Source organism: Desulforamulus aquiferis (assembly GCF_030577015.1).
In the GTDB taxonomy this organism is placed as follows: Bacteria; Bacillota; Desulfotomaculia; order Desulfotomaculales; family Desulfotomaculaceae; genus Desulfotomaculum; species Desulfotomaculum aquiferis.
In genome coordinates this window covers 1-57,297 of sequence record NZ_JARPTC010000003.1, presented here as the reverse complement: position 1 = coordinate 57,297, position 57,297 = coordinate 1, and the positions used below count along the sequence as shown (strand labels likewise).

63 protein-coding genes, 1 tRNA gene, 1 rRNA gene, 1 pseudogene and 1 riboswitch (1 of these 67 only partly in view) are annotated in these 57,297 nt (G+C 40.9%); of the genes and pseudogenes, 48 read left to right on the top strand and 18 right to left on the bottom strand.

The annotated features are described in order from the left end of the window. The 3 genes in view from P6N53_RS02695 to P6N53_RS02685 are tightly spaced (at most 43 nt apart) and all read left to right on the top strand, a layout consistent with a single transcriptional unit that may run on beyond the window. Positions 1 to 520: the 3' portion of a heavy metal translocating P-type ATPase gene (locus tag P6N53_RS02695; RefSeq protein ID WP_304540982.1), read on the top strand. Its footprint begins 1,886 nt before the window's first position; only the last 520 of its 2,406 coding nucleotides appear in the window; the start codon falls outside the window, past its left edge; it ends in the stop codon at positions 518 to 520. A 21-nt stretch (positions 521 to 541) separates the two neighbouring features. Then, positions 542 to 748 (top strand): cation transporter, encoded by a 207-nt coding sequence (locus tag P6N53_RS02690; protein WP_304540980.1) that lies wholly within the window; start codon positions 542 to 544, stop codon positions 746 to 748. 43 nt (positions 749 to 791) lie between these two features. Next, the gene (locus P6N53_RS02685; RefSeq protein ID WP_304540978.1) at positions 792 to 1,691 is read left to right on the top strand and encodes an NAD(P)/FAD-dependent oxidoreductase; all 900 of its coding nucleotides are present in this window, start codon (positions 792 to 794) and stop codon (positions 1,689 to 1,691) included. A 145-nt stretch (positions 1,692 to 1,836) separates the two neighbouring features. On the opposite strand, the gene P6N53_RS02680 is transcribed toward P6N53_RS02685, so the two are convergent. Beyond that, complete coding sequence (locus P6N53_RS02680) at positions 1,837 to 2,292, bottom strand: GNAT family N-acetyltransferase (RefSeq protein ID WP_304540976.1); 456 nt, start codon at positions 2,290 to 2,292, stop codon at positions 1,837 to 1,839. Between the two features lie 206 nt (positions 2,293 to 2,498). On the opposite strand from P6N53_RS02680, the gene P6N53_RS02675 reads away from it, so the two are divergent. The 8 genes from P6N53_RS02675 (at position 2,499) to surE (ending at position 7,710) form a co-directional block, all read left to right on the top strand. Continuing rightward, positions 2,499 to 3,575, top strand: a complete 1,077-nt coding sequence (locus P6N53_RS02675) for a tetratricopeptide repeat protein (protein WP_304540975.1) — start codon at positions 2,499 to 2,501, stop codon at positions 3,573 to 3,575. Between the two features lie 193 nt (positions 3,576 to 3,768). Beyond that, positions 3,769 to 4,155, top strand: a complete 387-nt coding sequence (queD, locus tag P6N53_RS02670) for a 6-carboxytetrahydropterin synthase QueD (RefSeq protein ID WP_304540973.1) — start codon at positions 3,769 to 3,771, stop codon at positions 4,153 to 4,155. A 1-nt stretch (position 4,156) separates the two neighbouring features. Beyond that, the gene (gene queC, locus P6N53_RS02665; protein WP_304540971.1) at positions 4,157 to 4,846 is read left to right on the top strand and encodes a 7-cyano-7-deazaguanine synthase QueC; all 690 of its coding nucleotides are present in this window, start codon (positions 4,157 to 4,159) and stop codon (positions 4,844 to 4,846) included. Between the two features lie 2 nt (positions 4,847 to 4,848). Then, on the top strand, positions 4,849 to 5,412 hold the full coding sequence (locus P6N53_RS02660) for a DUF366 family protein (RefSeq protein ID WP_304540970.1): 564 nt from the start codon (positions 4,849 to 4,851) through the stop codon (positions 5,410 to 5,412). Then, a complete protein-coding gene (locus P6N53_RS02655) occupies positions 5,412 to 6,149 on the top strand; it encodes a 7-carboxy-7-deazaguanine synthase QueE (protein WP_304540969.1) in 738 nt (245 codons plus the stop codon). The genes P6N53_RS02660 and P6N53_RS02655 overlap by 1 nt, the downstream gene beginning before the upstream one ends. A 13-nt stretch (positions 6,150 to 6,162) precedes the next feature. Then, positions 6,163 to 6,729 (top strand): GTP cyclohydrolase I FolE, encoded by a 567-nt coding sequence (folE, locus tag P6N53_RS02650; protein ID WP_304540966.1) that lies wholly within the window; start codon positions 6,163 to 6,165, stop codon positions 6,727 to 6,729. A gap of 26 nt (positions 6,730 to 6,755) precedes the next feature. Beyond that, positions 6,756 to 6,938: a YpmA family protein gene (locus tag P6N53_RS02645; protein WP_304540964.1), complete on the top strand. Its 183-nt coding sequence runs from the start codon at positions 6,756 to 6,758 to the stop codon at positions 6,936 to 6,938. Positions 6,939 to 6,948: 10 nt separating this feature from the next. Next, positions 6,949 to 7,710, top strand: coding sequence for a 5'/3'-nucleotidase SurE (surE, locus tag P6N53_RS02640; protein WP_304540963.1), 762 nt, complete (start codon positions 6,949 to 6,951; stop codon positions 7,708 to 7,710). Between the two features lie 23 nt (positions 7,711 to 7,733). Here surE and P6N53_RS02635 read toward each other — a convergent pair whose 3' ends face one another. Beyond that, positions 7,734 to 7,901: a small, acid-soluble spore protein, alpha/beta type gene (locus P6N53_RS02635; RefSeq protein WP_304540961.1), complete on the bottom strand. Its 168-nt coding sequence runs from the start codon at positions 7,899 to 7,901 to the stop codon at positions 7,734 to 7,736. Positions 7,902 to 8,141: 240 nt separating this feature from the next. Beyond that, the gene (spoVB, locus tag P6N53_RS02630; protein WP_304540960.1) at positions 8,142 to 9,695 is read right to left on the bottom strand and encodes a stage V sporulation protein B; all 1,554 of its coding nucleotides are present in this window, start codon (positions 9,693 to 9,695) and stop codon (positions 8,142 to 8,144) included. Positions 9,696 to 9,998: 303 nt separating this feature from the next. Between spoVB and fusA the strand changes: the two genes are divergently transcribed. After that, positions 9,999 to 12,005 (top strand): elongation factor G, encoded by a 2,007-nt coding sequence (fusA, locus tag P6N53_RS02625; protein WP_304540958.1) that lies wholly within the window; start codon positions 9,999 to 10,001, stop codon positions 12,003 to 12,005. 73 nt (positions 12,006 to 12,078) lie between these two features. Here the strand turns inward: fusA and P6N53_RS02620 are convergent, their stop codons facing one another. Together P6N53_RS02620 and tlp are read right to left on the bottom strand one after the other, a co-directional pair. Then, positions 12,079 to 12,267 carry a hypothetical protein gene (locus P6N53_RS02620; RefSeq protein ID WP_304540957.1) on the bottom strand — a complete coding sequence of 63 codons (189 nt, stop codon included), beginning with the start codon at positions 12,265 to 12,267 and terminating at the stop codon, positions 12,079 to 12,081. A gap of 38 nt (positions 12,268 to 12,305) precedes the next feature. Then, entirely contained in the window at positions 12,306 to 12,530 is a 225-nt protein-coding gene (gene tlp, locus P6N53_RS02615; protein ID WP_304540955.1) for a small acid-soluble spore protein Tlp, read from the bottom strand. Between the two features lie 170 nt (positions 12,531 to 12,700). Here tlp and P6N53_RS02610 point away from each other — a divergent pair. Then, a tRNA-Trp gene (locus tag P6N53_RS02610) sits at positions 12,701 to 12,776 on the top strand. Between the two features lie 185 nt (positions 12,777 to 12,961). Here the strand turns inward: P6N53_RS02610 and P6N53_RS02605 are convergent. From P6N53_RS02605 to P6N53_RS02585, 5 genes are all read right to left on the bottom strand, one after another. Continuing rightward, positions 12,962 to 14,155 (bottom strand): tyrosine-type recombinase/integrase, encoded by a 1,194-nt coding sequence (locus P6N53_RS02605; protein ID WP_304540952.1) that lies wholly within the window; start codon positions 14,153 to 14,155, stop codon positions 12,962 to 12,964. An 18-nt stretch (positions 14,156 to 14,173) separates the two neighbouring features. Then, positions 14,174 to 14,452, bottom strand: coding sequence for a hypothetical protein (locus P6N53_RS02600; RefSeq protein WP_304540950.1), 279 nt, complete (start codon positions 14,450 to 14,452; stop codon positions 14,174 to 14,176). A 15-nt stretch (positions 14,453 to 14,467) separates the two neighbouring features. Then, positions 14,468 to 14,758, bottom strand: coding sequence for a DUF6809 family protein (locus P6N53_RS02595; protein WP_304540948.1), 291 nt, complete (start codon positions 14,756 to 14,758; stop codon positions 14,468 to 14,470). Further along, positions 14,758 to 14,943 (bottom strand): hypothetical protein, encoded by a 186-nt coding sequence (locus P6N53_RS02590; RefSeq protein ID WP_304540947.1) that lies wholly within the window; start codon positions 14,941 to 14,943, stop codon positions 14,758 to 14,760. Before P6N53_RS02590 ends, P6N53_RS02595 begins: the two co-directional genes overlap by 1 nt. A gap of 118 nt (positions 14,944 to 15,061) precedes the next feature. Beyond that, entirely contained in the window at positions 15,062 to 15,247 is a 186-nt protein-coding gene (locus P6N53_RS02585; RefSeq protein WP_304540946.1) for a helix-turn-helix domain-containing protein, read from the bottom strand. 378 nt (positions 15,248 to 15,625) lie between these two features. On the opposite strand from P6N53_RS02585, the gene P6N53_RS02580 reads away from it, so the two are divergent. The 14 genes from P6N53_RS02580 (at position 15,626) to P6N53_RS02515 (ending at position 25,940) form a co-directional block, all read left to right on the top strand. Then, entirely contained in the window at positions 15,626 to 16,570 is a 945-nt protein-coding gene (locus tag P6N53_RS02580) for an FtsK/SpoIIIE domain-containing protein (protein WP_304540944.1), read from the top strand. Further along, positions 16,530 to 17,177: a replication-relaxation family protein gene (locus P6N53_RS02575; RefSeq protein WP_304540943.1), complete on the top strand. Its 648-nt coding sequence runs from the start codon at positions 16,530 to 16,532 to the stop codon at positions 17,175 to 17,177. The genes P6N53_RS02580 and P6N53_RS02575 overlap by 41 nt, the downstream gene beginning before the upstream one ends. 134 nt (positions 17,178 to 17,311) lie before the next feature. After that, positions 17,312 to 17,599 (top strand): hypothetical protein, encoded by a 288-nt coding sequence (locus tag P6N53_RS02570; RefSeq protein ID WP_304540941.1) that lies wholly within the window; start codon positions 17,312 to 17,314, stop codon positions 17,597 to 17,599. 345 nt (positions 17,600 to 17,944) lie between these two features. Further along, positions 17,945 to 18,568 (top strand): hypothetical protein, encoded by a 624-nt coding sequence (locus P6N53_RS02565; RefSeq protein WP_304540940.1) that lies wholly within the window; start codon positions 17,945 to 17,947, stop codon positions 18,566 to 18,568. Positions 18,569 to 18,572: 4 nt separating this feature from the next. Beyond that, complete coding sequence (locus P6N53_RS02560) at positions 18,573 to 18,752, top strand: hypothetical protein (RefSeq protein WP_304540938.1); 180 nt, start codon at positions 18,573 to 18,575, stop codon at positions 18,750 to 18,752. A gap of 109 nt (positions 18,753 to 18,861) precedes the next feature. Further along, a complete protein-coding gene (locus tag P6N53_RS02555; protein WP_304540936.1) occupies positions 18,862 to 19,065 on the top strand; it encodes a helix-turn-helix domain-containing protein in 204 nt (67 codons plus the stop codon). 30 nt (positions 19,066 to 19,095) lie between these two features. Next, on the top strand, positions 19,096 to 19,800 hold the full coding sequence (locus tag P6N53_RS02550) for a helix-turn-helix domain-containing protein (protein WP_304540934.1): 705 nt from the start codon (positions 19,096 to 19,098) through the stop codon (positions 19,798 to 19,800). Continuing rightward, positions 19,781 to 21,118, top strand: a complete 1,338-nt coding sequence (gene dnaB / locus P6N53_RS02545) for a replicative DNA helicase (protein WP_304540933.1) — start codon at positions 19,781 to 19,783, stop codon at positions 21,116 to 21,118. Before P6N53_RS02550 ends, dnaB begins: the two co-directional genes overlap by 20 nt. After that, positions 21,119 to 21,340, top strand: coding sequence for a hypothetical protein (locus P6N53_RS02540; protein ID WP_304540931.1), 222 nt, complete (start codon positions 21,119 to 21,121; stop codon positions 21,338 to 21,340). Between the two features lie 127 nt (positions 21,341 to 21,467). After that, positions 21,468 to 21,680 (top strand): hypothetical protein, encoded by a 213-nt coding sequence (locus P6N53_RS02535; protein WP_304540929.1) that lies wholly within the window; start codon positions 21,468 to 21,470, stop codon positions 21,678 to 21,680. 149 nt (positions 21,681 to 21,829) lie between these two features. After that, positions 21,830 to 22,213, top strand: coding sequence for a phBC6A51 family helix-turn-helix protein (locus P6N53_RS02530; protein WP_304540928.1), 384 nt, complete (start codon positions 21,830 to 21,832; stop codon positions 22,211 to 22,213). 140 nt (positions 22,214 to 22,353) lie between these two features. Beyond that, positions 22,354 to 23,682, top strand: coding sequence for a phage major capsid protein (locus tag P6N53_RS02525; RefSeq protein WP_304540927.1), 1,329 nt, complete (start codon positions 22,354 to 22,356; stop codon positions 23,680 to 23,682). 291 nt (positions 23,683 to 23,973) lie between these two features. After that, the gene (locus tag P6N53_RS02520; protein WP_304540926.1) at positions 23,974 to 25,578 is read left to right on the top strand and encodes a phage tail tape measure protein; all 1,605 of its coding nucleotides are present in this window, start codon (positions 23,974 to 23,976) and stop codon (positions 25,576 to 25,578) included. After that, on the top strand, positions 25,578 to 25,940 hold the full coding sequence (locus tag P6N53_RS02515; protein ID WP_304540925.1) for a hypothetical protein: 363 nt from the start codon (positions 25,578 to 25,580) through the stop codon (positions 25,938 to 25,940). Before P6N53_RS02520 ends, P6N53_RS02515 begins: the two co-directional genes overlap by 1 nt. Before the next feature lie 102 nt (positions 25,941 to 26,042). Here P6N53_RS02515 and P6N53_RS02510 read toward each other — a convergent pair whose 3' ends face one another. Next, positions 26,043 to 26,237, bottom strand: a complete 195-nt coding sequence (locus tag P6N53_RS02510) for a hypothetical protein (protein ID WP_304540923.1) — start codon at positions 26,235 to 26,237, stop codon at positions 26,043 to 26,045. 191 nt (positions 26,238 to 26,428) lie between these two features. On the opposite strand from P6N53_RS02510, the gene P6N53_RS02505 reads away from it, so the two are divergent. Beyond that, on the top strand, positions 26,429 to 26,863 hold the full coding sequence (locus tag P6N53_RS02505) for a DUF4352 domain-containing protein (protein WP_304540921.1): 435 nt from the start codon (positions 26,429 to 26,431) through the stop codon (positions 26,861 to 26,863). A gap of 173 nt (positions 26,864 to 27,036) precedes the next feature. Here P6N53_RS02505 and P6N53_RS02500 read toward each other — a convergent pair whose 3' ends face one another. The 4 genes from P6N53_RS02500 to istA all read right to left on the bottom strand — a co-directional run bounded on the left by P6N53_RS02500 (position 27,037) and on the right by istA (position 30,428). After that, positions 27,037 to 27,870, bottom strand: coding sequence for a hypothetical protein (locus P6N53_RS02500; protein ID WP_304540920.1), 834 nt, complete (start codon positions 27,868 to 27,870; stop codon positions 27,037 to 27,039). Positions 27,871 to 28,006: 136 nt separating this feature from the next. Then, a complete protein-coding gene (locus P6N53_RS02495; protein ID WP_304540918.1) occupies positions 28,007 to 28,183 on the bottom strand; it encodes a hypothetical protein in 177 nt (58 codons plus the stop codon). After that, positions 28,180 to 28,947, bottom strand: coding sequence for an IS21-like element helper ATPase IstB (istB, locus tag P6N53_RS02490; protein ID WP_304540917.1), 768 nt, complete (start codon positions 28,945 to 28,947; stop codon positions 28,180 to 28,182). Before istB ends, P6N53_RS02495 begins: the two co-directional genes overlap by 4 nt. Then, positions 28,944 to 30,428 carry an IS21 family transposase gene (gene istA / locus P6N53_RS02485; RefSeq protein WP_304540916.1) on the bottom strand — a complete coding sequence of 495 codons (1,485 nt, stop codon included), beginning with the start codon at positions 30,426 to 30,428 and terminating at the stop codon, positions 28,944 to 28,946. The genes istB and istA overlap by 4 nt, the downstream gene beginning before the upstream one ends. Before the next feature lie 541 nt (positions 30,429 to 30,969). On the opposite strand from istA, the pseudogene P6N53_RS02480 reads away from it, so the two are divergent. Beyond that, a pseudogene (locus tag P6N53_RS02480) lies at positions 30,970 to 31,298 on the top strand (YnfA family protein). Between the two features lie 128 nt (positions 31,299 to 31,426). Continuing rightward, positions 31,427 to 32,608, top strand: a complete 1,182-nt coding sequence (locus tag P6N53_RS02475) for a two-component system sensor histidine kinase NtrB (RefSeq protein ID WP_304540915.1) — start codon at positions 31,427 to 31,429, stop codon at positions 32,606 to 32,608. Between the two features lie 28 nt (positions 32,609 to 32,636). On the opposite strand, the gene P6N53_RS02470 is transcribed toward P6N53_RS02475, so the two are convergent. Next, the gene (locus tag P6N53_RS02470) at positions 32,637 to 34,010 is read right to left on the bottom strand and encodes a monomeric [FeFe] hydrogenase (protein WP_304540914.1); all 1,374 of its coding nucleotides are present in this window, start codon (positions 34,008 to 34,010) and stop codon (positions 32,637 to 32,639) included. A gap of 253 nt (positions 34,011 to 34,263) precedes the next feature. Here P6N53_RS02470 and P6N53_RS02465 point away from each other — a divergent pair, with 253 nt between their 5' ends. The 7 genes from P6N53_RS02465 to P6N53_RS02435 all read left to right on the top strand — a co-directional run bounded on the left by P6N53_RS02465 (position 34,264) and on the right by P6N53_RS02435 (position 42,646). Further along, positions 34,264 to 35,196: a D-alanine--D-alanine ligase gene (locus tag P6N53_RS02465; RefSeq protein ID WP_304540912.1), complete on the top strand. Its 933-nt coding sequence runs from the start codon at positions 34,264 to 34,266 to the stop codon at positions 35,194 to 35,196. Between the two features lie 163 nt (positions 35,197 to 35,359). Then, a complete protein-coding gene (locus P6N53_RS02460) occupies positions 35,360 to 35,557 on the top strand; it encodes a hypothetical protein (RefSeq protein ID WP_304540910.1) in 198 nt (65 codons plus the stop codon). 28 nt (positions 35,558 to 35,585) lie between these two features. Next, a complete protein-coding gene (locus tag P6N53_RS02455; protein WP_304540909.1) occupies positions 35,586 to 38,381 on the top strand; it encodes a UPF0182 family membrane protein in 2,796 nt (931 codons plus the stop codon). A gap of 274 nt (positions 38,382 to 38,655) precedes the next feature. Further along, positions 38,656 to 39,849: an ABC transporter substrate-binding protein gene (locus tag P6N53_RS02450; RefSeq protein ID WP_304540908.1), complete on the top strand. Its 1,194-nt coding sequence runs from the start codon at positions 38,656 to 38,658 to the stop codon at positions 39,847 to 39,849. Between the two features lie 154 nt (positions 39,850 to 40,003). Further along, a complete protein-coding gene (locus P6N53_RS02445) occupies positions 40,004 to 41,080 on the top strand; it encodes a 6-phosphofructokinase (protein WP_304541128.1) in 1,077 nt (358 codons plus the stop codon). A gap of 35 nt (positions 41,081 to 41,115) precedes the next feature. Next, positions 41,116 to 41,388, top strand: coding sequence for a late competence development ComFB family protein (locus P6N53_RS02440; protein ID WP_304540907.1), 273 nt, complete (start codon positions 41,116 to 41,118; stop codon positions 41,386 to 41,388). Between the two features lie 76 nt (positions 41,389 to 41,464). After that, positions 41,465 to 42,646, top strand: coding sequence for a glycosyltransferase family 4 protein (locus P6N53_RS02435; protein WP_304540906.1), 1,182 nt, complete (start codon positions 41,465 to 41,467; stop codon positions 42,644 to 42,646). A gap of 72 nt (positions 42,647 to 42,718) precedes the next feature. Here P6N53_RS02435 and P6N53_RS02430 read toward each other — a convergent pair whose 3' ends face one another. Continuing rightward, positions 42,719 to 43,339 (bottom strand): hypothetical protein, encoded by a 621-nt coding sequence (locus tag P6N53_RS02430; RefSeq protein WP_304540904.1) that lies wholly within the window; start codon positions 43,337 to 43,339, stop codon positions 42,719 to 42,721. Between the two features lie 161 nt (positions 43,340 to 43,500). Between P6N53_RS02430 and P6N53_RS02425 the strand changes: the two genes are divergently transcribed. The 4 genes from P6N53_RS02425 to P6N53_RS02410 all read left to right on the top strand — a co-directional run bounded on the left by P6N53_RS02425 (position 43,501) and on the right by P6N53_RS02410 (position 46,354). Beyond that, positions 43,501 to 43,794, top strand: coding sequence for a DVU0772 family protein (locus P6N53_RS02425; protein WP_304540902.1), 294 nt, complete (start codon positions 43,501 to 43,503; stop codon positions 43,792 to 43,794). A gap of 346 nt (positions 43,795 to 44,140) precedes the next feature. After that, positions 44,141 to 44,578 carry a GatB/YqeY domain-containing protein gene (locus tag P6N53_RS02420; RefSeq protein ID WP_304540901.1) on the top strand — a complete coding sequence of 146 codons (438 nt, stop codon included), beginning with the start codon at positions 44,141 to 44,143 and terminating at the stop codon, positions 44,576 to 44,578. 28 nt (positions 44,579 to 44,606) lie between these two features. Then, positions 44,607 to 45,104 (top strand): cation:proton antiporter regulatory subunit, encoded by a 498-nt coding sequence (locus P6N53_RS02415; RefSeq protein ID WP_304540900.1) that lies wholly within the window; start codon positions 44,607 to 44,609, stop codon positions 45,102 to 45,104. 2 nt (positions 45,105 to 45,106) lie between these two features. Further along, entirely contained in the window at positions 45,107 to 46,354 is a 1,248-nt protein-coding gene (locus tag P6N53_RS02410; RefSeq protein ID WP_304540898.1) for a cation:proton antiporter, read from the top strand. A gap of 95 nt (positions 46,355 to 46,449) precedes the next feature. On the opposite strand, the gene P6N53_RS02405 is transcribed toward P6N53_RS02410, so the two are convergent. Then, complete coding sequence (locus tag P6N53_RS02405; RefSeq protein ID WP_304540896.1) at positions 46,450 to 47,610, bottom strand: type III PLP-dependent enzyme; 1,161 nt, start codon at positions 47,608 to 47,610, stop codon at positions 46,450 to 46,452. Between the two features lie 240 nt (positions 47,611 to 47,850). On the opposite strand from P6N53_RS02405, the gene P6N53_RS02400 reads away from it, so the two are divergent. The 7 genes from P6N53_RS02400 to P6N53_RS02370 all read left to right on the top strand — a co-directional run. Then, on the top strand, positions 47,851 to 49,407 hold the full coding sequence (locus P6N53_RS02400) for a UDP-N-acetylmuramoyl-L-alanyl-D-glutamate--2,6-diaminopimelate ligase (RefSeq protein ID WP_304540893.1): 1,557 nt from the start codon (positions 47,851 to 47,853) through the stop codon (positions 49,405 to 49,407). Positions 49,408 to 49,437: 30 nt separating this feature from the next. Then, positions 49,438 to 50,556 (top strand): lipid II:glycine glycyltransferase FemX, encoded by a 1,119-nt coding sequence (locus tag P6N53_RS02395; protein WP_304540892.1) that lies wholly within the window; start codon positions 49,438 to 49,440, stop codon positions 50,554 to 50,556. Between the two features lies 1 nt (position 50,557). Continuing rightward, the gene (locus tag P6N53_RS02390; protein ID WP_304540890.1) at positions 50,558 to 51,532 is read left to right on the top strand and encodes a spermidine synthase; all 975 of its coding nucleotides are present in this window, start codon (positions 50,558 to 50,560) and stop codon (positions 51,530 to 51,532) included. Positions 51,533 to 51,591: 59 nt separating this feature from the next. Then, positions 51,592 to 51,698, top strand: a riboswitch (SAM riboswitch). Positions 51,699 to 51,769: 71 nt separating this feature from the next. Next, entirely contained in the window at positions 51,770 to 53,050 is a 1,281-nt protein-coding gene (locus P6N53_RS02385) for a homocysteine synthase (protein WP_304540888.1), read from the top strand. A 26-nt stretch (positions 53,051 to 53,076) separates the two neighbouring features. Continuing rightward, positions 53,077 to 53,994 carry a homoserine O-acetyltransferase MetA gene (gene metA, locus P6N53_RS02380; protein ID WP_304540886.1) on the top strand — a complete coding sequence of 306 codons (918 nt, stop codon included), beginning with the start codon at positions 53,077 to 53,079 and terminating at the stop codon, positions 53,992 to 53,994. Positions 53,995 to 54,803: 809 nt separating this feature from the next. Beyond that, positions 54,804 to 56,408: a peptide chain release factor 3 gene (locus P6N53_RS02375; protein WP_304540884.1), complete on the top strand. Its 1,605-nt coding sequence runs from the start codon at positions 54,804 to 54,806 to the stop codon at positions 56,406 to 56,408. Between the two features lie 622 nt (positions 56,409 to 57,030). After that, a 16S ribosomal RNA gene (locus P6N53_RS02370) occupies positions 57,031 to 57,297 on the top strand; the annotation flags it as partial.

Below are 57,297 nucleotides of genomic sequence, written 5' to 3'. Positions count from 1 at the left end.
AGCATCGGCCATAAAAAAATTAATTGATATGGGTATAGAGGTTTGGATGCTTACTGGTGATAATGAAAGAACCGCTAAAACCATTGCTGCACAAGTGGGTATTACAAGTGTAATGGCAGAGGTTTTACCCGAGGACAAAGCCCGGAAGGTACAGGAATTAAAGGGGCGCGGTCTGGTGGTGGGGATGGTGGGTGACGGTATCAACGATGCCCCTGCACTGGCCACAGCTGATGTTGGCTTTGCCATCGGCACCGGTGCAGATGTAGCCATGGAAGCGGCAGATATTACCTTGATTAGAGGAGATCTCTGGGGCGTTGTGGACAGTATAGCCCTTTCCAGGGCAACCATAAGAAATATTAGGCAAAACCTTTTCTGGGCTATGATATACAATACGGTAGGCATTCCTATAGCATCCTTTGGTTTGTTAAACCCGGTTCTGGCGGGGGCTGCCATGGCCTTTAGCTCAGTTTCTGTGGTTACTAATTCCCTGCGCTTAAAGGGCTTTAAAGCCAGGCACTAAGTTTATAAAGGAGAGGTTTAAATGGCAGAAATCCAACTAAAAGTAACTGGTATGAGTTGTGGACATTGTAAAGCAGCTGTAGAAAAGGCTGTTAAAAGGCTGGACGGGATTCAGTCTGTTGAGGCTACACCAGGAGAGGATAAGGTTGTGGTGGTGCATGATGGAAGTGTTAGCATAGTTGAAATTAAAAATACCATTCAAGAGGAAGGCTACGTTGTGGTTGAATAAAAATACCTTTAGGTGAGAATATAGCCTTTAAGAGGTGATTTCTATGTCTGAAGAAATGAAAGTAGCAGACAGCTTTGAATTGGCTATCGTGGGCTGTGGTCCGGCGGGGTTATCGGCGGCTATTAATGGTGCCATAAGAAAAAAGAAAGTGGCTATTTTCGGAACAGAATTTTGCAGCCCTAAGTTACATCATGCCCCCCATATTGATAATTACCTGGGGTTGCCCCAGATTACCGGGGAAGAGCTCCGCAAGAAGTTTTTAGAACACCTTCAGGTGATGAAGTTAGAGATCAGGAATAGTAAAATTAGCGGTATTTACCCTCAAGAAGGCGGTTTTATTCTGCAATCCAGGGATATATTCTACCAGGCCACCTCGGTGATACTTGCTACAGGGGTAAGCACAGTTAAGCCTATCAACCAGGAATTGGATTACCTCGGTAGGGGAGTAGCCTATTGTTCAACTTGTGATGGCCCCCTTTATAAAGGGAAAAGGGTAATTGTATTGGCCTATAACCGTGAGGGATTGGAAGAAGCAAACTTTTTGGCAGAGATAGCCGCCGAAGTGCTATTGGTCCCTGTGTTAAAGGATGAGGATGCTAAAGGAATTGAGCTGAATCAAAAAATACAGATAATAAAGGGTAAGCCAATGGGTATTATTGGCGAGATGTGGGCAACTGGTGTTGCCCTGGATGGACAAGACCTAACTGCCGATGGCATTTTTATTGTCCGGGACTCAGTGCTCCCAGACCAACTCGTGCCAGGCCTTGAGGTGAGCAATAAGGGGATTATTGTAGATAGGGGTTGTGCCACAAACATACCAGGTGTATTTGCTGCAGGTGATTGTACGGGTGTACCCTATCAGCTATGTAAAGCAGCCGGAGAGGGTCAAGTTGCAGCCTTAAGTGCGGTAAAATATCTGGATGAGTTAAAACACAAAGAGTAATTGACTTAAGGCAAAATCAAGGGGGTCCTGCAAATAACAGGACCCCTTCAGATTGGTTTTAATAATCCCTCACGACTCCTACAGAGGACAGCGCTAATCGCTTGCTTCGGGCGAAGCGCTGCTCGGGATTACTAAGACCCAGGGATTATTGAAGCCTTTTGACCATGGGAAAGTTTTCATCGTCAAAGGCATAATGTACTCCTGGAACAAAACCCTGCTTTCCCCAAAAACCCACTGAATTATCTTTGGGGTTTAAGGAATTTACCCTAGCTTCCAAGGTGATTGAGTAACAGTTTTGCGCCCTGAGTAAATTTTCAAGAAAACGGTAAACCTTACTGCCGGCCCCTTTGCCCCTAAATCGGATAGGAATCTGGAGAAATTGTATGATAGCCTGGGGCATGCCGCCCCGGTCTTTTTTTATTTGATATATTAAATAAAAGTTTTCTTCTTCAATCTCGTCATTATGTTCGATAGAAGTAATGTATACCGAACTGGGGAAAAGGATGTGCTGCACGAAACAAAGTGGGTGTTCAAGAATCGTTTCTAAACGCACCCGTAATAACTCGAGGTCGGAGTTAGGCGCAGTTAAATACTGCATCATATCTACCCCTTTATATTTTGTCTTGCTAATAATATATCACTCAAAAAACTCGAAGGGAATAAAAATATGAAACTGTTTAAATTATTTAAATTAACAAAATATGTCTAATGTTAAGGGGATTTGGCATACGAAATAAGGTATAAATGGAAGGAAAAGGCAGCTGCTGCAGAGAACTTGATATTAAAAGTTTTAAGGAGCGATGCAGGATGTGGATGCCCGGAAAATTAAACGGTAAAAAGGTTAACCTTTGGCAAGTTGTAGCCTGCCTGTTGGAAGCTGCCGGGGCTAGCAAGCCAGCGTTGCGTTCAGTTGAAAAGGCACTTCAAGTACAGCCGGAGCAGGCAGATCTGCATCTACAGGCCAGCAGGTTATATTTAAAGCTAGGGCAGGTCGATCAAGCTGCCCTGCACTGTAAAAAAGCCGCCCTTGGTTTAGGGCCAGGAAGCTTTATCTATTGGCTTGACCGAGCGGCAAACGGTGGAATTAAATCTTCTAGGATGGATGACAGTGAGATGGTATTTTCCTTTGCACAGGAGAAGGAGATTATTCCCCATGCACCGACTAACGATAAAACAGCCCAGTTTAATAATAGTGGGTTGTGTTTATTGGAGAATGGTAGATATCAAGAGGCCTTAGTGTGTTTCCAGGAAGCCTTGGCTCTGGGGGGAAAGGACCCGGGGATTCTTCACAATTTAGGGTTGTCCTTGAGTAAATTAGGACGTCATACAGAGGCTTTGGATTATTATAAGGAGGTTCAATCCCTTGGCATCAGCAGTGCGGAATTACTGAACAATAAAGGATATAGTTTGTTTTATTTAGAACATTATGAAGAGGCCCTGGCCTGCTATGAGGTGGCACGCCAGTATTTACCACGGGATTTAGGACTATTAAGCAACTTAGCCTCCTGCTACAACTATTTAGGCCGCGTAGAAGAGGCCATTGGTTGCTATAGAAGTGCTATAAAGGCATTCCCAAAGGATGCCACTTTGCATAATAATCTAGGTATTTGTCTGGAAAATCTGGGGCATACAGAAGAAGCCCTGGAGAGCTTTGGCAAGGCTGTAGAATTATCACCTGGAAATAACACCATTCTGCTAAATTACGGGCATTGTATGCTTAATTGTGGCAGATTGGATGAAGTATATGATATTGTTGAAGCTATTTTAACAGTGGAACCAAACAATTATCCCGCCTGGGGATTGCGAGGCGAAGTTTTGGCCATACAGGGCAAAATGGGAGAGGCAGCCAGGTGCTACGGCAGGGCACTGGGTTTAGCTGGATAAGGTTGAAAAGTTTAGTATTAATAGATATTTCTGGAATTATCCAGCCTGGTTTTTAATTAAATCAGGTTTTTTTATTTCAGAATATATTATTTACTTAAAAATTTACCGTTTAAGGCAGGGACATAGCAGCCGGGAGAGAAATATAGTAAAGTTTAGTACCGGGAGAAATACTACAACATAAGGAGGAGGATGCATGTACGAGCTTACTGTATCTAAAAGTTTCTCCGCTGCGCATATTCTCTGCGGTTATCCCGGTGATTGTGCCAGATTGCACGGTCATACCTGGACTGTACAAGTAAAGGTAAAGGGCGAGGAACTGGATAATCTGGGTATGTTGGTGGATTTTAAGGCCATAAAAAAAGAGCTAATGAACTTAATAGATCAATTTGATCACAGGTTTATAAATGATTTAGATGGTTTTGGTGATGGAGGAGTTAATCCTACAGCTGAAAACTTAGCTTTTTATATTTATAGGTCCCTAGAAAAGCCGGTGGAAGCCCTTAGGGCTGGGATAAGAATGAAGGAAGTATCGGTTTGGGAATCTCCCGACGCCTATGCAACCTATTGGGAGGATAAGTAAAGTGAAGAGTGTTGTGCTTTTGTCAGGGGGATTGGATTCGGCAGTTTGCCTGGCATATGCCAAAACCGAGGGAGATGTCCGGCTAGCCCTAACCTTTAACTATGGGCAAAGGGCCGCAGAAAAGGAAATAATTGCAGCAGCTAATCTGGCAAAATATTATCAGGTCAAACACCGGGTCATTGATTTACCCTGGCTGGCGGACATTACATCAACTGCCCTCATCGGAGACAGTAAGATTGAACTGCCGGAACCCACCGAATCAGATTTAGATGATTATGAGGCTTCTGCAAACACTGCCGCTGCAGTTTGGGTACCTAATCGCAACGGGCTGTTTGTAAATATCGGTGCCTGCTTTGCTGAATCCCTGGGTTGTGAACTGGTGGTGGCTGGGTTTAACCGTGAGGAGGCAACTACCTTTCCTGATAATACGCCGGAATTTGCCCAAGCGGCCAGTGCGGCCATGGCCTTTTCAACAGCCAATCAGGTTAAAGTGCTTAGCTATACCGGAAGGCTGGATAAGGGTGAGATTGTGGCACTGGGACATCGATTAGGTGTTCCTTGGCAGCTACTATGGAGCTGCTATCAGGCTGGAGAGAATATGTGCGGCAGATGTGAAAGTTGTCGTAGATTTATTAGGGCTTTTCAAGCCCAGGGCTTAGCTATACCCGGCCTGATACAAAGGGGTGAATGATTATGTTAATCCACACCATAGGCCAAGAGCTTAAATATGATGGACGGCAGCTCTCATCCCTTTGGGCCTTTCGAAATTACAGACTCCAGGGTGATAGTATAATCTGTTTTCGTGGGCCTTGCCAGGTTGAATTAACTGAAATGGTGGATTTAGCAGATGTTATAGCTAACGCTCCCATTTACAGTGAGTCCATGCTGCACTTTATTATTGAGCACTTTGATTTGGATTTGGAGAAGACTGTTGTACGGCAAAGGTTATTTATCTCCCAGATCAAAGAAGTTATATATAAAAGGACCGGCAGGATATTATCACGTCAGGGTGATGACCTTTTTTATGGGAACAAAAAATTATCCGTATCTATTGCAACCCTAAGCCCTGTTTCTACTATGATTCATACCGGGCTAAATATATCCTCCCGCAATACCCCTGTCCCAACGGTAAGTCTTGTGGAGCTTGGTTTTTCAGAAAATGAAATATTAACTTTGGGACAGGAAATAGCAGAGACCTATGCCAATGAAATAAGCAGTATTAAACTGGCCAGATGTAAGGTCAGGGGGGTAGTCTAGTGCCAGAGGCTAATATTCAAGAGATATTTTCATCTATTCAGGGAGAAGGTCCCTATGTAGGGTGCCGCCAAATATTTATCCGTTTTACTGGCTGTAATTGGCAATGTGCCTACTGTGATACTCCAGTTAAGCCGGCGGAATCTTTTCCCATGGAAAAAACCCCAGGACTAAGGGATTTTATAACTATAAGCAATCCTGTGACTCCGGAAAGCCTGTCAAAGCTATGTAATGGCTATCAGCTTACACTGCATCACTCTGTGAGCTTGACTGGCGGGGAACCCCTTTTACATAAAGATTTCATTAAGGAATTGATACCACTTATATCGGGAACTGAGCGGGGAATATTTTTAGAGACAAATGGCACCATGCCAGAGTCATTAAGACACCTGATTGATGAGCTAAGTATTATAAGCATGGATATAAAGCTTAGGAGCTCTACAAAAATTGACACCCCCTGGGAATTGCATGGTGAGTTTTTGAAAATTGCTGCTAAGCAAGATGTATATGTAAAGCTCGTTATATCTGACAATACAGAGGAGGAAGAGGTTTCCAGGGCTGCGGTAATGGTAAAAAGAGCCGCTCCTAATTCGGCCTTAATATTGCAGCCGGTTACTTCCACTAACGGAGTATTAGCTCCCTCAGTGCAGCAAGTATTAAAACTTCAGGAAATAGCCCTGAGGGAATTAACAAATGTAAGGGTAATACCACAAACCCATCGGATGATGGGACAGCTATAGAGGAGTTGACCTAATGTTTGATTTACCCAAAATAGAAAAAGCGGTTAAAATGATCCTAGAAGCCATAGGAGAGGACCCCAACAGGGAAGGGCTAGTGGAAACACCAACAAGGGTTGCCAAAATGTACCAGGAAATATTTGCCGGCATTGGGGAAAATCCCGCAGCTCACCTGGATAAGACCTTTTCTGAAGAGCACGAAGAGATGGTCTTGGTTAAAGACATACCATTATTTAGTATGTGTGAACACCACCTCGTTCCATTTCTGGGTAAAGCCCATGTTTGCTACATACCAAGAAATGGAAAGGTAACGGGTTTGTCAAAGCTTGCCAGGCTTGTGGAAGGTTTTGCCCGACGGCCACAATTGCAGGAGCGTCTTACTAAGCAGATAGCGGATGCGGTCATGGACAGACTAAATCCCTACGGTGTAGTGGTAGTGGTAGAGGCAGAACATCTTTGCATGTCCATGAGGGGAGTAAGGGCACCTGGAGCCCATACTGTAACCTCGGCGGTAAGGGGAATTTTCCTTAAAAACGAGGCATCCAGGGCCGAGGCCATGAGTTTAATATTAAAATGTCAATAATGATTTGATTTCGGAGGGAAAAACCAGTGACTACTGAAGATAAGGGTACAGGTAAACTGGAGCTAGTAGCTACAAAAACATTTGCACCCTATAATGAAATGTATAAAGTGGTGGATTATTTAAATAAAACATTAAAGGAAAAACAAGTAATATTTGGTCTCACAAAGGACGCTGAAGGACGCATGACCATTTCCATTTACGAAACCTAGGGAGGAAGTAATGAGAATTCTCATTTCCAATGACGACGGAATTTATGCAGATGGGATAGGTGAGCTAAGGAAGGCCCTTGAAACTGTGGCTGAGGAAGTATATGTGGTTGCCCCGGACCGGGAAAGAAGTGCCTGTGGCCATGGTATCACCGTTACCCACCCCATAAGGGCAAAAATCCACAAGTTTAAATCAGGAAAGGCTAAGGGGTGGGTTGTGGATGGTACCCCGGCAGATTGTGTAAAGCTGGGTCTTGAGGCCATACTAGACAACCCCCCTGATTTAGTGGTTTCCGGCATTAATTTGGGGCCAAATTTAGGTACAGATGTTATGTACTCCGGGACAGTATCAGCTGCTGTGGAAGCAGTTATTAATCATGTTCCGGCTATAGCCGTCTCTCTGGCTGCCTGGGAAAACCTGGATTATAGGGCTGCGGCCTCCTTTATGAAGGATTTTGTACCCAAAATAATTGATAACCCACTGGATGAGGGGGTTTTATTAAATATTAACGTACCGCCAAACTATGATGGGCGTGGTGTAAGGTTGACCAGATTGGCACGCAGGCGATACATAAAATGTTTTGACAAGCGGGTAGATCCCCGGGGACGCATATATTTTTGGATGGCAGGGGAACCACACAATCTTGATGAACACGATCAAGAAACCGATGCTGCCGCCATTAATGGAGGATACATATCTATAACTCCCATGCATTTAGATCTCACTGACTATTCATATCGAAAAAAAATGGCCGGCTGGCTGCCGACCAAGTAAAAGCTCTCAATATGAGGGCTTTTTTATACCAATTGGTTTGCCCTATCTAAAGCAATTTTTACAAAATTTCCACACTGACGGGAGGTTAGATTACCATAATCACTGTGTTCCCCTTCAATTAAGCCTTCAACACCCTGCATTCTGGCAGCAAAATGCTTCATTTTCCAATTCATAACCTTGTCTTTTGCCATTGATAGTTTCCTCCTTTTAAAAATTATTTGCCGAATTTTCCCGTACCTTAAACAATCCGTATTGATTGTCAAGTGCAGGCTAATTTCGGCAGCACTGGTTAAAAATTAAATCAATTATTTTATCCTGAATCTAATGCTAGTATTCTTCAATAAATTTTATTTTATTTTATAAAGAATTTGGAGAAAGAACCAGGTTAAAAAACAAAAGCCCGTATTCCGGGCTTAAGTTAATTATATTTTCTAGGATTTAAAACGTTTGCCTATTATTTCTGTAATTCGATAAACATCTTTTCTATGGAGTCCACCTAGAGCTAATAATATTGCCAGATAGGCGATAAAACCTAAAATCAGAGCAACAATCAAAGTAAGTAAAGCTGAGAAGGGTAATAGGACAAGTTTTACTTGCCATATTATTGCACCCATACCGATTGAAGCCAAGGCGGGCTTAATTACGTCATGTGACCAATCAATCTGATAACCAATTAACTTTTTTAAATCCAAATAATTTAGAATTGCCATAACAATATAAGAGAAGCCCAAAGCAATGGCAGAACCCAAAATGCCAAAGGCTGGGATGGAAGTCAAATAGTATAGGCCAATTATCTTAAAAACAGAGGCGATCACTAAATTTTTAAAGGGCTTAAAGGCTTCACCTAGTCCCTGTAAAATACCGGTGGTTGTCTGCTGGAAATATAGGAAAGGTCCTCCAAAGGCGAGGGTGCCTAAAATAACTCCAGCATCGGGGTAGCCAAAGAGTACGCCGCACATTTCCTTTGGTAATAGGAAGAAGGTAGCGGTACAGGGTAAACCTATCACGGTGGTTATACGAAGGGCCTCGGAGGTTCGGCTAAGGACTAATCGGTGGTTATTAAGGGCTAGGGCGTCAGATATAGCAGGGATAAGGGCGGTTGCCAGGGCTATAGTAATCATGGTAGGTGTAAAGAAAAGGGTATCGGCTATGCCAATTAGTTGACCATATATTGAAGTCGCGTCACTTATGGACATTCCTGAGGCTTGAAGTCTTTGGGGGATTAGTATGGCATCTACTGACATTAATAAAGTGCTGATAAATCTTGTCAGGGTAATGGGAATGCCCAGACCAAAAATTCTTACTGTGGTTTGGCTTAGGGATTCTGATGGGCCTCCAACGGCAGGAAGCTTATCTCTAGACCTTAAGTAAAGAATGACCATAGTAATACAACCGGCTATCTCCCCGATTACTACTCCTAGTGAAACACCAATGGCGGCATATTCAACTCCCCTGGGAAGTAAAATATAAGCTATTAATAGCCCCGTTACAACCCTTACTAATTGCTCCAGGGTTTGGGTAACCGCCGTGGGGGTCATTTGCTGTAAACCTTGAAAATAACCTCTAAAGGCTGAGCAGATAGAAACAACAATGACACCTGGAATAAGGCATAGGAAAATATAATAGACCTTGGGGTTGGGAAACACGTATTCTAGCAAAAGAGGAGCACCCAGCACTAGGACAATAGTGAAAAAAGTACTAAGTCCAATTATAAAGGTCAGACTTATTTTGAAAATCCTTTTGGCTCCCTGAATATTATTTTTAGCCATTTCCTCTGCCACCAGTTTAGCTATGGCAACAGGTATACCCATAGTGGCTAAAACAAGGACCAAAATATAAATAGGGAAGACCATATTGAAAAGTCCAATTCCTTCGGGTTTTATTAAACGAATCATAAGTATTTGGTAGACAAAACCTATAATCCGGTTAATAAAACTTGCTGCCAGCAAAACCAAGGCACCATAAACAAATGATTGTCGAGACATGTCCATTTTCCTTTCAATGCATTTCCAAAAAAATGACCACTACACTCTATGTTATGAGTGTAGTGGACGAGGTATGCCCGGCAAAAATAAAATCAATTTTTGCTAAATTAAGAGGATTTCGATATTGTGTGTAGAAATGTTAACATAATTTTAATATGCATGACCTTGATTTTGGGCGTTAATTGTGGGTGAATCCAATACCCCTTTACGGGGTAATTTTATTTTATATTTGCCCATAATATGGTTAATGGTATATCTTTTGCCAATTAAGGAAACCATTATTTACAAAAGGAGGCCTGAATTTTGAAAAACTACCAATCCAATCAACTTCGTAATGTCGCAGTTGTGGCCCACGGCGGATCTGGCAAGACTTCTTTGGTAGAGGCAATGCTTTTTAACACTGGCACCCTCTCCCGTTTGGGTAGAGTGGAAGACGGCACTACCACATCGGACTACCATCCAGAAGAAACAGCCCGTAAAATGACTATTCATACTAGCTTGGTGCCCGTGGAATGGAACAAAACTAAGGTAAATCTTTTAGATACTCCTGGATTTTCTGATTTTATTGGTGAAATTAAAGGTTCTCTAAGGGTTGCAGATGGTGCCCTGTTTGTTATATCTGCAGTGGATGGTGTGCAGGTTCAGCATGAGGTTATCTGGGACATGGCTGGAGAAATGCCCAAATTCGTAATTATTAATAAAATGGATCGTGAAAATGCGAACTTTGACAAAGTCCTTGATAGCCTTAAGGAAAAGTTTGGGGCAAATTTTGTTCCCTTGCAAATTCCAATTGGTGCTTTTAATGATTTTAATAGTGTCGTAAATATTATGGATGAAAAGGCCTACACAGGTGATGGCAAGGGTAAAGAGGTAGCTGTACCTGGTGATTTAGCCGACTATCTTGCCACTTACCGTGAAGCTATGATTGAGGCGGCCGCCGAGGGCGATGATGAATTAACCATGAAGTATTTAGAGGGGGAGGAATTGACTCCCGATGAAATACGTGATGGTTTCCGGAAATCTGTTGCTTTAGGTAAAGTTGTTCCGGTTATGGCATGCTCGGCAATTAAGAACATTGGTGTTGCTCAAATACTTGATCTAATTGCTGAATACTTCCCAGCACCTAAGGTTGAGGAAGGTCCAATGGCTTCCCTGATATTTAAAACTATTGCTGACCCGTATGTCGGTAAAATGAACTTCTTAAGGGTATTCCGTGGTCAATTAAAGACTGATGCCCCGGTATTGAATGTAAAGAAGGAAAAACTTGAAAAAATTGGTCAGATGATGTACGTACGGGGTAAGGCTACTGTGCAAACCGAGGTTGTACCATGTGGTGATTTAGCGGTTCTTGTTAAACTGCAGGATACCGGTACAGGCGATACCTTGGCAGATAAGGATAAGCCTATAGAACTGGAAGGCATTGAATTCCCAGTACCAACCCTAACTACTGCGGTGGCTCCAAAGAGTAAAAACGACGAAGACAAACTAGGAGACGCGCTACTTAAATTAACAGACGAAGATCCCACTGTTAAGGTGCAAAAGAACACTGAAACAAAACAAACTCTACTAATTACCATGGGTGAAGCCCAGACTCAAATTATGGTGGACCGTCTCAAGAAAAAATACGGTGTTGATGTTACCCTGGAAGAAGCTAAGGTGCCTTATAGAGAAACCATTCGTAAGAAGGTAGAAGTGGAAGGTAAGCATAAGAAGCAATCAGGTGGACGTGGACAGTTTGGACATGTTTGGATTCGCTTTGAACCCTCTGAAGAACATTTTGTATTTGCTGAAGAAGTATTCGGCGGCGCTGTGCCAAGAAACTTCTTCCCTGCTGTTGAAAAGGGCCTAAGGGAAGTTTTAGATGAAGGTGTACTTGCTGGATTCCCTGTAACCGGTCTTAAAGCTACCCTTTATGATGGCTCCTATCACCCGGTTGACTCTTCTGAAATGGCGTTTAAGATTGCATCCCATCTAGCCTTTAAAAAGGGTTGCGATCAGGCCAGTCCGGTATTGCTGGAGCCCATTCAAAATGTTGAGGTGACTGTGCCGGAGAACTTCATGGGCGATATTATCAGTGACTTCAACACCAAGCGTGGACGTGTACTGGGAACTGAGCCCATGGGTAAGTTGGTTAAGATACGTGCCCAGGTACCTCTCTCCGAAATGTACCGCTATGCCATTGATTTGAAATCCATGACCCAGGGACGTGGCTCCTTTACCATGGAGTTTGCGAGCTATGAAGAATTCTCAGGTCGTGAGGCCGATATGGTTGTTAAAAAGGCCAAGGAAGAAAAGGAAGCTGCAAAATAAAATGGAATTACTAAAACCAGGGGCTTTAGCACCCCTGGTTTTCCCTTCCGGTAGGATATTCCCCCGACATATACTATTTTTTTTGTGTCTTGATAGCTTTATTCCGGATAGAGAAGTTGGCCAGTTCCTTTTCAGTTTCACAATCCGTCCATTCCTCGGGGCTCAGCAGATCAGGTCTGTTGTCCTTATTTGCCTCGGGACGTAATTCCCCAGCGGCCTCCTGATTAAACCTATTTGGATCAAAATTAATGAAGTGGCCCATAATATTTCACCTACCTTTTACAAGGATTAGCAGTTATATCAGTGACTAGAGTGCTGGTCGGCATATTCATCTTTAATTTCATTGCGCATGCCGCGAATGCTCTCTTCCCGTCTTTTGTTTTTCTCCTTGATATTTTGTTTTTGCTCACTGCTTAGGCTTTGATTTTGCATAGTTTCATGGGCCTCTTCAAGGTTTTCTATGGTATTTTGTACCATGCTTTGTAGTTTTTCAACATTATCACTGCGATCATCTGGTTTAGCCATTTAAAAAACCTCCTTAGTGTACATTCTGTATTGTGGGATTCGAAGTTATTTTAATCGAAAATTAGATTCATTATTCTGAGATAAATTGTACAAATACGAACTAAACTTAATATTGACTAATGCTGAAACCTCTGATATACTGATTCTTGCGTCAAACAAGTGCATATTTCGGGGGTATAGCTCAATTGGTAGAGTAGCGGTCTCCAAAACCGTTGGTTGAGGGTTCAAGTCCTTCTGCCCCCGCCAGTCATTCCAAGGCTTCGCAGTCTTGGAATTTTTATTTTTAAAGACAAATAGACAGATTTTAGACAGATTTGTGTTTTTGGACATAAAAAGTTACTTGAAGATTCAATGCCTGACCTCATTTTAAATTACCTCAGAGTATAAAAAGGATCTGTATTCAATACATACCCCAATAAAAAAGAAGCCTATTATTTGGCTTCTTTTTTTGATTTATTATTAATCTTTTGCTTTTTGCTAAAAGTATCTTCCATTAGTTCCGCTGCTTGACGATCCTTACTCTCCAGGAAGTGGCTGTAAACATTCTGAGTAGTGGCTGATGTACTATGCCCGAGCCTCCCGGCCACAGTTTGAATATCCATCCCTCGACTTATTAAAAAAGTAGCACTTGTATGTCGCAAGCCGTGAAAGTTTAAGGGTGGTAATTTATTGTCTTTTAAAAATTCCGGGAACCATTTGCTCAGTGTAAGCGGGTGCATAGGTTGTCCATCCCAAGCGAGGAATAATCGGTTACTATCCTGACAAAGAAAGCCTTTATCCCTCTGGGAATTTTTGTACTCTTCCAGAAGCTTTAATAAGGTGTCATTCACGGAGATTCTCCGCTTACTAGTTTCGGTTTTAGGGTCCTTTGTGAAAATACCTTCACCAGGAAGATACTGGCTACTTTGTCTAATCTCAATAGCTTTATTTGTGAAGTCTATATCCTGCCACTCCAGGCCCATAATTTCACCTAGCCGGGCTCCGGTCATTAAGGCTATCATGGTAGCTGCCTTATATTTTAATTCCTCAGGTCCCAGCTTGTCCAATGCATCCAAGAGGGCTTGTACATGCTTCTCATCATAGCACTTGGCTTTTTTCTTTTCGGTTTTAGGTGCATCAACATGCTTCGCTGGGTTAGAACCTCGTAATATTTCCCATTTAATGGCCTTTTCAAATATTGCACTAATAAGCCGGTGGTAATGCTTGATAGTTTGCTCGGAAAGCGGCTCTGCTTGCTTTTCCTCCCTGGTGCCGTCTTTTAAGAGGCCCATATACTTATGTTTTTTTCTTAGGCTATTATAGAATCCTACTAGGTCAAGAGGCCTTAGCTTGTCTAATTTCTTATCCCCAAAAGCCGGATAGATTCTGCCTTCAAGCAACTCCTTGTACCTGTAAACTGTCTTAGGAGCTAATTCTATTTCTGCATAATCCTTTAACCATTTTTGGGAAAATTCCCTGAAGGTAACTTTTGATGGCTGCTTAAAATCGCCAGCGTCAACCTCGGTCACAAATTTTGCCAGCAGTCTTTCGGCTTCTCGGTCACTTTTAGCCTTTACATATCTTGAAGAATCCTTGTATCTAAGTCTGTAGTGGCCATCTTTGACTTTGACGATGTTTCCAGCCATTTAATCAACTCCTGTAGTTTATTTGCTAAATACCCTAATAGGTTTATCCTTGGTAATTTTCTCAATAGCAATATTTAAACCGGAATCTATACCCATTTCATAGCACTTTATTCCGTATCGACGGTATAAATCATCAGCAGCGCGTAGCATATCAAAAAGTGCCTTTCTGTCAGCTTTAGGTGTTATTTCAAGTAGCCTTAAGAAAGATTTATTAAATCTGGTCGCCATTTCTCTTTCTTCTTCGTTATCAAATTCCATACCATCATTTGAGTATTTTTCCCAAACTTTAACACTCATTTCATGCACACCTCGCTAACGAATCGCTAAATCTATAATCTTTTTAAACTCCATACCATCTTTAAACCCTATTAAATAAGCCTGGTGAATACTTAATGCCAAACAATCATTCCTGGCTGTTTCATAGATCTCTAGTAAATTCTCATGCTCTGGCCCTAATAACTGAGTTATTTCCTTTAGTGCTGCTTCAGCTTTATCATTATTCTCTTTATATTCCGGTGAATTAGAGAGAGTTGGAAAATTCTCACCGTATCTTTCCCATATGAAATCATATAACTGTTGTCCAAAAGTGGTACTTCTATCCATTACAGCACCACCTTTGAATTGCTGCAGTGATCACAATCCCCTGTACAAGACTTGTCCTGTTTATTTGGACAAAAAATTGAGTTAACAAGAATTATTTCGTCAGTGGTATATACTTCTTCAACAATGTTTTTCAGTTTCTCAGGAAAATTAACATATATTTTTGTTACTACAGAACTTTCATTCATAGCAAAACCTCCTAAGTGATTTTAATTGCCACCGTGAGAGGTTATAATAGTAATAGGCCCCTTCGGGTGGTCTACATCGCAGGAAGGGACTATGCTTGCCGGCTAGCCTTCCTGCTTTTTATTTTTCCTTATTTTTTGCTTGCCCACTTTCAAGCCACTTAATTAAAGCTTCTCGACTAAAACGCCATTGGCGTCCCACTTTTTGCCCCGGAAGTTTTCCTTCCTGAGCTAATTTCAAAAGAGTCACCCTGCTAATCTTCAATAACTCAGCTGCTTGCATGGTGTCAAGAACATCATCCCCCAATAACAATCACCACCTCACACTGTTATAGGAATATTATACCATTTTATGCCCAGTCTTACAATATATTACCTTGATTTAGTTTAACTTTATTTTACTAATATTATCATAGATTGACTTAGGTATACATAGATTTAACTAAAAATATATAACATTAACATTGTAAGTTCGTTAAACAAAAAAATATTTGCGGAGGTGATAAACATCAGTAAAAAGACAAATGCCCTGGGTGAAGCTCTTTCCACTCTGAGGGTGGTGTGGAGGCGGAGGAAAGGCCAGGAGATACCAGGCGCCATCCTAGACACTATAGATGTCATATGGCCAGAAGGAAAGCCAAGGCCACTACTCACCCATAAGAAACAAACACCAGGCGGCTGGCACATGATATTTACTTTAATGCCCGGGGTGAGCTTTAACGAATTTAAAAATAAAACTGAATACTTCAGTGATGCGTGTAGGGGGTTGGTTGATATTAAGAAGGTAAACGGATTTGTTCATATGAACATTTCAACCGGTAGCATGGAGAATTTTTACCCTTATTCATTCAATCCGGAGGACTATCCAAAAATGGATTTACCTGTACCTGTCGGTTATGACAGCAGCGGTAAGCTTGTAGTGTTTGACCTAGCTGAAAGTCCTCACTTACTGGTGGCTGGTGTCCCTGGATTTGGCAAAAGCAACTTCCTTCATGTTCTAATTCATGCACTACTACCAAAGGCCCTGGTGGCAGTTATGGACTTCAAACGGTTGGAGTTTGCTTACCTCAAAAATCACTGTGCCCTAGCTAGAACCGAGGTCGAGGCACTAGCACTGATGAAGGCCCTTAACAGGGAAATGGAACGCAGGATAGACCTCCTAGACGCTGCAGGGTGTGCTAAGGTGCAGGAATTCAAGGATGATATGCCTTTCATCGTCCTGGTATGTGACGAGGTGGCGGAGATTGAGAACGAGGAAATTGTTTATTATATTGACCGGATCGTTAGATTAGCAAGGGCTGTGGGAATATCCGTTGTAATGGCTACGCAGCGCCCATCCAAAAAACTGAAGATATTTAAAGATGATACCAGGGATATGTTTTTAGCTAGAATCTGTTACCAGATGGCAGACGAAATAAGCAGTAGAATGGTCCTGGGTGAGCAATGTCCACAAGCTGCTTATCTTCCGGAAATAAAAGGCCGTGGGATATTCAAATACGGCATGACAATCAAAGAGGTGCAGTCAATGTGCTTATACCTGAAGGATGCAAAAAAGATGCTAGAAGGAACTGAAAAGGCGGTGAGTGATTTTGCCCAGTGCTGCTCAGTTAAAAGGCTTCCACCGAGATAGGGAGATATTATTAGCCATTGAAAAGCTTCAGGCTTTAACAACCGACCAGGTAACTGCCCTCTTTTTTGAGGGGAGCGAAAGTAGCCAAAGGAAAGCACGTGAAAGGCTCCTGAAATTGTATCAGATGAAAAAAATTAAGCGGTGCCGGTACTCTCTAAATGAACCCTACTGCTACTACCTAGGCCGTAAACATGGGAGGCTGGAACACTTAATAGAACTCAATTGGGTTTATGTATGGCTAACTAACAACCTTAGGTCTTGGGAGCAGTTTTACTGCTTTAAGCACGAATACAACTTAGGTGTTTTACAGGCTGATGCTTTAGCTGGGATCAGAAATACAGTAACAGGTAAAACAAAGTTTTCCTTTGTGGAGCTAGACCGGAGTGACAATGACTTTGATAAGGTTGAAAAGTACAACCGGTTATATGAGTCAGACGGCTATACGCGCCAGTGGTGGTCAGAATTAGCAGACCGGTTCCCTAATATCTTAGTGGTGACTACTACTGAAAGGCGTAGGGCTAAAATTCTAGAACGGGTTAAACAGGATAATGTAAATGGCTTAGAGTTTACCATCATTTTAAATGATGAAATTAAAAGGGAGTGTTAGATATGATGATAACAGGATTTTATGTGAAAGCCACTCAACGCAAATCTGCGTTTACTAAAATCACTCCCCCCAGATTTGGGGGCAGTAAAAATAAAAAGGTTAACCAACTAATTAGGTTTTGTGGAGCTTCATGGATGGCATTATACTTAATGCCTAGTGCCACTCCTGCCATGGCCAGCACCGGCCAGCAAATAATAAAAGATGTAGCCGTTAGTACATTTGGCGTAGGTGGTCCTGGGTTCCTTATTATCAGCCTTCTACTTATCGCCCTGGTGGGATGGTTGGCCGGTTACATCGCTCAAGCTTGTGGCAAAGGACAGATAGCGGGAATGATTCATATAGTATCGGTATTTAGTTGTATCTCAATAGTCGCAGGAGCTGCACTAAAGGCCCTGGGCTCGGTTGCTTCGTTCTTAGGTTAAAGGTAAGGTCGTTAGGACCTTACCTTTTCTTTTTCCGATTTGAAATCGGGAATACATAGACTTAACCTCCTCAAATTTGAGGGGGAAAGGGTGTAGGTATAAACCGAGGATAATACCTGGGTTCATTCCACAGTCCGTACCAGCGATGGTATGGACTTGTTTGTCCAATGCCTGAATTTACAGGCTTAAGTTCTAGGGATAAGGGGTTTCAGGGGGAAAGAGTTCCCCAAGAGGAAGGGGCGTAAAAAAATAATTTAGGAATAGGAAAGATATACCTTGACTGTAACCCAAAATAATAATAAAATGAGTACAAATAAGCAAATATGTAATCAGGAGGATTAAAAAATGACAAGCGAACAAATACAAGCTAGGTTATCGAAGGCAGATTTCACCTTAGCAGATATCGATTCTAAAGCTGCTGAGCTAGGCATGAATCGTACTGAGTTTGTACTAACTGCAGTTGAAATGCTCTTGGGGTTTGATGTAGTTTTCTACAATAGGATCAAAAAAACTGCGAAAAGTTTAAATATCCCCGTATGGTTGGTTATGCAGAATAAGCTTATTAAGCGTTTTGCTGAGGATGCTGCAAAATCAAAAGTATGGGGTGGTAGAAAAGAAATGCTGATTGAATTTATGCATACTGCCCAAGGGCCTATTACTGGGGAAGAGTTGTTTAATATCATTAGAGATATGAGGGTTAAAGAGGAAGAGCAAAAGCTAGTGGAGTTGCTACTTGAGCGTGAAATCTATAGGGACTTAAGCCCAGAGGATAAAAAGGTTTTAATCCGACATCGTAGAGGTAAAACATGGTTGGAATCAGAGGAATATAAAAGGGAACAGGAAATTAAGGCACAAATAGCCCGCTTTAATCAAGAGCATGGAATCGTTGATGAACCTGAATTTGACCCAGATGAGATTGTAACCGATGAAGAACTTGAAGAGTGGACCAAAGACCATCGGGAGGAATAACTTCATGATTCAAAAGGTGCGAGTTCAAAATAAGATTCTATTTGAAATCGAAACAATCGATGGCATCAAATATTTTAAGAAAGAAGATAAAGAGGCAAGCAAAAGAGCTGGAAAACCAGTTTATATTCGTAGGCCAATTGATGAAATCTTTAACTCTGATAAAGAAGTAATAAACATTAAATAAGAAAATAAGCGCTCCAAGCGAGTCATATAGCACTCCAAGCGGGCCTAATGAATGTCGGTTATACTGGCGTTTGTTAGGCCCCTTTTATTTTTAGAAAGGGGTAATAAGAATGACCATCAATAAAAACAGGATGCTACCAAAGGAAGCCGCTGAGTATATAGGATGCAGATATGATAAGTTAATGCAGATGGTGCGGCAGAAAAAGATCCCCCATTACAGAATCGGGAATCGTTGTCTATTCAGAAAAGAATCTTTAGATTTATGGATTGAAAACCTTGAGAGACAATCGCTAGAGGAAGCTACCTATGGGTAGAGGAAACGTAAAAACTGGGGGTGGTTAGTGGTGTTTATTCACTGCAACCACATTTGGGATGAAGATGGTTTGACTTTCTACGCAAAAGGTATTTACTGCCTTCTTGCAAAGTTTGCTGATAAAGAGGGACGTTGTTGGCCATCACTTAAAACACTTAAAGAACATTCGAGTATATCTAAACCAACAATAATCAAGGCAATAACTGAGTTAAAATCTCGTGGATATGTGCAAATTGACAAAAGAAAAACAGTTAACGGGGATTTTGACCATAACGTATATGTGTTACCTGGTATTAACAGGGTGGTAAACCACGTTGACAGGGTGGTAAAGGAGGTTGACAACGTGGTAAACGACATTAATCAAGGTAGTAAAGGAGATTTACTAGGGGTGGTAAACCACGTTGACTCTAACTATATCCATAAAAACTATTCCATAGAACTATTAGGAGAAAGTAAGGTTCTTGATAATCTGATTGAGTTGTACAGGCAACATAACCCAGAGGCAGTAAAGAGGTTTAAGGTTGGAGGAATAACCAAGGCTAGGGATACATTTTTAGAAGCAATCAGAAAAGGTGTAACACCTAATCTACTGGCAGAAGCAATAACAGAAAAGCCTGAGATACCACCTTGGGAGATAGTTAAGGCCACAAATAAGCCGACAAATTACGATGAGAACAAAGATTACATGGATGATTTTATAGCGAGGTGTCAGGCTAATGGATTTTACACAGACTAAAACACCACCAAGCAATATAGAGGCAGAACAATCCGTCCTTGGTGCAATCCTGCTTGACAATTCTTCATTACTAGATATTGCAGGTATTCTAAGACCAGACCATTTTTACAGAGAGCAACACAGAATTATCTACCAAGCAGCAATAGACCTTCACAATAATGGACAGCCTGTTGACCTGGTTACCTTAACCGACAAATTACAGGCAGATGGCAATATTGAAAAGGCAGGAGGATTTACCGGGGTAGCAACACTGGCAAACCTAGTACCAACCTCTGCCAATGCCGTAAGCTATGCCAGAATAGTTCGAGATAAGGCAATCACCAGGGCAATTATAAAAAAGGCCGCACAGATAATGCAGAAGGGATATAGCGAGGATTTTGATAGTATTGAGGACTTTATTACGGAAGCCCAGACCGGTATCTGTGACATTGAAAGTAAGGCAAGTGGCAAACTAATCCCGGTTAAGGATTTAGTTATAGACAGAGTAGCAGTGATAGAGAAACGCACTAATAAAAAAGGGATTACAGGAATACCTACGGGACATACCAGATTAGATGCATACACTGCCGGGTGGCAACCAGGGGATCTAATAATATTAGCAGCTAGACCATCAATGGGCAAAACAACTTATGCAATGCAGCTAAGTGCTGAAGCTGCAATAAAGCATGGCAAGAAAGTAGCTAATTTTAGCATCGAGATGACTAAAGAAAGCCTATTGGAGAAGTGGTTTTGTAATATAGGTATGATTGACACCCAAAACATGAGGATTGGCAAACTGACTGACGAGGAATGGAAAAACCTTCACCAGGCTTCAACCAAGATTTATAACAGTGGGTTATATATTGACGATGACCCTGAAATTACAGTAATGGACATAAAAAACCGAAGCAGGCGAATGAAGCAGCAAACCGGCCTTGACTTGATAGTTGTTGACTATCTTCAGTTAATTAAGCCACATAAAAAGACCAACAACAGGAACGAGGAAATAGGGCAAATATCCTGGGGGTTAAAGAGTATAGCTAAAGAACTACAGGTCCCAGTAATAGTACTCTCTCAGTTGAGTAGGGACGTAGAAAAGCGGTCAGATAAGACACCAATGCTGTCAGACCTACGGGATAGTGGAAGTATTGAGCAGGATGCAGACATTGTTTGCTTTATGTATCGGGATGATTATTACACCAAGGAAAAAAGCAACAAAAAAGGTATTACGGATCTAATTATAGCCAAACAAAGACTGGGGCCGACTGGGAAAGTAGAGTTATACTTCCAAAAGCAGTGGGCGAGGTTCGCAGAGAGTATTAAAGAGGGAGAGTTTTAAATGAAAGGTGCAGTGTTATTCTGCCTGAGGTGCGGCAGTGAAACTGTGGACATAAATCACTGGGAAGTAGGCACAAAGGTAGCTGAAGTTAGATGTTCAAAGTGTGGAATGACAGGATTTATTAGTGGCTTTACACTCGGACGAATCGAGATTAATGATCATCAAATGACTGAGGCAAAGATGGATAGAGCGATACCTTGGTGGTTTAGAGAAAGAGATTAATTCAGCTAAGTGATTATATTAAAGGTTCTAGTAAGTCAAGGTTAATAGCTACTTAGAAATATAAGCTATATATAGATACCATATATAAGAGCTATATCTAAGAGAGTATAGAGAGGGAGTAATAAGAATGAAGATAGAGGTTGCACCACACAGATGCTTTAGGTCGTCGAAGCGGCATGACGAATTAGGAATCAACATTACCTTCATTGCAACAGCTACAACAAAGCAGGACCGGCAGAAGCTAAGAAAGCTATGGGAAGAGTTAGAAGAGAATGATTCATTGATGGAATCATTGAGAACAATCGAGTCAATGACTGGTGAGGAAGAAAAAAATTCTTGAACCTTCCCCCCGGCTAGAGAAAAGGGACCAACAGCACCATTACCGCTCCCCCTACCCTGTTTTGGTACAAAATACGAAAATCGAGTTTCCCTTGAAAGTTTTTGAAATGGTTTGTAAATAGATGAAATGTCAAAAGAAGGTGGCAACAAATGGCAGTATGGAGGCCAAGTGAAAAGCAAGTGGCCATAGCTGAACTCCTTTTAAATCCAGAGGATAGAAGGCCCAAAAAAGCAAAACTTGATGCTGTCGGACTGCCAGAAAGAACCTTCTACCGATGGATGAAAGACCCTCGGTTCCTGAACTACCTTAACAGCAAGCTAGACCAATATACAGCCGGTGGCCTCGTTGATGTATGGCATTCACTAATTAACCAGGCAAAGCGAGGGAATATACAGGCAATCAAGCTTTATTTTGAAATGAAAGGCATGTATAGGGCAGAGGAAGAACGGCTTAAACTGGCACAGCAAAAATTGGAACTGGAAAAGGAAAAGTTTGAGTTTAACAAAGAGGTTGAGAAATCTAAAAACTGGTAATTTAATCAAACCTCGCTGGATAGCGTGTCGGCATTGGATAATGCTGCAGGGGAGATTGTTGATATAGCAAGCCCATTGGACAATGGATTGCGGGAGTTGGAAAACTCCTTACGGTTAAAAAAATATTAGGAGTGATCTAAATGAACCGGAAGGAAATAAAAGCCGCAATAAGAGAAAAGCGGTCAAAAATGAGCGAACTATTAAAACAGGTTGACAAAACCAACAACTTGGATGAGCTTAATAAAATCAACAGGCAAATGAATGAATTGCGTTCAGCTGTTGATGACCTGGAAGATAAACTACTGGATACCATCGACGATGGCCCTGGCCAAAATGAAGAGTTTCGCTCTGAAAAGCTTAACCAAAATAACGAGCAGAGAGGCGCAGCACCTGTAGGACAATTAAATGTGCTTGGTACCTATGGAATTGGTTATGGAAATGAAGTAAATAAAAGGAGTGATACTAAAATGCCTAAAATCAGCGAAGAAAAAATGCAGAAGTATGAACAGCGGGGCCAAGTTTTAAAAGATGGTAAAGTTGCAGTTTTCGGAATGGACGAAGCTGAAGAGCTTCGTGCTGTAACTATTGGTGGTGGCACTCTGGTAGTAGAAAAGAAATACAGTAACCAGCTAAGCCCCACTTTCAATGAAGTATCGTCTTTAATTGATACAGTGAACGCAGTACCCCTCGTCGGTGGTGAAAGTTATACTAAAGGTTTTGTTGTGGGTTACGGAGAGGGTGACTATACTGGCGAAACTGATGACTATCAAGACGCAGAGCCTGTTTTTGATTACGTTTCCACAGGGAAAGCAAAAATTACAGCCTATGCCGAACTTTCCGATGAGGCAATAAAATTACCAAACGTTGCTTATCAAGCTGAGGTGGCAAAAGCTGTCCGTATAGCATTACGGAAAAAGATTAGTAGACAGATTGTATTAGGCAACGGCGGTACCAACCAAATCACTGGTATTTTTAATGCACCAGCCAACGTGATACCTACCTCGGGAGATCTAACATTATCTTCAATTGACGAAAACACTTTGGACAAGATTGTATTTAGTCATGGTGGTGACGAAGATGTTGAAGCTGACGCATATTTAATTTTGAATAAAGATGATCTAGCCCAGTTCGCAGCAATGAGGGATTCCAGCGGCGGGAAACGTCTTTATCAGATTGAGAAAAACGGAAACACCGGAACTATTTCCTCTGATGGCGCCTTTAAAATTAAATATATTATCAATTCAGCGTGCCCGGCATTGACGGACCCTGATACCGAAGCTGGCACCTACTGTATGATTTATGGAATGCCTGGTGCAGCTTATGAGTTGCCGATTTTCAGCCCAATGGAAGTGGTAGAAAGCCGTGATTATAAGTTTAAGCAAGGAATTGTTTGCTTTAGGGGCTCGGTATGGGCAGGCGGAAACACTGCAATGTATAAAGGGTTTACACGAATCAAGAAGGGTGCTTAATTAATCACTTCCTCCTTTTCGGACTACCCATCGGCCTTCTCCAACCGGTGGGTAGTGGAAAGGGAGTGGTGCATATCCCCTTTCTGCATACCATTGGGAAAATGGGCGGTCGATTGTGCAGTAATAAAAATTTACGCACCTTTCTTGATGATACATGCACATTACGTTGGTGTCGTGGTCAAAACACCGGAACACAAGCTAATATTTGCTTTTTATAACCATTTACCTAACCTAGTATTTAGCCCGGACGGTTCCTAACTGTTCCGGGCACCTTTTTAAGGAGGCATCATAATGAGTAGTAACGACGAGGTGGCCAAACTTTTTGTAACACTTGGATTAAATGCCACTGGTTACACAGAAGGCATGGAGAAAGCCAATAAAAGCCCTGGGACGCTTGCAGATACATGGACTAAAGCTTCGGCAGTTATTACCACGTCAACCGTAGCACTGGAATTAGCAGCCAGGAAGCAGGCCGTATTAACAGAGCAGACACAAAAACTAGCTGCCAGTATAAGTATCACCGAAGGCGAAATGCGCAAGTTAGCCATCGAGACTGCCAATGTCACTTTCCCACTTGAAGAAGCACTTGCAACGATGGAGAAAGGACGGGAGCAAGGGATAAAGTCTGCAGAAGGACTCAAGTCCTTTGCTACAAACTGGGACTTGGTAGCTGATGCTACTGGCATAGGTGCCGCTGTCCTGGCTGAGTCAGGCATAGCCCTTCGTGCCGTAGGTATTGCTGCAGGTGATGAATCTCAAGCTATGGCTGCATTTGGATACATCACCAGGGAAACTACGGTTAACGTTCAGGAATTTCTAGAATTCGTAGGACGAACCGGTGAAAAGTTAAGGGAAATGAAGCTAGATGTTAACGATGCAGCTGCCATTATCGGAATCCTAGAAAAAGAATTCGGTATGACTGGCAGGGTGGCACGAACAGAGTTCCAGCAAGCAGTTAACGATTCAAACGGATCTCTTTCTGCAATGCTTGACCTGCTAGGGATATCTGAGGAAAAATTTAACTCTTACCGCCAAGCTGTACAAAGTTCAAATGGGGTCATAGAGGAAAATGCTAGAATACATGCCGATAGCTATACTACCCTGCAAAAGGTTAAACATGAACTAAGTGAAGTTACTTATGGGGTAGGTTCCTATATAGGGGCGATAGCAGACTTAGCACCGTACCCAGCAGCCATAGTAAACTCAATTACATTGTGGGGTAAACTGAAGGATGCAATAGGGTTTGCCACAATAGCCCAAAGAGCAAATATTATTGTAACGGGTATTCAGATAGGTTTTCTTGGAGCCCTGTCCTTTGCGGCACATGCAGCAACGATGGCCACAACGGCTCTTGGTTTTGTAATGGGCGTAGTAACAACTCCTATATTTTTAGTAGGATTAGCCATAGCTGCGGTTATTGCAGCCGGATATTTATTGATTAAAAACTGGGATGATGTAAAAGCCGCTGGAAGTGCTGCTCTGGATTGGTTAGGCAAAAAATGGACCGCATTTAAAGATACGGCGGCGTTCGCTATAAATGCAGTCATAGATTATATTAATGAGCTGATTGAGAAGATAAATAAAGTCGGCATAGTCAAAATCGGAATAATAAGTCATGTTGGTGGTGGCAAAACACCTGGTCTGGCTAAAGGTGGAACAATAACAGCGCCAGGAACTGTTCTTGTAGGGGAGGAAGGACCTGAACTTTTATCCCTACCTCGTGGAGCTCAGGTAACACCGCTGAATAAACCTGCTGAAGCTTCTGGAATAGATTATGGAAGAATGGCCAGCGCAATAGCTCAGGCCCTATCAGGAGCAATCTTTGTAACAGATTTAGACAGTGGTAAGGTGGAACTTATAGTTCAAGATGCTTTTAGGCGTGAGGTGAGAATATAATGTCTTACTTAAATCGGCTTAGTGGCCTTACCCATAAGCTAGCACCTTTGCTGGCACCGCTGGAACAGGAGCTAGCAAAGTGGCCAGGATCAGACAGGGAAAAGCTACGACAATTCGTTGTAACTGTCAATGCGGTTAAGATGGAGTATTCCACCATGCAGGCCCCTGGGTGGCTAAAGAGCTTAGATAACATTTTTGCTGAAATAGTTGATAGTCACGCTAAAATGGCTCGACATTTAAGCAGGATGCTTCAAAAAGAAAATGCAGCTTACATTATCGGTATGGATAATGAAGTAAGAAACATTTTAAGGTTATCTAAAAAGCTTAACAATAAAGTAAATGAGCTTAGTAGCACAGCCTAGAATAACACAGGCCCACGGATTCAGCCTGTGGTAGAGTAAACAGCCGGGGAGGTTAATACCCTAACGGCTGTTTTTTATTATAAAAAAAGAGCCCGAAGGCTCTTAGTCTAAAACTACTTCAAATGAGTATAAATCATTAAAACTTCGCTCTATTTGATCGTTAATATTAATTGGTGCATTACTTAGTTTCATTTGTCTTAATAATTCAAACAAGTTGCCAGTTCCTTCAATCCTAAACTCGCTTCCCAGATCCTGAGTAACCGCTAGTCCATCTTTGAATTTTAAAATAATCTTCACTCCGCTCCACCCCCTTCCACCGACCGTATTCGGCAAAGGTAGGTAAATACCTCCAAACAAATCCCGACATATATCTTCATCAGGAATCCGTTTTGGAATTTCATTGTTGGTATTTGTCGTAAAATATCTAGAGGAAATCATATTTATAATAAGAATTAGTAAATAAATATAAATAAAGGAGTTGAGGAAATTTGAAGGCGAAATTATATCTTGTCATCACATTAGCTTTATTATTGGTGATTAGTATTAGCGGGTGCTCGGGAGTTCCTAACGAAAAGGTATCGGTAATAGCAAGCGATCCAGAATACTATACCAGCTTAGCACCTTATAGCGAACCTAAAGCAGACCATAAATATGTTGTGTTTAGTGTCGAAGTAAAAAATGAGGGCAAAGAAAATCACCACGCTAACCCAAATAACATAACACTCGTGGATATTAATGATTATAGCTATGCATATGATGTTGCGACACACGCACTAGAGTCCAAAGAATTTCCAGCAGTAGATGTAAGACCAGGGAGTAAAGCCGCTGGGTTGATAGTTTTTCAGATACCAGGAGATGCCGAAGCAAAGAAACTAATATATAAGCCTATGTTCGGTAATGAAGTATCTATTAGTCTAAAGTAAAGAAAATTGGAGCATTTAAGAGTTAGCCCTAAATTTCCAGTTAGGGGCGAACAGTGGGAGCCCTGAAATTTAAGGAGTCCTTCAGTAATAAATTTACTAAACACGGAAATGCTGAAAAACAAAAGAATCGGACTATAGTCCGATTCTTTGCTTATATAACAAACAAGTTAAAATTATTCTATCGAACCTAGTGTTTTACCTAAATATTCTTGCCAATAACTTTCATCCTTATCTACAAAACTGTGCAACCACTCATGCATCATTAATATCTCAAACCATTGTTTTTTTCCTTTTGTATAAGGTTTTTTAGGCATATCTCTATATAGTGAATCAAGGTTAAAAAGGTTACTTTTTTGCTTATAATCGTACTCGTATTCTAACCAGGCTTCCGTACTCTTCTTTCTATGAGTAATTGGCCATATTTTTTCATGGTTACTAAAATACATAAGCCAATCATCTACAAATAACGTTAAATCGATTTGATACTTTGTCCAAGTTGTTTCAATCCACTCAGATATACTATCAGAAATAAAAGGTATAGTGGGCGAACCTGACTTTAAGTCTCGCTGGATTTGAATTCTTTGATAATCTTTTATGAGTAAAAAAAGCATCTCAGTTTGATTTTTTAAGAAAGGAAGCTTTTTGATTAGTTTCGAATAGCAATCATATGATACTTCTCTAAACTCACTATCTTTATTATAAAGGAAAAAGTAACGATCTTTCTTCAAGATACTACCTACATTTCTTAATATCTGCTTTCCATAATCATCGTAAATCTCTGCAAGCCATTCTCTTACTTCTGGTTCATATTCCTCTAATTGCTGGTAGTATTTATCAATTTTTTCACGGTGTAAGGCATTCCCACCTTTAACATCTGGCGAATGAATATAATTATTAAAATATTCAAAGATGTAATTAACTAATAATTTGATGTTTTGGACATCATTTCCATCTAATTCATTTAGACCATCTTCTTTTTTGCGAATGTCAATGAATTTCTTTACCACGTGATACTGGATTTGTTTACCAGTTTGCTAACGAAAAAGTTTACCACTTTACCAGGTTTTGATACTGAAAAAGTTTACCACATTGGTTATTAATATAGGGAAACACCTGTAATAGTATTTCCCTGAATAACTTTGATTAGAATGGCTCATCTAGTTGTGGAATTTCAATGAGGTTTTCCCGACACAAGTTTTTTAGAGCTTCTAATTTTGCTTCTAGCTCTTTGACCATATTTTGTGAGCTTTCATAATCATATTTCAACTGTTCAAAGCAATCTTCTAAATTCTCTAGGTACTGTTTCTCCTTTTTTATCATGATTTTTCAACCTCCTTCGAATGATTTTTGGGGTTTTCACTTCTAAATGATTGGCCATTCATATTTAGTACATGAGACCTAAATGTTAGCCTATCAATTAGAGCAGAAACCATAGTCTCATTCTCAAATAAGGTTGTCCATTCGGAGAATCTTAAATTTGTAGATATGATAACACTCCTTTTTTCCGCCCTGTCAGCTACTACCTTAAAAAGCAGTTCCGACTGGTGCCGATTAAAGGTTATATAGGAAGCTTCGTCAATAATAAGTAAATCAACCTTTGCTAGTTGACGTTCAAGCTTTAATAATCGTTTGTATTCCATAGCTTCTATGAGTTCATTAGAAAGGTTAGCAGCTGTATAGAACCTCACATTCATGCCCTGCATACATGCTTTAATTCCGAGGGCTATGGAGCAGTGGGTCTTGCCTCGACCTGTATTTCCTATCATGACTACGTTTTGCCTTTTGCTTACGAAATCACAGCTGGCTAATTCATGAAAGGTTGCCTCTGATACATGCTCATATCGGCTAAGTTCCATTTCATCAAAGGTCTTTATATAGGGGAATTTAGCTGCATTAATTTTACGCTTTTGGCTACTTTCCATTCTTGATGCACTCTCAAGTTTTAGGAGTTGGATTAAGAATTGCTCATAGCTTTTGTCGATATCTAACTGGCGTATAACATCCTCATATCTATTAAAAGATGGCGTTTTTAACTGCTTTGAGTATAATGCAATTGTTTGGGCATTTAGGCTGTGGTTAGTCATTCTTGCACCGCCATCCCGTACTTTTTATCATACTCTGTGAGATCAACTGCTTCGACTGGTACTTCATTAGGGGAGATATAAATTACTGTTGGTTCTGTTGTCTCATTTAAGTGTGCTCTTACCATATCAACGGTAGGAACTACATGACTGTGAATTAGATTCTTGATACTAAGAATTTTCTCTTCTCCATAATCAACACATAATCGCAACAGTTTAACCATTTCTTTATTACCACCTGGCAACTGTTTGCCCCAGTTTAGCAGAGCTGCGGTAACATTTTCTTTAACCGGTTTTGCATTAAATATAGAACGGGGTTTTCGTTGAAGCAAATCAATGTAATGTTCTAGTTTATACTGGGTCTGGCCAGAAGAGTAACAGCGTGTAAAGGTTGCTATCTCAACATTGTGGTATAAAATGCGGATATGGTTACCATAGCCTTTTACAGTAACATCCTTTCTTAAATACTTGGTTGGTACTGAATAATTATTCTTTTCAAACCTAACAGTGGAATAGTCATCAACATTAACAACTACTGTTTTACTTGTATCAAATCTAAATAGTGGGACTGCACCTAAAAAGCGTAATTCTTCTTGGTACATGGTTTTTACTGAATGATTTCGGTTTTGCACTTTATGCGTAGTACGATATTTTAGGCAAGCATTCCAAAGCTTTTGATTTAATTCATCTATACTAGATACTCTTGGAACTGGAACAAGAAAATTCCTTCGTGCGTATCCTACAAGATTCTCAACCAAGGATTTTTCATTACCTTTTCCTGGATTACAGAAATCTAGGTCAAAGGCATAGTGTGAACTAAATGAGAGATATTTATCTTGGGGCTTGGCATATTGACCAAAACCTTCTTTTACAGCTACTTTGGCATTATCAAAAATGAGCCGTTTTGAGATGCCGCTAAAGAAATCAAACATAAGCTGTTGGGCTTCGAGAAAAGCTTCCTGGTTGGGGGATTTAAAAGCTTGAACAAATATATCGCAGCTATAACTGAGTCTGCCACAGAAAATATGAACTTTAGTTTTTCCGTTATCAATATAGACAGTGGCTTCGCCCCAGTCTATCTGAACTGCTTCACCTGGTTCATATGATAGGGGCATAATAGCTTGCGGTGGAACGCTTTGTTCTCCCTTTAAATTCTTCACAGCTTTGCGAATTGTGGATTCCGCACCAGCGAAGTTTCTCTCTTCTACTAATCGATCATAAATTCGTTTTGCAGTATGCTTTTGTTTTCTTAGGTGTTCTTGTTCATCTGCTTTAAAACAATCCAAGATAAACTGTTTTACATCCTCTGTGATTATGTCTGGAGTCCTTTCATAAGGCTTACGTGCATCAGGGTGGTCAGCACCTTCACAGTACTTTTTAACTGTTTGCCTTGCGATACCTAATCTTTTAGCTATCTGACGCTGAGATTCGCCTGCAAGAAAACTTTGTCTTATGTCTTTATACATGTCCACTTCAATCTTCACACCTTTCATCCCTCCCGTAGAATATTAAGGACAATTCTACAGGAATTTAATGCTAGGTGGTAAACTAATTCAGTAGCGAAATGGGGTCAAGTGGTACACTTTTATAATATCATTTACACTTTTTTTCTACGTGCAATATAATCTTCAATCCTAAGCATTGGAGACCTCCTGAAGATAGTATTGCTTATTTTAACATATTTTAGCATAAATTGTATTAGGCATTGGAAAATAGAGTGACATAAACTCAGGACAGATTTATAGACAGAAATTCGTAAAAAAGCATTAAAAAATAGTCATTTGCATAAAAATAGTAATTCAACAAACATAGTAAAATCAAGGTATGAACAACAATAACCAAATTCATACAAAATACTTTTACGCACTCCAAAACCGTTGGTTGAGGGTTCAAGTCCTTCTGCCCCCGCCAGTTAAAAAGCAGGAATCACAAGGGATTGTGGTTCCTGCTTTATTATTTTCAATTGAAAAACATTATCAATAACCGGCGGATAAGCTATAATGAAAAATAAAAGGAAGTTTTATAATGTTTGCAAAGTCTATAATTCTATTTCTATTGGCAGGCCTGGCTGAAATTGCTGGGGGCTATTTTGTCTGGATATGGCTGCGGAATGACGCTGGATTAATGTGGGGTGTGCTGGGTGGGGTTGTCTTAGTTCTTTATGGGATTATTCCTTGCTTCCAACGTTTCCCCAGTTTTGGGCGCATATATGCTGCCTATGGAGGGGTATTTTTATTATCTTGTCTCTGTTCTGGGGCTGGGGAATAGATAAAAAAAGACCAGATTTATATGATTGGATTGGTTCTCTAATTGCGTTAGCAGGGGCAGCTATCATTATCTGGATACCTAGATAAACAGGTCTTAAATATCTTAAAACAAATCTAATATAGAAAAATTGCAATAATTCAAAACTTTTTGTTGTCACGGCTATTGCCAAAGGTATAATATTGTGGTAGTTCACATCAGTGCCGGAGGTAATGTGATGGATCCAATTGCAGTGAAGCTAGAGGCTTTAATTGAAAAGGTTCAATTATTAGATAATAAAATAACTAAGCATCTGTCCAATGAAAGAAATAATATTAATGAATTGAAAAAAACTAATGAGTTATTAAAAAAGGAAATTGAAGCGTTTCGGAAATCTGAGAAAAACTTTGCCAAGGCCTTTAATGCTTGTCCAAACCCAATGTCAATATATTCCTTTGATAGTAACAAATTTGTAGATATAAACATTAGTTATCTTGTTTTCTCGGGCTATACCAGGGCTGAAATAGTTGGTAAAAATATTTTTGACCTAGGGTTATTTCTTAGTGCAGAGGTCCCACAATACATAAAGAGTACTATTTTTGATCAGGGGAAAATAACAAATATGGATGTGGTGATGGTTTCAAAGCAAGGGGAGCAGCGCTTTGGACTGTTATCTGCGGAATTATTAACCTTTAATGACGAGAAATGCATGTTGACAGTAATTAATGATATAACAGAACGTAAACAGATGGAAACTGAGATGAGCCGCTTGGACAGGCTTAATTTAATAGGACAAATGGCTGCGGGTATCGGTCATGAAATCAGGAATCCTATGACTACGGTCCGAGGGTTTCTTCAAATGTTAAGCAGTAAGAATGATTACGCTGATTTAAAAAATTATTTTACATTAATGATTGAGGAATTAGACCGAGCCAACGATATCATAACAGAATATCTTTCCCTGGCCAAAAAATGCCCGCCTGATTTAATAAAACAGAACTTAAATATGATTATCAAGGCAGTCTGGCCCCTTATTGAATCAAACGCTAGAGAGATGAATATGTATTTAAGCTTAGAATTAGGCAATATTGATAATTTGTTGTTGGAAGATAAAGAAATAAGGCAGCTTCTACTTAATTTAGTAAGAAACGGGCTGGAGTCAATGGGCCCGGGTGGTTTGCTTACTATCAAGACCTACCAGGAGCAAAAAGATATAATACTTATGGTACAGGATCATGGAACGGGTATACCGGAGGATATACTTGAAAAATTAGGAACTCCCTTTATTACAAATAAGGAACAGGGGACAGGGTTGGGCCTGGCTGTGTGTTTTAACATTATTACCCGGCATAATGCCAAGCTGCACGTGGAGTCATCGCCTGCGGGCACAACCTTTTACATTAGATTTTGTAAAGAATAATGAAGGGCAAAAAGCCCTTCATTATTCTTTAGCTATGCTTTTCTAGGGCCCTGACTGCTGCGGCAGGGGAAACTAAGGTCCCGGGTCCGCCAACACATCCGCCTTCACAGGCCATGCATTCGAGGAATAGGTACCGACCTTCCTTCAGGTCCTTGACTGAGGATTTTAAGGAGGTGATACAAGGGCCTAAGCCTTGTACACTTGCTACCTTTAAAGCTATATTGGTAACTTGGCTGCTGACGGCTGTTGCTACTCCTCCGGCTTTTGCAAAGAGACGCCCCTTGGTGGATGCATCCTTTAATGCCAATTCCTCCTGGGTTGATGGGTCGATATCTGCAGCTATAAAGAGAGCAGCCAATTCCTCAAAGGTAATTACTAGGTCAATTTCATTGCCTAAGGTTGCCTCAGCCTTTTTGCCTATACAGGGTCCTATAAAAATAGTTGTGATTTGGCCTTCATATTTGTCTTTGACCAGTTTTCCAGTTGCCCTCATGGGAGACAAAGAGGAAGAAAGGTGCTTGGACAATTCAGGAGAGATATTGGTTGCCGTCCTGCTAAAGGGATAACAACAGGAATTAACCAATAAACCTCCTGTGGTTTTTTCTTGCAATTCTTTGGCCTCATGATTTGCCACTATATCGGCACCGAGGGCAGCTTCGATAACTAGATTAAAGCCAAGCTTTATCAAGGCTGACTTAATTTGGCCTGGAGACACCTTTGGTCCGAACTGACCGGCAATAGAAGGGGCAATGATTGCCGCTAGGGGTTGGGTTGGTTGGTACAAACTGTTTATTACTTTACAAATTTGTGAGAGATCGGTTATGGCACCAAAGGGGCAAACAGAAACACAATGTCCGCATGATACACATTTACCAAGATCTAAAATTGCCTTTCTTGAATCGTCAACTTTGATAGCTTTAACAGCACAAGCCCGCTCGCAGGGGCGGGTAATTTCAACAATAGCATTATATGGACAACTGCGTGCACATTTGCCGCATTCTATACAGGAGTTTTGATCTATATAAGCCCTGTTTTGGATTACTGAAATAGATTTTTTGGGGCAACTATTTCTACAGGGGTGAGCGACACAGTTTTGACAAGCATCTGTTATAACATATTTAATTAAGGAGCAGCCGTTACAGGCTTCGGATATAACAGTTATAGGTTGATTATCTGACTGACTATTATGTAAACCAAGTGCAATGATAATCCTTTCCCTTGCAACAGCTCTTTCTTTGTGAATGCAACAGCGGTAGCGGGGAGGTCCATCTGGTACGAGTTCTTTTACCATATTAGCTATATCATGTTCGGAAGGTTTACTCCCTATATTTTTTAAAGCCCACCGGGCAACTGATGTAAATAGATCCCTGCGCAGTTTAGTTATTTCTGATACTGGGTTCAAAGAATCTCCTCCCAATCCATATTCTCCTTATTCAAATTATCTCATGCAAATAATTATAAAGTCAATTTCTAGGGAAATATGTTGTAAAATATTAAAATATCTGTTGATTTAGACAAATATTATACACAATTTTGCCCATGTTTAGGCAATTTAATAATTAATGATAATTATATTTCTGCAAGGATTTTGCATCTCTTCTAAGAATATAATAAAATGTATTAGTCTAGGAATTTCAGGAGGTGTTAATAAAATTTTGCGAATTGGTGTTTTGTGCGGGGGACGCTCTGCTGAGCGGGAGGTATCCCTCAGAAGCGGGGCAGCCGTTTATGAGGCATTGCTGGCAGCCGGCTATACAGACGTCGTAAAAATAGATGTGGGAATGGATCTGGTTGAACAATTAAAGGGAAATAAGATTGAACTGGCTTTTCTGGCTCTGCATGGAAAATACGGTGAGGACGGGACTATTCAAGGCTTGTTGGAAATGCTAGACCTACCCTATACAGGTAGTGGTGTACTGGCCAGTGCCCTGGCCATTAATAAGATTGCCACCAAAAAAATATTTAACATGGAGGGAATTCCAACCCCCAAATTCACAGTGGTAACCAAAGGGGATATCGCTCACAAGGGATTTGAGGAAATTGCCCTTCAGGTGGTGGAGTATGTAGGTATTCCTGCCGTAGTAAAAGCCAATACCCAGGGATCTACCATAGGCATTGCCTTTGTGCACAGGATAGAAGAAATGGGTCCAGCTATTCAGTCAGCCATGGAATATGATAATGACGTATTAATAGAAACCTTTGTCTCTGGAGTGGAAGTAACAGCCTCGGTGCTCGGTAATAAAGAGCCCATGCCTCTCTCACTAATTGAGATTACCTCGGTAACAGGTATCTATGATTATCAGGCAAAATATACCCCTGGTATGAGTGATCATATTATCCCACCAAGACTGCCGGAGGAAATACAGGAGCAGATTAAAGAACTGGCGGTAAAGGCTTATTTGGCAGTGGGCTGCCAAGGTTTAGGCAGGGTTGATTTCATTATTGCCGGAGAGACTATCTACGCCCTGGAGATTAATACCTTACCAGGGATGACTAATACAAGCCTGTTTCCCGATGCCGCAAGGTATATGGGAATAGAATTTCCAGACTTAGTGGATAGATTGGTTAAATTAGCCCTAGAAAAGTAGGAAAGGCGGGAGTCCCCCGCCTTTTATATTTTACAAAAGGCAACTTTATAGTATAATATAAGTTGTTGAGTGGATTGTTTCACAAACGAGCAGGAATTCCGTCATCCTAGAAGAAATAATACCTAATTAGCCTTGAACGGGCGTAACTTTTGGGGGTGGCAGAATGGAAACTCAAGAGAAGAAAGGTCCACGCTGCATCATGTGCGGTCGGGTTATTGAGGAGGAGTCATCCAAGGGTTTATGGGACGATGAGGATGATTTTATCCCAAAGCCAAAAAAATCTGTGTCTTTTTGTCAGCTATGTGAGGCCAAGCTTAGAAAAGAGTCAGACGACCAGATGAAAGGTAGTAAGCCGATGTAAAAAGAATTTATAGCAGGAGGTGTTGTGTTTGAACAAAAGTCCGCAGTTTTCCCTTGCATTGTTTATAGTTGCAGTAACAGTAATGCTTTCTCTAATAGGCTGGGGTGCTGGACTATATCTGGACTGGTTATGGTTTAATACTGTTAATTATAGTAATATTTTTGTAACCATGCTGCTTTCAGAGTACGGGCTAAGGATTTTAATTGGGCTGGTATTTTTTGGATTAGTTTTATTGAATTTGATGCTGACCAGGAAATCTGTTATGCAGGCAGTTAAAGCTGCCAAGCCATTCCGTCCCTTTGCTCAGGATGAAGATGATAATGTCGTTACAATTAATCAGTTTAATTGGCGGGAGCATATTACACCTGGTCGTCTTACCGCGGTGTTTACGGCCATTGCACTGGTTATGGGCTTTTTGTACAGCAGTACCGTATCAGGTGAGTGGATTAATGTTCTAAAATATCTGAATAAAACAGCATTTGGTACTGCAGATCCCATCTTTAATAAGGATATAGGCTTTTTCGTTTTTGATTTACCCTTTTATCAGTTGATCTATAGGCTGCTTGCTTTGGCCATTATTATGAATGCTTTTTTTGTGGCCATTGTTTACTTGGTTACAGATTCTGCCAGGGGTGGTTTGACAAAGATATTTCGCTTTGAAGCTGCCCGTTACCATCTGTCTGCCCTGGCTGCGCTGTTCTTCCTTTTAAAGTCTTGGGGCTATCGCCTAGATCAATACAACCTGCTATTTTCCAGTGGTGGTGCAGTATACGGTGCAGGTTATGCCGATATTCATGCTACACTTTTAGCCTATAAAGTACTAACCATTTTATCTGCTCTAACTGCTATCGTTATTATTGTGAATCTTTTCCTAAAACGCTTCCGCTTAACTGCCTATGCCATTGGCGGTCTTTTAGTAGCATCTATACTTCTTGGAGGCGTTTATCCCAGTGTAATTCAGAAATTTGTTGTTGTACCTAATGAGTTTAACCGTGAGGCTCCCTATATAGCCAATAATATTAAGTACACACAAATGGCCTACAACCTGGAAAATGTAGAACGTAAGGATTTTCCCGCAGGGCGCACCCTAACAGCCCAGGATATTGCTGATAACAGGGCAACCATAGATAACATCAGATTGTGGGATTGGCGTCCCCTGCAGCAAACCTACAGTCAGCTTCAGGAAATGCGTCTTTACTATGAGTTTAAAAATATCGATATTGACCGTTACAACATAGACGGTCGTTATCGGCAGGTTATGCTGGCGATCAGAGAGATGAACCAGGATCAACTTAGTGTCCAGGCCCAAACCTGGATCAACCAGAAGCTTATCTATACCCATGGCTACGGTATTGCTATGAGTCCGGTGGCTGGGGTAACAAAGGAAGGTTTGCCACAGTTTCTGCTAAAGGACATCCCTCCAGTGACAGAAACAGATTTAACGGTAACCAGACCGGAAATCTACTATGGCGAATCCAATGACGGCTATGTTTTTGTAAACACTAAAACAAAGGAATTTGATTATCCCCAGGGTGATGGAAATGCCTATACAACCTATGAGGGTGATGGTGGGATAAAAATAGGTTCCTTTGTGCGTAAAGCAGTACTTTCTTTGGCCCTAACCGATTACAAGCTCTTCTTAACAGGTGATATTGACAAGGATAGCCAGTTGCTGCTGCATAGAAATATTAAAGAAAGGGTTCCCAAAATTGCTCCTTTCTTAAGCTACGACGGTGATCCTTACCCGGTAATTACCAGTCAGGGTGAAATAGTCTGGTTGTGGGATGCCTATACTGTAACAAATATGTATCCCTACGCAGAGCCCTTTGATAATCGGAGAAATAACTATATAAGAAATTCGGTTAAACTTACTATTAATGCTTACAATGGTGATGTAAACTTTTATGTAGCTGATGCCAAGGATCCTATTATTCAGACCTACAGTAAAATATTCCCTGGCACCTTTAAACCCCTGGAAGAAATGCCTGCTGATTTGCAGGAACACATTAGGTACCCTGAAGATCTGTTTAACATCCAAGCGCGGATGTATACCCTTTACCATATGACAGATCCCCAGGTCTTCTATAACAAGGAAGACAAATGGGTTATGCCTACTGAAAAGATTGGTAAAGAAGAAACCAATATGGACGCCTATTACACCATTACCGTATTACCCGGTGAGCAGGAGCCAGAATATATCTTAATCACACCCTTTACTCCGCAGAATAAGAAAAACATGATCGCCTGGATGGCTGCCCGCTCAGACGGTGAAAACTACGGCAAGTTATTGATTTATGAGTTCCCTAAGCAGGAATTAGTTTATGGTCCTATGCAAATTGAGACCAGAATTGATCAGGATCCGGTTATATCCCAGCAAATTGCGCTTTGGGATCAGCGAGGTTCCTCGGTATTAAGGGGTAACTTACTGATTATCCCCATCAATGACTCGCTGCTCTATGTAGAGCCTCTATATCTACAGTCTGAACAGAGCAAGATGCCTGAATTGCGCCGAGTAATTGTTGCCTCCGGTGACAAGATTGTCATGGAGCCTACCTTGGATCAGGCTCTACAAAGAATCTTTGGAGAAGGGGTGGGTCAGGTCCCGGGTACTACCCCAACGCCTGGCACCCAAGAACCAACAGCGGAACAACCTACCGATCCAGTTACACCAACGGCACAGAGTATAAAGGAGCTGGCGGAAGAAGCTAATCGTTTATACAATGAGGCCCAGAACAGGCTAAGGTCTGGAGATTGGGCTGGCTATGGACAGTCATTGGATCAACTTCAAAATGTCATAAACAGATTACAGGAACAAGCAGAATAATATAAAAGGCGCGCAAATAGCGTGCCTTTTATATTCCTTGGGACTTATTTTAATGGGTAGGCACCTATAATTATGTGTCTGAAAAACTGTACAAAATACAAAAATATGCACCTCGCCATTGATTGACATTTATATTGACAGTGGTTGGTTAACCCGGTTACAATTGTGTTAAGTTTGAGTTAAAATTATTGTACGGAGGTGGAAGTAGTCCTATCTAAATCTAAATATTAAAAATAATTAGTTGTCTAACTACTTAATCACAGGGGGTAACAGGATGAAAAAGTCTAGTAGATTAATTATGGTGTTGGTAGCCTTGTTAGTAGTAAGCTTAATTGCTGGTTGCGGTGGTCAAGGTGACGCACCTAAGGCTCAGGATTCCAATGGGGCAGAGGTTATTAAAATCGGCGGAAACTATGAATTAAGTGGACAGGTTGCCAGTTTTGGAAACTCTGCTAAGAATGGTATCAACCTATATTTTGAAGAAGTAAATGCAAGCGGTGGTGTACTTGGTAAGAAAATCGAATTTATTTGCCTTGACAATAAGAGTGAGGCTACTGAGGCTGCCAGTGTTGCATCTCGACTGATTAACCAGGACAAGGTTGTGGGGATTCTTGGTGCTATCACCTCTGGAAACACCCTAGGCTTTGCACAAATTTCCATGGATAACAAAATTCCAACCATGACCACCGGTGGAACTAACCCTGACGTGACAGTTGACCCCAATACCGGTAATGTTCGTGACTACCTGTTCCGCTCCGTATTCATTGATCCCTTCCAGGGTACCGTTATGGCTACCTTTGCAACCAATACCCTTGGTGCAAAAACTGCAGCGGTATTTGTAGAGAACAACTCTCCATATAGTAAAGGTCTGGCTGAATTCTTTGTTAAGGCATTTGAAGAGCAAGGTGGACAAATTGTAGCTAAAGAGGCCTTCTTGACTGAAGACCAGGATTTCAATGCCACCCTGACCAAAATAAAATCTGCTAAGCCCGACGTAATATTTGTTCCCGCTTACTATGAGCAAGTTGGTAAAATCGTAAAACAGGGTCGTGACCTTGGTATTACCGTACCCTTTATGGGCGGCGACGGCTGGGATTCCCCCAAGCTGGTTGAAATCGCTGGATCTAAAGCTCTGGATGGCTGCTACTTTAGCAACCACTATTCCCCCGATTCCGAAGACCCTGCAGTGCAGGAATTTGTGAAAAAGTACAAGGAAAAGTATAACAACGAAACTCCTGATGCTCTGGCTGCCTTAGCCTATGACGCTGCTGTTCTATTTGTAAAAGCCATCGAGCAGGCCGGAACTGCTGAACCCGAAAAAATTAAGGATGCCCTGGCAAACATTAAAGATGTACAGGCTGTAACAGGCAAATATACCTTTGATGAAAACCACAACCCGGTTAAGGGTGCTGCTATTCTCGAAATGAAGGATGGCAAGCAGGTATTTAAAGAGCAAATCAATCCCTAGTTCTTAAATAAAAGCTTCCGCTTAGCCTTAGGGCATGGGCGGAGGCTTTTTTGTATCAAATAAATTTCAATGTACATCAGACCTATTTCCTATCCAAATAGATTAGTAACTTGTGATAGAATAAAACAACATGACTTCACTGGAGGGATTAATGTTGGTAAAAAGAGTAGCTGTGCTAACCGGTGGAGGAGATGCTCCCGGTTTAAATGCAGTTATACGGGCTATTGTAAAAACTGCTACAAGGGAACATGATATTGAAGTAATAGGTTTTAGGGATGGATTTAAAGGGGTAATGGAGGAAAAATATTTCCAGCTTACAGAGGCCGAGGTTTCGGGGATTTTACATCGTGGAGGCACTATCTTGGGCACCACTAATAGGGATAATCCCTTTAAATACCAAGTATCTCCCGGAGTGTTCGAGGATCGGTCTAAAACTTGTATTGAGATAATCAACAGTAAAGCTGATGCCTTGATAGTCATTGGTGGAGACGGTTCTTTGTCCATTGCCTATGAGTTGTCAAAGAGGGGATTAAAGGTGGTAGGATGTCCCAAGACCATTGATAATGACCTAGCAGTGGGCAAGGCTCAGACCTTCGGCTTCGAAACTGCATATGCCTTTGCCACAGAGGCATTGGATAGACTTCATTCCACTGCAGAGGCCCATCACCGGGTAATTGTTTTAGAGGTTATGGGACGTTATGCCGGACATATTGCCTTATATTCAGGTGTGGCAGGCGGAGCAGACGTTATACTGATCCCTGAAATACCCTTTTCCTATGAAAAGATTGTCAACAAGCTTAGGGATAGACTTAGCAAAAATAGAAGATTTAGTCTTGTTGTTGTGGCTGAGGGTGCCAGGCCATCGGATGGGGATATGGTGGTTCAAAAGCTTGTTGAGGAAAGCACCGATCCCATTCGCCTGGGGGGAATCGGCAATGTTGTAGCCCAACAATTGGAAAAACTAACAGGAATTGAGTCCAGGGTAACTGTTTTAGGTCACCTTCAGAGGGGAGGAAGTCCAACACCCTTTGATCGTATTTTAGCCACTCGCTATGGTGTGGCGGCCATTGATTTAGCTGCTGCAGGTCAGTTTGATAATGTGGTTAGCCTTGAGGGTGAAAATATTGTTCCCGTACCCCTTTCAGAGGTGGCTAAGGGCATTCGCAATGTGAATGTGGAAGGTGATCTTGTTAAGGCTGCTAGAAAAATAGGTATTTCCTTTGGAGATTAATTAGTAACAATTAAGGCTGAAAGGAGGGAATTCCTTTGATTAAAAACTATATAGAGCTGGCTGTTGAGCAAATGTTAGATGATGTTATACAAAATTATGCTAACAGCAACCCGGATATTTGCACCTGTTCAAGATGTAGGCTGGATACCATGGCCATTGCCTTAAACAATTTACCCACGAGATATGTTGTTACAGATGAAGGCGGTATTTATACAAAGGTTGCCATGGAACAGATTGCTGGGCGGGCTCAGGTTGTTGCCGCCATTTTAAATGGTATACAAATAGTACAAAAAAAACCCAGGCATTAGAATAAATAATAGACACTGATTAGATTAGTACTACCTTGTTAATACTTAAGCTAACAGATTGATGAGGAGTGTATTTATGAAAATCGGTCTATTCGCAGATAGTTACCTACCATATGTTAGTGGTGTGGTAAGGTCAATTGAAACTTTTTCAAAGGAATTAAAGAAACTAGGTCACCAGGTGTATATATTTGCTCCTGATTACCCAGGAGTAGCATCAGAAGCAAATATATATCGGTTTCCTTCTATACGCTCCCTTGCCCATGATAATTTTTACTTAGCAATTCCTTTTTCGCCTGGATTAAATAAATATTTAGAACAGAACCCATTAGATATAGTGCATGTTCATTCTCCCTTTATCCTAGGTAGAGTTGGAGCAAAATTGGCCCGGAAGCTCAAGGTGCCTTTAGTATTTACCTATCACACCTTGTATGACCAATATACACACTATGTGCCCATCTGCAGGGGGATTAGCAAGGACATTACAAAAAAATGGTGCACAGAATTTAGTAATAGGTGTGACTTAGTAATTACCCCTACCCAAATCATTGGGAAACACATTGAGAGTATGGGGGTAAAAACAAAGATAAGCTGGTTACCTACAGGAATAAATATTGAAGAATTTCAAAACCAAGATAAAACATGGCTGAGGCGCGTATATAATATTGAGCCGGAAGACACTATCTTGCTATTTGTGGGCAGGATGGGTAAAGAAAAAAATATCTACTTCTTAATAAATTGTTTGCAAAGGTTAATTAATGAAAGCAACATAGGATTTAGGTTGGTTCTTGTTGGTACAGGGCCGGAGACAGAAAACCTTAAGGACTATTGTATCAAAAAGGCTCTAGCTAACCGGGTGATATTTACCGGACCCCTATCAAGGGAGGATTTAGTGAAAACCTTCTGCGGGGCTGATTTATTTGTATTTAGCTCTTTAACAGAAACCCAGGGTATTGTTATCGCCGAGGCTAAGGCAGCCGGTCTTCCCACTGTGGCAGTCAATGCCTTCGGGGTAGCGAACATGGTTTGCCACCAGGATGACGGTCTCTTGGTACCACATGAGGAAGAAGCCTTTGTTAAGGGTATTTTGGAGATAATTGAAAAGCCCCTTTTACAACGACAAATGGGGAAGCGTGCCAGAATCAATGCTAATGATATATCTGCAGGGTCCTGTGCTCGAAAATTAGAGGGACTATATCAAGAATTAATTTTGAATAATAATTTGCTCAATGGGGAGAAAAGAAATATAAATATTTTATAATAGGGTAACCCCTTCACAAATTGACCCCAATCGTTAGTTGTGTCTAACAATTGGGGTACAGTTCATTTGGGGTTAATTGTTTTGTTCAGGATGAAAGTCCTTTTTTATATCAGCTATGATTTTAATGATTTCATCCAACTGTTCCTCATATAATTCAAAGGTTACCGACTGTCTGAAAGAACTATCAAGATTATCCCTGGCTGTAAGCTTGACCTGAATGGTATTTTGGGCAGGAAAGTTGTCCGTAGGTGGTTTCACAATTCTTTGTGCCAGAAATTGCTCTAAAACATTACCTATGGTGGTACGGTAAAAATAGTAGGCATTCTGTAGTTTGTCCAGGGCAATGTTTTCTTTTACTGCGTCAATCTTTTTCTGTAACAGTAGGTTGGCAGTATTACCTTCATTCTGGGCAGCGGTTAGCAAAGCCTGTTCTTCATTTGCCAGTAAGCCTAAGGTAAGATCCACCACTTCTTCCGTTACCGATTGCACTGTCTGAGGGGAGTAATGGGTAAAGGCACCTGAAACTTCAGGAGATGAAACGAAGGAAATAGTTGACTCTGTTCCGCTAAAAGAAAAACTGGCTAAATTCTTCTTTAATAGCTTACCTATTATTTTGGCGATATCTACAAATATTTCAGTGTTTTTTAAAATTATTTCTTGGTCGATACTATATACCTTTTGTTGCTCAGCCATGCAACAGCCTCCTTGAAATCCTTATTAGCAGTAGTATTCCCGAAGTGTTAGTAAAATAAGATGTCTTTTAACCTTTGTATAATAAATATTGAAGGAATTAAAATTATTATGTGGAAAATAATAGACATAATTATTCTTATGTTAGGAAGGAGATTTACTCTATGGCTGTACCAATTATTAAAGCACTTATCGACTGGGACTACGATTTGAATAATGATTTTAAGAAAAAGGAAAAGGGCTATACCTTTGTGATAGACGTTTGGGAAGCAAAACCAAAGCTAGCACTTTATAAATTTACCCCCTTTATGACTAAATGCGATTATCTGGAAAAACAACCACCGTTGGAAATGATGATGAATGCTTTAGAGGAACAAGGAACCAATGGTAGTGACGGCGTATTTAAAATTAACCCCACCCTTAGGAACTGGATTGAGTCTAATATTTTAGAGGAATAATTTATATTCCCTAACCAAAAAGGAAAAATCATTTATTTGCTGAATATTATAAAAAATAACTCTAACTAATTATTTAGGAGGTGTGCGTCATGATCAGAGCAATATCCAGCTTATTATCAATATTTTCCATTAGCCCGATAATTGAATTGATTAGCTTCTCCGCCTTGGTGGGAATCGTGTTCCTTCTGCAACTGGTAATTTTACAATAGAGATAGTCATAGCACCGGCCATGGGCCGGTTTTTTCTTTGTCAGCTGTACGGGTTTTATAGAGATTACTCCAACTGGAATTGGTTTCCTTAAAATGATATAATTATGCTCGACTAGATTAAGAAGGGATGATTCAAAATGAAGGCACGGTTAATGGAAGATATGAAACAGGCTATGAAAGCTAAGGATAAACTAAAGGTGGATACCATCAGAATGGTCAATGCTGCTATCAAAAATGTTGAAATTAATGAGAAGAGGGAACTGAGCGAAGAAGATGTAATCTCGGTGGTTGCTAAAGAGATTAAGCTAAGGCGTGATGCCATGGTGGAGTATAAAAAGGCCGAACGCCCAGATGAGGTGGAAAAGCTAGAAAGGGAAATAGAGATCCTTTTGGTATATATGCCGGAACAACTATCAGAGGAACAAGTCAGGGAAATTGTTAAGGAAGTAGTTCAACAAACAGGAGCCCAGGGACCAAAGGATATGGGAAAAGTCATGGGTGCCCTTATGCCAAAGGTGAAAGGTAAGGCTGATGGAAAATTAGTAAGTAATATTGTTAAAGAACTACTGGGTTAAATTATATATGGGAGAAGGGGAATAATTAATGACAACCATACGTGAGTCTGATTTGCCGGGCATTGGAAGAAAATTTCAAATAGAAGCCAGAAGTGGAGATAAGCTAGTGGTCATTGTACATGATGATGGTCGCCGAGAAATATATCACTATGATAATGAGGATCCGGATGAGAGCATATCCATGGTCACCTTAGATGATACCGAGGCCCGTAGGGTAGCCGGTATTATTGGTGGCATGGCCTATATTCCTAAGGCCCTGGAAGCAGTGGATGTGGAATTTGATGAGATGGTCATTGAGTGGTATAAGGTAGAACCAGATTATAAAGCCATTGGTGTATCCATTGGGGATTTGCATGTCCGAAAAAGTACCGGTGCAACAATTATAGCTATGGTGAAAAAGAATCAGGAACGTCTTATAAATCCAGGTCCGGACCAAAAGGTTAAGGAAGGTTATATCCTTGTTCTGTTAGGGGAAAGGGAGCAGGTGAAAGCTTGTAAACGCCTCATTAAGCAGGGGAGTCTATAGGAATGAGTTATGTAATACTAGAGGTCGGGCTTGCCCTGGGAATTATTACGGTGGCAGGACATCTGGCTAACCGATTGAAATTTTCAATTGTTCCTATATTAATCGTCGCCGGTATAATAGTTGGACCACATGCTCCACAGATAGGGGTCTTTGATTTTAGATTTATCGCCAGCGCTCCTCTGATTGATTTTATGGGAAGACTAGGGGTAATCTTTCTTCTTTTTTACCTGGGTCTAGAATTTTCCGTGGGCCGCCTATTAAAGGCCGGTCGTTCTATTTTTATTGGTGGAACCATTTATATGTTGATTAACTTTTCCCTGGGCTTATTACTACCCTGGCTCTGGGGTTGGCCACCCCGTGAGATACTTGTGGTTGCAGGGATTATTTGTATATCTTCCAGTGCCATTGTGGCCAAGGTTTTGGTAGACCTAAAAAGGGCCGCCAGGCCTGAGACGGAAATGATACTTGGCCTGATGATGTATCAGGACGTGTTTGTGGCCATATATCTGTCAATTGTCTCCGGTCTGGTGTTGACCGGGGCAACATCTACACCGGGCGTTCTAAAATCTGCAGCAGTGGCCCTGGGCTTTATGGTGGGAGTGCTGTTGCTGGGCCGCAGGTTGGTAAAACACTTGAACCGTTGGCTTAATATTCCCTCTGATGAAGTCTTTATGCTGGCTGTATTTGGTGCCTTGATTTTCGTAGCAGGCTTTTCCGAGACTATTCATGTGGCTGAAGCCATTGGAGCCTTATTGGTGGGATTAGTTCTAGCAGAAACTGAGCACCTAGATAGAATAGAGCATTTAGTGGTCCCCTTTAGGGACTTCTTTGGAGCCATGTTTTTCTTTAGCTTTGGCTTGAGTATTGATCCCTTGGGTTTGGGAGGTGCAGTTTGGCCCGCCCTGATAGCAGTGGTGGTTACAATACTAGGCAATTTTGCGGCAGGACTGCTGGCAGGAAAGTCCGCAGGCCTTTCACCAATGGGTCGTACTAATGTAGGGCTGACAATTGTTTCGCGGGGTGAGTTTTCTATTATTCTGGCTAATCTTGCCAAGGCAGGAGGCTTGTTACCGGCAGTCCAATCCTTTGCGGCCTTATATGTATTAATACTTGCAATTACTGGGCCTCTGCTTACTAAAGAATCTAAATGGATATATAATCGGTTATGTCCTGTTTTTAAATGGCCTAAACTAACCTCTAAAACTAGAGGTAAAAAGGTACCACGGAGTGAAGTAGTCCCTTCTAAATAGAATAGTGTACTTTGATGGGAAAACATCCGGCACCTATTGAGGGTACCGGATGTTTCATTTAATTTATTGGTTTTTGAATTTTTATAAAAAAATCTTTAACTTGCTGCCATTAATTTACAGGGCAGGGTTTCAACGATATCCTCCCAAATGACAGTTGGAGCCTTGGCAAAGCCGTTAAAGGTGGTGGCCGAAGCAGAAGAGTAGGCGCCGCAATTAGGTACTAAAATTAAATCATCTATATCCAGTGCCACAGTATTATGGTTTTGGAAGACAACATCTAGGGAGTCACAACTTGGGCCGGCAATGGTAGCATTTATTTCAGGGCCATCCTTAAAGGTTTCCATTTCGTATTTCCAGTGATCAAATAAAGCTCCAGAGAAGGTGCCGTAAATGCCTTCATCCAGGAAATACCATTGCTGACCGCTTCTCACCTGGGCACCAATTACCTTGGTAATTAGATTTACGGCGGTACCACAGATAAACCTACCTGGTTCAGCCCAAATTTCTGTATCAGGGAAAAGTCTGTTTAGCTCAGTTTGAATTTGCCTGGTCATAGAAAATATATCAAAATTGTCATCCACCGAGGGGATGGGAAATCCTCCGCCAATATCAAGAATTCTAAGCATTATACCCCTTTGAGCAGCCTCATCAAAAATTGAACGGGAAATTGCTAGGGCCTTGAGGTAAGCGTCCGAACAGGTATTTTGGCTTCCTACATGAAAACATAGGCCTGCCACATCTAAGCCCTTGGCTTTAGCCGATAATAATAGATCCAGGGCTTCTTCCGGAGCAACGCCAAATTTCTTGTTAAGATCCACCAGGGAATCCTTGTTGTCTATGCGGATTCTTAATAATACTGATGCCTCGGGCATGATTTTGACGATCCTATTTAATTCACCCTCACTGTCAAAGGTAAGCTGCTTAACTCCGGCACCCTTGGCTGTTGTGAGTCCTATTGAAGTTTTCACAGGGTTAGCGTAGACTATTCGTTCTGGAGCAATGCCCATATCCTTTAAGTCTATAATTTCTCCATCTGAAGCTACGTCAAAGCATGAGCCCAACTCGACCAATCTTTTTACTAAATTTGGATCGGGGTTTGCCTTTACGGCGTAGAACAGTTTTACACCGGGAAGCTGCTTGCGCAAAAATTTATAATTCTCCTCCACCTGATCCAAGGATAGAACCAACAGTGGGGTTCCATAGGTTTCTGCAAGGGTTTCAGCAGCCTCGCCAGTTAATTTAAAGGAATTTTTCAATGACTCTTTCCTCCGGTCCTAACGTAATTAGTCAACACACGAAAACAATTTTATCAACAGATTTGGGAATATGCAATATCATTTGGAAGAAAAACTTAGAAAAAACAGCATTAAATTTAATTAATGGGGACAAACAGGGATAAAAGGCTATAAAACGGGATATTGCTGATATCAATAGTCTAAGTCAGTAGAATATAAATACAACTCAATGGTTAGCATTAAGATAGATAGAGGAAATAGGTGAAATATTTGCAATTATTAAAGCTCCTCAAGGGGTTATCTAGCTATCAATTAATGGGTAATTCCGCTAAAGATATTACAGCTATTGCCAATCACACTGGAAATATTGTCCCTGGCTCACTGTTTATCTGTGTTCCAGGATTAAAGGTTGATGGGCATGATTATGCCTCCCAGGCCATAGATAAAGGTGCAGCGGCTTTGGTGGTGGAAAGAGATATTGATGTTGATTGCACTAAAATCCTAGTGCGAGATGCCCGGCAGGCCCAGGCTCTACTTAGCCATGCCTTTCACGGTTATCCTTCAAGGGAAGTCGAAGTTATTGGTGTTACAGGAACCAATGGCAAGACCACCACTACTTTCTTCATTGAATCAATACTAAACCAATTTGGCCAAAATGCCGGGAGGATTGGTACAATTAATTGTCGGTATGGCAATTTAATTTTTCCCTCCAAACATACTACTCCCGATTCCATAAATTTAAATAAATTATTAAGTGAAATGGTTAAGTCTGGTACCAAGGCAGTGGTGATGGAGGTATCCTCCCATGGTTTGGCCCAGAATAGGGTGATTGCCTGTGATTTTGATGTTGGAATTATATCAAACGTTACCCATGATCATTTTGACTTTCACAGGAATTATCAGAGTTACTTGGAGTCAAAGGCTTTATTATTTGAATATCTGGGTCGAGATAGGGAGGCAAAATCACGTCTAAAGTTTGCAGTGGCCAACGCCGATGATGCCAGTTACGATTTTATAGTCAGCAAAGCTGCCGTACCGGTTCTTAGTTACAGTATTTATGGTCCCAGTGATATAAGGGCATCAAATATTGAATTAAAATCTAATGGATCGTCATTTGAAATTAAGGTGGGTGGCAAAAAATATAAGTTTTTTTTAAAACTACCCGGACTATTTAATATTTATAACGCATTATCGGCAATTGCCTATGCCTGGGGCAGGAATTACCAATTCGAAGGGGTACAGTCTGCCCTGGCAGAGGTACAGAGGGTGCCGGGCAGATGCCAGCGTGTTGATGAAGGACAAGATTTCGAGGTAATTGTAGACTTTGCCCATAATCCAGACGGACTTAAAAACATTCTTACCTTTGCTCCCAAAATACCTGAAACCAAACGTATCATAGTCTTCGGCTGTGAAGGCGGCAAGGATAAAACTAAGAGACAAATTATGGGCTATATAGCAGGCATGCTTGCGGACTTTACAATAGTTACCATGGACAACCTATATTCCGAGGAACCCTTAGAGGTTGTCCAACAAATAGAAAAGGGATTGTTAGAGGCTGGAAGAAGAGAAGGCTTAGACTATATAATCATTTTGGACAGGGCAGAAGCCATAAAAGAAGCAATTGCTATGGCTGATAGTGGTGACCAGGTAATCATAGCAGGTAAGGGGCATGAAACCACACAAACTATTTATAAACAGGTGAAGCCCTTATGTGATTGGGAGATAGCGGCTGGTGCCATTCAGATGAAATTAAGGAACAGTTTAAAAAACTCCAAAATCTATTATTTAGCCTCCTTGCAGTTGCAGCAAGATTGCTAGATGCCTATTTCAAAGATAGAGGGGATAGTCATGTACAAGGTAGTGGAAGTAACTCAAGAACAGCGAGAACATTTTGACGATATCATAAAAGAATATCCCCAGTGTGATTTTATGCAGACCTATACCTGGGGAAATTTAAAGGAAAAAACGGGCTGGGTGCCATTTAGGCTGTTGTTTTACAAGGGCGAGGCTGTCAAGGGAGCTGCATCAATTTTAAAAAAGAAGCTACCCTTTAGCAACTTTTCCTTTTTGTATATTCCCAGGGGGCCCCTGCTGGATAACTTTGAGGATGAACGGGTGTTTGAATCCTTTATGAATGAAATAAAGGTCCTGGCCAAGAGGGAAAGGGCTATTTTTGTCAAGTTTGATCCCGATATCTATGGTCCTGCTCCGGTATTGAAGGGGTATCTAAAAGCTAAAGGTTATAAAAGTAGCAGAATCAGAGGCAATTTTAGTGGCCTACAGCCAAAGCATGTATGTCGTTTGAACCTTGAGAAAAGTTTAGATGAAATCTTTGAGGGCTTTTCATCTAAAACCCGCTACAATATTAGGCTTGCCCAGAAAAAGGGCGTTACCATAAAAGAAGGGACCATTGAAGATATTCCGATTTTCTATGAGTTATTGGAAGAAACCTGCCGCAGGGATAATTTTGGTGTCAGGGCACTCTCCTATTTTGAGGAGCTTTATCGCCATTTGATAGAAGGAGGGAAGGGCAAGCTGTTATTAGCCTCCTATAATGGTAGATATATCTCGGGAGTACTGGTGATAGCCCATGGGCCAAAGGCTTGGTACTTATATGGTGCCTCCAGTGACAATTACAGAGAAGTAATGCCAAACTACTTACTCCAATGGACAGCCATAGCCTGGGCCCATCAGTGTGGCTGCAAGATTTATGACTTCCTTGGAGTAGCAAGCGATTTTAATCCAAACAGTACCTTATATGGTATGTATAAGTTTAAGCGGGGTTTTAACCCGGAGGTAGTGGAATTCATCGGGGAGTATGATATGGTTCTAAATAAGGGGATGTATCTTTTTTGGAATCTGGCTGAACCCTTATATCTTAAAGCCTTAGTTAATCTAGGCAAATTACAGCTATTGCTAAAGAAAAATCTAAGCAGGCGACAAAACTGTGATCCAGCGGTGGAATAGAGTGAATTTAATAAATCCCTTAATGTTAAGAAGAATATATCTATTTTTACCCACCCGGTTAAGGGTGCTAATTAAGAATGGATTGTTGCCCCTGATCCGTGGTAGGGTTGTCTTTGAATGCCGCACTTCATTTAATAATCTGCAGGTAATTGATAAAAGGGGTCGGAGGTATTTAGTGTTTTTGGATGACAGGCAGTGCCCCAACCTTCAATTTCCGGAGCATTTTTATCAAAGCTATATGTCCCTAGGGGAACATAGGGACAATTCCCCCCCCTATGCGGGCTATTGCCATTTGGGGCATTTGTTTAACCCGTCCATTAAGAGTGTTTTAATGGTTGGTTTAGGAGGAGGGGTAGTACCAAGGCAGTTCTTAGATATCTATCAAGACATTAAAACCCTTAAGGTCTTGGAGATCGACCCGGTGGTAGAGCAGGTAGCCAGGAACTATTTTAAATTGCCCGAGGACAAAAGACTAGCAGTCTCCATAGGTGATGGCAGAGAACTAATGGAACAGGAACAAAGCAATTATGACTTGATATTAATGGATGCCTTTCTTTCAAAAACCATTCCCTTTCATTTAGCAACGGTGGAATTTTTTCAATTGGTTTCTGCAAAGTTAAATGATAGGGGAGTGGTTTTGATGAATGTTTTTGGCTCCCTTTTAGGTCAACATTCAGGTGTTTTAAACAAGGTATTGGCCTCTTTGAAGATTGTATTTGAAAATCTATATATGATTCCTGACATGCCAGACCAGCCGGAAAGGCTTCAGAGTGTCATTGTAGTTGGATGTAAATCTTCTGAAGTGAACGAGGAGACAGTTATAACCAGGACTAAAAAACATGGCAATTTAGTGTGTGGTTATTTAACGGATATTAATTTGGTGATTGGAAAACTTCAAATTGTGGATTATATGACTAAAACCGATATTCTAAGAGATAAGGATAAGCCAGAATCCGGAATGCTTAATTTATATTAAGTATTGACACTGTTATTTAGGGAAAATATAATAATAGCCATAGAATTGAATAGCAATTACTCTTATCCAGAGTGGTGGAGGGAAAGGCCCTATGAAACCCGGCAACCGGTCAGCTTAAGCTGACAAGGTGCTAATTCCTTCAGGACATAGTCCTGGCAGATGAGAGAGGACGGTTTAAAGCACCCCTTCATCTGTGAAGGGGTTTTTATTTTTTATCTTAAGAAGGAGGAATATCTTATGAGTAATGAAAAATTAGGATTTGAGACCTTGGCGCTACATGCCGGGCATAACCCAGATAGTGAAACCCTATCCAGGGCTGTTCCCATTTATCAGACTACTTCGTATGTTTTCAAGGATTCCGAACATGCGGCTAACTTATTTGGGTTGAGAGAAGAAGGACATATTTATACACGCATTGATAACCCAACCACTGATATTCTAGAGAAGAGATTGGCTGCCCTTGAAGGAGGGGTTGGAGCATTAGCCTTTGCCTCTGGCCATGCTGCCATCACAGCTGCAGTTTTAAACATTGCAGCTGCTGGAGATGAAATAGTATCCTCAACTAATCTTTATGGCGGCACGGTGAACCTCTTTACCCATACTTTCTCCAGATTAGGCATCAAGGTTAAGTTTGTTAATCCTGAAAATCCAGACGAATTTAAAAAGGCAATCAATGACAAAACCAAGGCCGTTTTTGCAGAGATTATAGGCAACCCCAAGTGCGATGTATTGGATATTGAGGCGGTAAGCGCCATTGCCCATGAAGCAGGAATTCCCTTGATAATTGATGGTACCTTTGCCACACCATATCTTTGCCGACCCTTAGAATACGGGGCAGATATAGTTATTCACTCTACTACTAAATTTATAGGTGGTCACGGTAATAGTATCGGAGGAGTCATTATCGACTCAGGTAAATTTGACTGGACACAAAATAATAAATTTCCGGGACTGACCAGCCCAGATCCCAGTTATCACGGAATAACTTACACTAAAGATGTGGGTGCAGCTGCCTATATTGTTAGGGCCAGGGTTCAGCTACTCAGGGATTTTGGTGCATGTATCAGCCCCTTTAATTCCTTCTTATTACTGCAGGGCATAGAAACTCTGGCTCTAAGAATGGATAGACATGTAACTAACGCTCAGAAGGTGGCTGAATTTCTGGCAAATCACCCTAAGGTAAGTTGGGTTTCCTACCCTGGACTGTCTAACCATCCATCCCACAGCCTGGCCAGTAAGTATCTAGCAAAGGGTGCGGGGGCAATTCTAACCTTTGGCATAAAAGGCGGGGTGGCCGAAGGGAGAAGGTTTATTGATAGCTTAAAAATATTCTCTCATTTAGCCAATGTGGGGGATGCCAAATCTTTAGTAATTCACCCGGCCTCCACTACACACAGTCAGCTTTCTGAAGAAGCACAGCGTAAGGCAGGAGTTTCTCCTGAACTGGTACGATTGTCCATCGGGTTAGAGAGTGTTAAGGATTTATTGGAGGACTTGGACCAGGCATTAAGGGCTTAAGGCTACAGTAGAAAAGGAGATAAATTATGCCCATAAAAATTCCAGATAACCTTCCCGCTAATGATATATTAACCGGGGAAAATATTTTTGTTATGACCGAGACTAGGGCTGTTCATCAGGATATTCGGGCTTTAAGGATTGCCATATTGAACCTTATGCCCACAAAAATAACAACGGAAACTCAATTGCTAAGACTTTTGGGAAATACGCCACTCCAAGTGGAGGTAGAACTTCTCCATACCCGGACCCATATTTCTAGAAATACACCCCTGGAGCATATGGCTCATTTTTATAAGACCTTTGACCAAGTCAAAGAGCAAAAATTCGATGGTTTAGTAATAACAGGTGCACCGGTAGAACACATAGATTTTGAGCAGGTTGACTATTGGCAAGAACTTCAAGAGATTATGGAATGGTCAAAGCATCATGTAACCTCTACCTTTTATATTTGCTGGGCAGCCCAGGCTGGATTGTATTATCACTTTGGAGTACCAAAGTATAAGCTGCCGGAAAAAATGTTTGGAGTCTTTAGTCACCGGGTAAATCAAAAGAATGTTAAACTACTCAGGGGCTTTGATGATGAATTCTTTGTACCCCATTCTCGCTACACCGAGATAAAGGGGGAGGACATAGTTGAAAATCCCGGACTGGAGATATTAGCAGAGTCTGAGGAATCAGGAATTTACCTGGTGGCGACAAAGAACAGGCGAATGTTTTTTGTTACAGGTCATTCAGAATATGACCCACAAACATTAAAGTTGGAATATGAGAGGGATATCAGCAAAGGTATAAACATTGCTATACCAAAGAACTACTATTACCAGGATAACCCGCAAAACCCTCCCGTTGTTAAATGGCGGGGACATGCTAACCTGCTATTTTCAAACTGGCTTAATTATTACGTGTATCAGGAGACACCTTATAATATAAATGATATTAACTAATCCTGATATTCCAATAGGTTATGTAACTAATGTTCCTGATAACAGGATGATATGGATAAGGGTTAAACTATTTTTAGAATCAAATATTGAGAGTTAAGTGATGGTTCTTTAAGAAACAGAACCATCACTTTTTTGTTCGAATATCTTTTAGTATAAGCACGTATTATTTTAAGGACAAAAGAGTAAATGGCAAATATATTCTGTAAATTTTGAAAAATCAGAAGGGAAATTAGTAATAAGAGACGAATTAGTCAACGAAATAATAGCAAACATAAGGAGGTGAATGGATTGGATTTAGCAGCAATTCTAATGTTCATATACATTTTTACCCTTCCTTTTGTAGTTTTAGCAATAGATAAATAAAAGAATATACTAATGTAACCGCCTGAGGGCGGTTTTATTTTTAGATTTTTTAAAAAAGTTAATTAATCCTCAAAATCTATAGAGGAAAAAGTGAGAAAAAGAGCGAAATAAAAAAATAAAAGTACGGCAACGAAGTATCATAAGGAGGTGGAACTATGGAGTACTCACAATTATTATGGATGGGTTATATTCTATCCCTTCCTTTTATTATTCTGGCCGTTGACAAGAAATAGTTTAAAACCGCCGATACAGGCGGTTTTTATTATTTTTCTAGTGCCTATATTTTGTATAATATACGATAATTCTTGCTGTAAGCTAGTTTTCCTTATAATATATAATATGTTCGGATTATCTTTTGCGTCAAGAATGGTATAATATCATGTTAGCAAAAATAGCAATTACAGTTTAAATATTAATAAAGAAGAACGGGGGATATTTTTTTCGGCATGAGCCAGACAATTAATGAAATTACAAGAAGAAGAACCTTCGCAATCATATCTCACCCTGATGCAGGTAAGACAACCTTGACCGAGAAACTCCTGCTTTATGGAGGTGCAGTACGTCTGGCTGGAACGGTAAAATCCCGTAAAGCCAAGCAACATGCGGTATCAGATTGGATGGAGTTAGAGAAACAACGTGGCATTTCGGTAACTTCAAGTGTATTGCAATTTGAATATATGGGACACAAAATTAACATATTAGATACACCGGGTCACCAGGATTTTAGTGAAGATACCTATCGTACCCTAATGGCAGCAGACAGTGCCGTCATGTTAATTGATGCCGCTAAAGGTGTAGAGGAACAAACAAAAAAATTATTTCATGTCTGCCGTAAAAGGGGTATCCCTATCTTCACCTTTATAAATAAAATGGATAGACATGGCAGAGAGCCATTAGATTTACTAGATGAAATAGAAAAGGTACTGGATATCAAATCCTATCCTATGAATTGGCCAATTGGTAGGGGACGGGAATTTACAGGAATCTACGAGCGTGCTACTTCTAAAATAGAACTTTTTTCTGGTACAGGACATGGTTCGACAATTGTACCTACCAGTGTAGGGGATTTAGCTGATCCTGCCATTGTGGATGCTATGAGTGAACCGATTTATAATCTATTGAAAGAAGATTTAGAGCTGTTAGATATGGCTGGAGACGCCTTTGACCAAGAAATGGTACACAGGGGGGAATTGACACCCGTCTTCTTTGGTAGTGCGTTAACTAATTTCGGGGTAGGTGCTTTTTTAGAAACATTTATTGAACTGGCCCCGCAACCCCATGAAAAAACATCCAATATTGGTGTTATACAACCGGAGCATCCTGAGTTCTCAGGCTTTGTTTTTAAAATTCAAGCTAATATGGATCCGTCTCACAGGGATAGGATTGCCTTTGTTCGAATATGTTCAGGTATTTTCCAAAGGGGTATGGTGGTTAAACATGTTCCTACAGGCAAAAGTATTAGGTTATCTCAATCTAAACAATTTATGGCCCAAGATGCCACCACCATAGATGAAGCTTATCCTGGGGACATCATTGGTATCTTTGATCCAGGTATTTTTCGAATTGGAGATACAATAACGGAGAAAAGCAGTTTTGCCTATGAAGCAATTCCCAAGTTTCAGCCCGAAATGTTTGCCAGAGTGCACCTTAGGGATGCTATGAAACGTAAACAATTTGTCAAGGGTATAGAACAGCTAACGGAGGAAGGAGCCGTACAGAAGTTTCGCTCCCCCGATATTGGCTTAGAATCACCCATCATAGGAGCAGTGGGTATACTTCAATTTGAGGTGCTGCAGTATAGACTTACCCATGAATATGGTGTTGATATTAGTTTAGACTACCTACCCTTCAACATTGCCCGCTGGGCAACCGGAGAAAATTTGACTCCCAAATCTTTAAAGACGGTAGATAATTTAGTTTTAAAAGACGATGATGATAATTTTGTAGTACTTTTCCGAAACGAATGGGCCTTCAATTGGGAAGCTCAACGAAATACAAAGGTCACATATCTTGAGCATCCGCCCATCAGACAACTGGCCGACGCAACTTAATCTAAATGAGTCAGGGAAAGTTCTCTGACTCATTTTTTATGCCCTATTCTAAAAAAGTGCTTTAGTAAACATATTTTTCTTGCAAAACAATATTAGCCATGCTAAACTAACAAATGTCGCTGCAAGGTGACAGAGAAAAATTACCACTTGCTTGTAGCTAACCTAAAGTGATAAAATAGCTTTTGTCGCCCCCTGAAGGCGATGAAGAAAAAATTTAAATTACCAAAAACTTGCACTTGAAACAGAGCGAGGGACATGGTAAGATGTAATTTCTGGCCGAGAGGCTAGAGCAGAACCTTGAATAACACAAGCGTTCTGAGACATTTTAGATGCGAGCATAGCAAGGAAGCGACCGACTGAGCGCACGGAGCATATAGGTAATACGTGAGTACGCGAAGGAGAGAGCTGACGAAGCTAGGCGAAGTATATAAAAGGTCGAAGCGTGGTCTTTGAAAACTAAACAGTAGATGATGAATGCAAACTTGGTTTAATGACAAGTCAGTGCAAACTGAGACTGTCATAACCACAATGAATTCTCGTCAAGCGTTAATAAAAACGCTAGCAAGTAATTCCTAAACAAGTAAAAGAAGAGCTAATCAACTCTTTAAATATTGCAAGATATTTAATGGAGAGTTTGATCCTGGCTCAGGACGAACGCTGGCGGCGTGCTTAACACATGCAAGTCGAACGGAGATTAAGTTGAAACCTAGTGATACTTAAACTTAGTGGCGGACGGGTGAGTAACGCGTGGATAACCTGCCTGATAGCCCGGGATAACAGCTGGAAACGGCTGCTAATACCGGATACGCTGAGCAGAACGCATGTTCTACTTAGGAAAGATTTATCACTATCAGATGGATCCGCGTCCCATTAGCTAGTTGGTGGTGTA

Bases quoted from the DNA above. Each gene is read 5' to 3' on its own strand.
- P6N53_RS02385 (WP_304540888.1), top strand. From the start codon at position 51,770: ATGAGTAATGAAAAATTAGGATTTGAGACCTTGGCGCTACATGCCGGG.
- tlp (WP_304540955.1), bottom strand. From the start codon at position 12,530: ATGGCTAAACCAGATGATCGCAGTGATAATGTTGAAAAACTACAAAGC.
- P6N53_RS02415 (WP_304540900.1), top strand. From the start codon at position 44,607: ATGACAACCATACGTGAGTCTGATTTGCCGGGCATTGGAAGAAAATTT.
- P6N53_RS02450 (WP_304540908.1), top strand. From the start codon at position 38,656: ATGAAAAAGTCTAGTAGATTAATTATGGTGTTGGTAGCCTTGTTAGTA.
- P6N53_RS02430 (WP_304540904.1), bottom strand. From the start codon at position 43,339: ATGGCTGAGCAACAAAAGGTATATAGTATCGACCAAGAAATAATTTTA.
- P6N53_RS02605 (WP_304540952.1), bottom strand. From the start codon at position 14,155: ATGGCTGGAAACATCGTCAAAGTCAAAGATGGCCACTACAGACTTAGA.
- P6N53_RS02590 (WP_304540947.1), bottom strand. From the start codon at position 14,943: ATGAATGAAAGTTCTGTAGTAACAAAAATATATGTTAATTTTCCTGAG.
- P6N53_RS02535 (WP_304540929.1), top strand. From the start codon at position 21,468: ATGAAGATAGAGGTTGCACCACACAGATGCTTTAGGTCGTCGAAGCGG.
- spoVB (WP_304540960.1), bottom strand. From the start codon at position 9,695: ATGTCTCGACAATCATTTGTTTATGGTGCCTTGGTTTTGCTGGCAGCA.
- P6N53_RS02540 (WP_304540931.1), top strand. From the start codon at position 21,119: ATGAAAGGTGCAGTGTTATTCTGCCTGAGGTGCGGCAGTGAAACTGTG.
- P6N53_RS02580 (WP_304540944.1), top strand. From the start codon at position 15,626: ATGATATTTACTTTAATGCCCGGGGTGAGCTTTAACGAATTTAAAAAT.
- queD (WP_304540973.1), top strand. From the start codon at position 3,769: ATGTACGAGCTTACTGTATCTAAAAGTTTCTCCGCTGCGCATATTCTC.
- P6N53_RS02560 (WP_304540938.1), top strand. From the start codon at position 18,573: ATGATTCAAAAGGTGCGAGTTCAAAATAAGATTCTATTTGAAATCGAA.
- P6N53_RS02460 (WP_304540910.1), top strand. From the start codon at position 35,360: ATGGAAACTCAAGAGAAGAAAGGTCCACGCTGCATCATGTGCGGTCGG.
- P6N53_RS02410 (WP_304540898.1), top strand. From the start codon at position 45,107: ATGAGTTATGTAATACTAGAGGTCGGGCTTGCCCTGGGAATTATTACG.
- P6N53_RS02525 (WP_304540927.1), top strand. From the start codon at position 22,354: ATGAACCGGAAGGAAATAAAAGCCGCAATAAGAGAAAAGCGGTCAAAA.
- dnaB (WP_304540933.1), top strand. From the start codon at position 19,781: ATGGATTTTACACAGACTAAAACACCACCAAGCAATATAGAGGCAGAA.
- P6N53_RS02620 (WP_304540957.1), bottom strand. From the start codon at position 12,267: ATGGGCCACTTCATTAATTTTGATCCAAATAGGTTTAATCAGGAGGCC.
- P6N53_RS02495 (WP_304540918.1), bottom strand. From the start codon at position 28,183: ATGATAAAAAAGGAGAAACAGTACCTAGAGAATTTAGAAGATTGCTTT.
- P6N53_RS02680 (WP_304540976.1), bottom strand. From the start codon at position 2,292: ATGATGCAGTATTTAACTGCGCCTAACTCCGACCTCGAGTTATTACGG.
- P6N53_RS02690 (WP_304540980.1), top strand. From the start codon at position 542: ATGGCAGAAATCCAACTAAAAGTAACTGGTATGAGTTGTGGACATTGT.
- P6N53_RS02435 (WP_304540906.1), top strand. From the start codon at position 41,465: ATGAAAATCGGTCTATTCGCAGATAGTTACCTACCATATGTTAGTGGT.
- P6N53_RS02395 (WP_304540892.1), top strand. From the start codon at position 49,438: ATGTACAAGGTAGTGGAAGTAACTCAAGAACAGCGAGAACATTTTGAC.
- P6N53_RS02555 (WP_304540936.1), top strand. From the start codon at position 18,862: ATGACCATCAATAAAAACAGGATGCTACCAAAGGAAGCCGCTGAGTAT.
- P6N53_RS02685 (WP_304540978.1), top strand. From the start codon at position 792: ATGTCTGAAGAAATGAAAGTAGCAGACAGCTTTGAATTGGCTATCGTG.
- metA (WP_304540886.1), top strand. From the start codon at position 53,077: ATGCCCATAAAAATTCCAGATAACCTTCCCGCTAATGATATATTAACC.
- P6N53_RS02675 (WP_304540975.1), top strand. From the start codon at position 2,499: ATGTGGATGCCCGGAAAATTAAACGGTAAAAAGGTTAACCTTTGGCAA.
- P6N53_RS02530 (WP_304540928.1), top strand. From the start codon at position 21,830: ATGGCAGTATGGAGGCCAAGTGAAAAGCAAGTGGCCATAGCTGAACTC.
- P6N53_RS02475 (WP_304540915.1), top strand. From the start codon at position 31,427: ATGGATCCAATTGCAGTGAAGCTAGAGGCTTTAATTGAAAAGGTTCAA.
- P6N53_RS02425 (WP_304540902.1), top strand. From the start codon at position 43,501: ATGGCTGTACCAATTATTAAAGCACTTATCGACTGGGACTACGATTTG.
- P6N53_RS02660 (WP_304540970.1), top strand. From the start codon at position 4,849: ATGTTAATCCACACCATAGGCCAAGAGCTTAAATATGATGGACGGCAG.
- folE (WP_304540966.1), top strand. From the start codon at position 6,163: ATGTTTGATTTACCCAAAATAGAAAAAGCGGTTAAAATGATCCTAGAA.
- P6N53_RS02635 (WP_304540961.1), bottom strand. From the start codon at position 7,901: ATGGCAAAAGACAAGGTTATGAATTGGAAAATGAAGCATTTTGCTGCC.
- P6N53_RS02420 (WP_304540901.1), top strand. From the start codon at position 44,141: ATGAAGGCACGGTTAATGGAAGATATGAAACAGGCTATGAAAGCTAAG.
- P6N53_RS02375 (WP_304540884.1), top strand. From the start codon at position 54,804: ATGAGCCAGACAATTAATGAAATTACAAGAAGAAGAACCTTCGCAATC.
- P6N53_RS02570 (WP_304540941.1), top strand. From the start codon at position 17,312: ATGGCATTATACTTAATGCCTAGTGCCACTCCTGCCATGGCCAGCACC.
- istB (WP_304540917.1), bottom strand. From the start codon at position 28,947: ATGACTAACCACAGCCTAAATGCCCAAACAATTGCATTATACTCAAAG.
- P6N53_RS02565 (WP_304540940.1), top strand. From the start codon at position 17,945: ATGACAAGCGAACAAATACAAGCTAGGTTATCGAAGGCAGATTTCACC.
- P6N53_RS02595 (WP_304540948.1), bottom strand. From the start codon at position 14,758: ATGGATAGAAGTACCACTTTTGGACAACAGTTATATGATTTCATATGG.
- P6N53_RS02520 (WP_304540926.1), top strand. From the start codon at position 23,974: ATGAGTAGTAACGACGAGGTGGCCAAACTTTTTGTAACACTTGGATTA.
- P6N53_RS02515 (WP_304540925.1), top strand. From the start codon at position 25,578: ATGTCTTACTTAAATCGGCTTAGTGGCCTTACCCATAAGCTAGCACCT.
- P6N53_RS02600 (WP_304540950.1), bottom strand. From the start codon at position 14,452: ATGAGTGTTAAAGTTTGGGAAAAATACTCAAATGATGGTATGGAATTT.
- surE (WP_304540963.1), top strand. From the start codon at position 6,949: ATGAGAATTCTCATTTCCAATGACGACGGAATTTATGCAGATGGGATA.